The 56,434-nt window shown below is 68.9% G+C and carries 52 protein-coding genes and 1 tRNA gene (1 of these 53 running past the window's edge); 16 read left to right on the forward strand and 37 right to left on the reverse strand.

Annotated elements, in window-relative coordinates; translation table 11 throughout:
* The 14 genes from HNR09_RS02625 to HNR09_RS02690 form a co-directional block, all read right to left on the reverse strand.
* Window positions 1–16: transfer RNA gene (locus tag HNR09_RS02625), tRNA-Leu, on the reverse strand; it reaches 58 nt to the left of the window's first position.
* Between the two features lie 120 nt (window positions 17–136).
* Window positions 137–1,519 (reverse strand): NAD(P)/FAD-dependent oxidoreductase, encoded by a 1,383-nt coding sequence (locus HNR09_RS02630; protein ID WP_179540637.1) that lies wholly within the window; start codon window positions 1,517–1,519, stop codon window positions 137–139.
* A 190-nt stretch (window positions 1,520–1,709) separates the two neighbouring features.
* A complete protein-coding gene (locus HNR09_RS02635) occupies window positions 1,710–3,290 on the reverse strand; it encodes a S8 family peptidase (RefSeq protein WP_179540638.1) in 1,581 nt (526 codons plus the stop codon).
* 106 nt (window positions 3,291–3,396) lie between these two features.
* Complete coding sequence (locus HNR09_RS02640; protein ID WP_179540639.1) at window positions 3,397–4,446, reverse strand: Ppx/GppA phosphatase family protein; 1,050 nt, start codon at window positions 4,444–4,446, stop codon at window positions 3,397–3,399.
* Entirely contained in the window at window positions 4,443–5,045 is a 603-nt protein-coding gene (locus HNR09_RS02645) for a DUF501 domain-containing protein (RefSeq protein WP_179540640.1), read from the reverse strand. Before HNR09_RS02645 ends, HNR09_RS02640 begins: the two co-directional genes overlap by 4 nt.
* 66 nt (window positions 5,046–5,111) lie before the next feature.
* Entirely contained in the window at window positions 5,112–5,609 is a 498-nt protein-coding gene (locus tag HNR09_RS02650) for an FtsB family cell division protein (RefSeq protein ID WP_179540641.1), read from the reverse strand.
* Between the two features lie 336 nt (window positions 5,610–5,945).
* Window positions 5,946–7,226 carry a phosphopyruvate hydratase gene (gene eno / locus HNR09_RS02655; RefSeq protein ID WP_179540642.1) on the reverse strand — a complete coding sequence of 427 codons (1,281 nt, stop codon included), beginning with the start codon at window positions 7,224–7,226 and terminating at the stop codon, window positions 5,946–5,948.
* A gap of 22 nt (window positions 7,227–7,248) precedes the next feature.
* The gene (locus tag HNR09_RS02660) at window positions 7,249–7,959 is read right to left on the reverse strand and encodes a MazG nucleotide pyrophosphohydrolase domain-containing protein (RefSeq protein WP_246348694.1); all 711 of its coding nucleotides are present in this window, start codon (window positions 7,957–7,959) and stop codon (window positions 7,249–7,251) included.
* Between the two features lie 101 nt (window positions 7,960–8,060).
* On the reverse strand, window positions 8,061–9,218 hold the full coding sequence (locus tag HNR09_RS02665; RefSeq protein ID WP_179540643.1) for an adenosine deaminase: 1,158 nt from the start codon (window positions 9,216–9,218) through the stop codon (window positions 8,061–8,063).
* 42 nt (window positions 9,219–9,260) lie between these two features.
* Complete coding sequence (locus HNR09_RS02670) at window positions 9,261–9,998, reverse strand: DedA family protein (RefSeq protein ID WP_179540644.1); 738 nt, start codon at window positions 9,996–9,998, stop codon at window positions 9,261–9,263.
* A gap of 37 nt (window positions 9,999–10,035) precedes the next feature.
* Entirely contained in the window at window positions 10,036–11,394 is a 1,359-nt protein-coding gene (locus HNR09_RS02675) for a thymidine phosphorylase (protein ID WP_179540645.1), read from the reverse strand.
* Window positions 11,395–11,448: 54 nt separating this feature from the next.
* Window positions 11,449–11,961, reverse strand: a complete 513-nt coding sequence (locus HNR09_RS02680; protein WP_179540646.1) for a cytidine deaminase — start codon at window positions 11,959–11,961, stop codon at window positions 11,449–11,451.
* 9 nt (window positions 11,962–11,970) lie between these two features.
* Entirely contained in the window at window positions 11,971–13,209 is a 1,239-nt protein-coding gene (locus HNR09_RS02685; protein ID WP_179540647.1) for an amidohydrolase, read from the reverse strand.
* Window positions 13,199–14,278, reverse strand: coding sequence for a mannose-1-phosphate guanylyltransferase (locus HNR09_RS02690; RefSeq protein ID WP_343047577.1), 1,080 nt, complete (start codon window positions 14,276–14,278; stop codon window positions 13,199–13,201). The genes HNR09_RS02685 and HNR09_RS02690 overlap by 11 nt, the downstream gene beginning before the upstream one ends.
* A 478-nt stretch (window positions 14,279–14,756) precedes the next feature.
* Between HNR09_RS02690 and sdhC the strand changes: the two genes are divergently transcribed.
* The 5 genes from sdhC to HNR09_RS02715 all read left to right on the forward strand — a co-directional run bounded on the left by sdhC (window position 14,757) and on the right by HNR09_RS02715 (window position 19,715).
* A complete protein-coding gene (gene sdhC / locus HNR09_RS02695; RefSeq protein ID WP_179540648.1) occupies window positions 14,757–15,137 on the forward strand; it encodes a succinate dehydrogenase, cytochrome b556 subunit in 381 nt (126 codons plus the stop codon).
* Window positions 15,138–15,140: 3 nt separating this feature from the next.
* Entirely contained in the window at window positions 15,141–15,638 is a 498-nt protein-coding gene (locus HNR09_RS02700) for a succinate dehydrogenase hydrophobic membrane anchor subunit (RefSeq protein ID WP_179540649.1), read from the forward strand.
* 118 nt (window positions 15,639–15,756) lie between these two features.
* On the forward strand, window positions 15,757–17,544 hold the full coding sequence (gene sdhA / locus HNR09_RS02705) for a succinate dehydrogenase flavoprotein subunit (protein ID WP_179540650.1): 1,788 nt from the start codon (window positions 15,757–15,759) through the stop codon (window positions 17,542–17,544).
* Window positions 17,544–18,335 (forward strand): succinate dehydrogenase iron-sulfur subunit, encoded by a 792-nt coding sequence (locus HNR09_RS02710; protein ID WP_179540651.1) that lies wholly within the window; start codon window positions 17,544–17,546, stop codon window positions 18,333–18,335. The genes sdhA and HNR09_RS02710 overlap by 1 nt, the downstream gene beginning before the upstream one ends.
* Before the next feature lie 576 nt (window positions 18,336–18,911).
* Entirely contained in the window at window positions 18,912–19,715 is an 804-nt protein-coding gene (locus tag HNR09_RS02715) for a hypothetical protein (protein WP_179540652.1), read from the forward strand.
* 85 nt (window positions 19,716–19,800) lie between these two features.
* Here the strand turns inward: HNR09_RS02715 and HNR09_RS02720 are convergent, their stop codons facing one another.
* From HNR09_RS02720 to HNR09_RS02760, 9 genes are all read right to left on the reverse strand, one after another.
* Complete coding sequence (locus HNR09_RS02720; RefSeq protein ID WP_179540653.1) at window positions 19,801–20,832, reverse strand: YhjD/YihY/BrkB family envelope integrity protein; 1,032 nt, start codon at window positions 20,830–20,832, stop codon at window positions 19,801–19,803.
* Window positions 20,833–20,922: 90 nt separating this feature from the next.
* On the reverse strand, window positions 20,923–21,966 hold the full coding sequence (trpS, locus tag HNR09_RS02725; protein WP_246348695.1) for a tryptophan--tRNA ligase: 1,044 nt from the start codon (window positions 21,964–21,966) through the stop codon (window positions 20,923–20,925).
* Window positions 21,967–22,100: 134 nt separating this feature from the next.
* Window positions 22,101–22,898 carry an alpha/beta hydrolase gene (locus tag HNR09_RS02730; protein WP_179540655.1) on the reverse strand — a complete coding sequence of 266 codons (798 nt, stop codon included), beginning with the start codon at window positions 22,896–22,898 and terminating at the stop codon, window positions 22,101–22,103.
* Window positions 22,898–24,169 (reverse strand): kynureninase, encoded by a 1,272-nt coding sequence (kynU, locus tag HNR09_RS02735; protein WP_179540656.1) that lies wholly within the window; start codon window positions 24,167–24,169, stop codon window positions 22,898–22,900. Before kynU ends, HNR09_RS02730 begins: the two co-directional genes overlap by 1 nt.
* A gap of 10 nt (window positions 24,170–24,179) precedes the next feature.
* Window positions 24,180–25,046, reverse strand: a complete 867-nt coding sequence (gene kynA / locus HNR09_RS02740) for a tryptophan 2,3-dioxygenase (RefSeq protein ID WP_179540657.1) — start codon at window positions 25,044–25,046, stop codon at window positions 24,180–24,182.
* Window positions 25,047–25,124: 78 nt separating this feature from the next.
* Window positions 25,125–25,406, reverse strand: coding sequence for an Lrp/AsnC family transcriptional regulator (locus HNR09_RS02745; RefSeq protein WP_179540658.1), 282 nt, complete (start codon window positions 25,404–25,406; stop codon window positions 25,125–25,127).
* A gap of 93 nt (window positions 25,407–25,499) precedes the next feature.
* Complete coding sequence (locus HNR09_RS02750) at window positions 25,500–26,387, reverse strand: exodeoxyribonuclease III (protein ID WP_179540659.1); 888 nt, start codon at window positions 26,385–26,387, stop codon at window positions 25,500–25,502.
* A 62-nt stretch (window positions 26,388–26,449) separates the two neighbouring features.
* Window positions 26,450–27,022 (reverse strand): hypothetical protein, encoded by a 573-nt coding sequence (locus HNR09_RS02755; RefSeq protein WP_179540660.1) that lies wholly within the window; start codon window positions 27,020–27,022, stop codon window positions 26,450–26,452.
* A 43-nt stretch (window positions 27,023–27,065) separates the two neighbouring features.
* The gene (locus HNR09_RS02760) at window positions 27,066–27,344 is read right to left on the reverse strand and encodes a hypothetical protein (protein ID WP_179540661.1); all 279 of its coding nucleotides are present in this window, start codon (window positions 27,342–27,344) and stop codon (window positions 27,066–27,068) included.
* 111 nt (window positions 27,345–27,455) lie between these two features.
* Between HNR09_RS02760 and HNR09_RS02765 the strand changes: the two genes are divergently transcribed.
* Window positions 27,456–28,922 (forward strand): MFS transporter, encoded by a 1,467-nt coding sequence (locus HNR09_RS02765; protein ID WP_343047426.1) that lies wholly within the window; start codon window positions 27,456–27,458, stop codon window positions 28,920–28,922.
* A gap of 11 nt (window positions 28,923–28,933) precedes the next feature.
* Here the strand turns inward: HNR09_RS02765 and HNR09_RS02770 are convergent, their stop codons facing one another.
* The 6 genes from HNR09_RS02770 to HNR09_RS02795 all read right to left on the reverse strand — a co-directional run bounded on the left by HNR09_RS02770 (window position 28,934) and on the right by HNR09_RS02795 (window position 36,007).
* Complete coding sequence (locus tag HNR09_RS02770; protein WP_179540662.1) at window positions 28,934–29,275, reverse strand: hypothetical protein; 342 nt, start codon at window positions 29,273–29,275, stop codon at window positions 28,934–28,936.
* 48 nt (window positions 29,276–29,323) lie between these two features.
* On the reverse strand, window positions 29,324–31,066 hold the full coding sequence (locus HNR09_RS02775) for an amidase (RefSeq protein WP_218882004.1): 1,743 nt from the start codon (window positions 31,064–31,066) through the stop codon (window positions 29,324–29,326).
* On the reverse strand, window positions 31,066–32,148 hold the full coding sequence (locus HNR09_RS02780) for an agmatine deiminase family protein (protein ID WP_179540664.1): 1,083 nt from the start codon (window positions 32,146–32,148) through the stop codon (window positions 31,066–31,068). Before HNR09_RS02780 ends, HNR09_RS02775 begins: the two co-directional genes overlap by 1 nt.
* A gap of 69 nt (window positions 32,149–32,217) precedes the next feature.
* On the reverse strand, window positions 32,218–33,756 hold the full coding sequence (locus HNR09_RS02785; RefSeq protein WP_179540665.1) for an APC family permease: 1,539 nt from the start codon (window positions 33,754–33,756) through the stop codon (window positions 32,218–32,220).
* Window positions 33,757–33,770: 14 nt separating this feature from the next.
* Complete coding sequence (locus HNR09_RS02790; RefSeq protein WP_179540666.1) at window positions 33,771–34,586, reverse strand: universal stress protein; 816 nt, start codon at window positions 34,584–34,586, stop codon at window positions 33,771–33,773.
* Between the two features lie 14 nt (window positions 34,587–34,600).
* The gene (locus HNR09_RS02795; protein WP_179540667.1) at window positions 34,601–36,007 is read right to left on the reverse strand and encodes an FAD-dependent oxidoreductase; all 1,407 of its coding nucleotides are present in this window, start codon (window positions 36,005–36,007) and stop codon (window positions 34,601–34,603) included.
* Window positions 36,008–36,247: 240 nt separating this feature from the next.
* Here HNR09_RS02795 and HNR09_RS02800 point away from each other — a divergent pair, with 240 nt between their 5' ends.
* Complete coding sequence (locus HNR09_RS02800; RefSeq protein WP_179540668.1) at window positions 36,248–36,919, forward strand: TetR/AcrR family transcriptional regulator; 672 nt, start codon at window positions 36,248–36,250, stop codon at window positions 36,917–36,919.
* Between the two features lie 84 nt (window positions 36,920–37,003).
* Here the strand turns inward: HNR09_RS02800 and HNR09_RS02805 are convergent, their stop codons facing one another.
* Window positions 37,004–38,431 (reverse strand): aminobutyraldehyde dehydrogenase, encoded by a 1,428-nt coding sequence (locus HNR09_RS02805; protein ID WP_179540669.1) that lies wholly within the window; start codon window positions 38,429–38,431, stop codon window positions 37,004–37,006.
* A gap of 208 nt (window positions 38,432–38,639) precedes the next feature.
* Here HNR09_RS02805 and HNR09_RS02810 point away from each other — a divergent pair, with 208 nt between their 5' ends.
* Both HNR09_RS02810 and HNR09_RS02815 read left to right on the forward strand, forming a co-directional pair.
* Window positions 38,640–39,662 carry an LLM class flavin-dependent oxidoreductase gene (locus HNR09_RS02810; RefSeq protein WP_179540670.1) on the forward strand — a complete coding sequence of 341 codons (1,023 nt, stop codon included), beginning with the start codon at window positions 38,640–38,642 and terminating at the stop codon, window positions 39,660–39,662.
* 27 nt (window positions 39,663–39,689) lie between these two features.
* The gene (locus tag HNR09_RS02815; RefSeq protein ID WP_179540671.1) at window positions 39,690–40,445 is read left to right on the forward strand and encodes an alpha/beta hydrolase family protein; all 756 of its coding nucleotides are present in this window, start codon (window positions 39,690–39,692) and stop codon (window positions 40,443–40,445) included.
* 61 nt (window positions 40,446–40,506) lie between these two features.
* Here the strand turns inward: HNR09_RS02815 and HNR09_RS02820 are convergent, their stop codons facing one another.
* Genes HNR09_RS02820 through HNR09_RS02830 form a run of 3 tightly spaced genes read right to left on the reverse strand, consistent with a single transcriptional unit; the run spans window position 40,507 to window position 43,234 of the window.
* Window positions 40,507–41,118 carry an FUSC family protein gene (locus tag HNR09_RS02820; protein WP_179540672.1) on the reverse strand — a complete coding sequence of 204 codons (612 nt, stop codon included), beginning with the start codon at window positions 41,116–41,118 and terminating at the stop codon, window positions 40,507–40,509.
* A gap of 44 nt (window positions 41,119–41,162) precedes the next feature.
* Entirely contained in the window at window positions 41,163–42,473 is a 1,311-nt protein-coding gene (locus HNR09_RS02825; RefSeq protein WP_179540673.1) for an ABC transporter permease, read from the reverse strand.
* A complete protein-coding gene (locus HNR09_RS02830; protein WP_179540674.1) occupies window positions 42,470–43,234 on the reverse strand; it encodes an ABC transporter ATP-binding protein in 765 nt (254 codons plus the stop codon). The genes HNR09_RS02825 and HNR09_RS02830 overlap by 4 nt, the downstream gene beginning before the upstream one ends.
* 185 nt (window positions 43,235–43,419) lie before the next feature.
* Here HNR09_RS02830 and HNR09_RS02835 point away from each other — a divergent pair, with 185 nt between their 5' ends.
* Together HNR09_RS02835 and HNR09_RS02840 are read left to right on the forward strand one after the other, a co-directional pair.
* The gene (locus HNR09_RS02835; RefSeq protein WP_179540675.1) at window positions 43,420–44,499 is read left to right on the forward strand and encodes an ABC transporter ATP-binding protein; all 1,080 of its coding nucleotides are present in this window, start codon (window positions 43,420–43,422) and stop codon (window positions 44,497–44,499) included.
* Window positions 44,492–46,285: an ABC transporter permease gene (locus tag HNR09_RS02840; RefSeq protein ID WP_246348696.1), complete on the forward strand. Its 1,794-nt coding sequence runs from the start codon at window positions 44,492–44,494 to the stop codon at window positions 46,283–46,285. The genes HNR09_RS02835 and HNR09_RS02840 overlap by 8 nt, the downstream gene beginning before the upstream one ends.
* Window positions 46,286–46,312: 27 nt before the next feature.
* Here the strand turns inward: HNR09_RS02840 and HNR09_RS02845 are convergent, their stop codons facing one another.
* Window positions 46,313–47,329, reverse strand: a complete 1,017-nt coding sequence (locus tag HNR09_RS02845; RefSeq protein WP_179540676.1) for a 1-aminocyclopropane-1-carboxylate deaminase — start codon at window positions 47,327–47,329, stop codon at window positions 46,313–46,315.
* Window positions 47,330–47,519: 190 nt separating this feature from the next.
* On the opposite strand from HNR09_RS02845, the gene HNR09_RS02850 reads away from it, so the two are divergent.
* On the forward strand, window positions 47,520–48,164 hold the full coding sequence (locus HNR09_RS02850) for a GntR family transcriptional regulator (RefSeq protein ID WP_179540677.1): 645 nt from the start codon (window positions 47,520–47,522) through the stop codon (window positions 48,162–48,164).
* Window positions 48,165–48,268: 104 nt separating this feature from the next.
* Here HNR09_RS02850 and HNR09_RS02855 read toward each other — a convergent pair whose 3' ends face one another.
* Together HNR09_RS02855 and glyA are read right to left on the reverse strand one after the other, a co-directional pair.
* Entirely contained in the window at window positions 48,269–49,174 is a 906-nt protein-coding gene (locus HNR09_RS02855; protein ID WP_179540678.1) for a bifunctional methylenetetrahydrofolate dehydrogenase/methenyltetrahydrofolate cyclohydrolase, read from the reverse strand.
* Complete coding sequence (gene glyA / locus HNR09_RS02860; RefSeq protein ID WP_179540679.1) at window positions 49,174–50,475, reverse strand: serine hydroxymethyltransferase; 1,302 nt, start codon at window positions 50,473–50,475, stop codon at window positions 49,174–49,176. Before glyA ends, HNR09_RS02855 begins: the two co-directional genes overlap by 1 nt.
* A 240-nt stretch (window positions 50,476–50,715) precedes the next feature.
* Between glyA and HNR09_RS02865 the strand changes: the two genes are divergently transcribed.
* The 4 genes from HNR09_RS02865 (at window position 50,716) to HNR09_RS02880 (ending at window position 55,393) form a co-directional block, all read left to right on the forward strand.
* The gene (locus HNR09_RS02865) at window positions 50,716–52,128 is read left to right on the forward strand and encodes an ABC transporter substrate-binding protein (RefSeq protein WP_179540680.1); all 1,413 of its coding nucleotides are present in this window, start codon (window positions 50,716–50,718) and stop codon (window positions 52,126–52,128) included.
* Window positions 52,125–53,087, forward strand: coding sequence for a carbohydrate ABC transporter permease (locus HNR09_RS02870; protein ID WP_179540681.1), 963 nt, complete (start codon window positions 52,125–52,127; stop codon window positions 53,085–53,087). The genes HNR09_RS02865 and HNR09_RS02870 overlap by 4 nt, the downstream gene beginning before the upstream one ends.
* Window positions 53,088–53,216: 129 nt before the next feature.
* Entirely contained in the window at window positions 53,217–53,999 is a 783-nt protein-coding gene (locus HNR09_RS02875) for a carbohydrate ABC transporter permease (RefSeq protein ID WP_246349079.1), read from the forward strand.
* Between the two features lie 44 nt (window positions 54,000–54,043).
* A complete protein-coding gene (locus HNR09_RS02880; protein WP_179540683.1) occupies window positions 54,044–55,393 on the forward strand; it encodes a glycoside hydrolase family 32 protein in 1,350 nt (449 codons plus the stop codon).
* Here the strand turns inward: HNR09_RS02880 and HNR09_RS02885 are convergent.
* Window positions 55,356–56,396 carry a substrate-binding domain-containing protein gene (locus HNR09_RS02885; RefSeq protein ID WP_179540684.1) on the reverse strand — a complete coding sequence of 347 codons (1,041 nt, stop codon included), beginning with the start codon at window positions 56,394–56,396 and terminating at the stop codon, window positions 55,356–55,358. The two genes, HNR09_RS02880 and HNR09_RS02885, sit on opposite strands and share 38 nt — an antisense overlap.
* Window positions 56,397–56,434 lie beyond the last annotated feature (38 nt).

Below are 56,434 nucleotides of genomic sequence, written 5' to 3' on the forward strand. Positions count from 1 at the left end.
ATTGGGCTATGGGGGCGCACACATGACGACGGCGAGCGGCCGCCAGGACCATCTTAGGTCCAGGCGACGGCTCGCCGTCGTCGTCTGTGGAACTCTTCGCGTCAGACCAGATCAGTCCTCGGCTCTCCCCCGGTGATCAGGCGTCAGCCTTCTTCTTCGCCGGAGTCGCCGCCTCCTCGAACTGGCGACGCGGGGTCTCCAGGTCGCGCAGCGGGGTGATGTCGCGGCCGAAGATGAACTCGTTGATCCAGTTGCTGGCCACCCGCACCTTGCGCTCCACAGTGGGGATCGCCATGCCGTGGTAGCCACGGTGGGCCATCCAGGCCGGCACGCCCTTGAGCTTGACGCCCATCGGGTTGCCGACGCCCTTGAAGAGGCCCAGACCGGCGACCGCACCCAGGGAGTCGTGCTTGTACTCGCTGATCTTCCCCTCGCCGAAGCGAGCGGCCAGCAGGTTCTTCACCAGCTGCTTGGACTGGCGCAGGGCGTGCTGGGCGTTCGGGACGCAGAAGCCGCCGGGGCCGGCACCGGTCAGATCCGGCACGGCGGCGACGTCGCCGGCGGTCCAGGCGCCCTCGATCGAGCGGCCCTCCTCGTCGACGATCTGCAGGGTGGCGGAGGCCGTGATGCGGCCGCGCTCGTCGATGGGGAAGCTGGAACGGCGGGCCACCGCGTTGGCGGCCACACCGGCGGTCCAGACGAGGGTGTCGGACTCGAAGCGGTCGGCCTCGGACTTGTCGGCCATGTTGATGAGCTGGAGCTCACCGTCCACCGCGGAACCCAGGGAGGTGTTCAGCAGCACCTCGATGCCGCGGCCGCGCAGGTGCTCGACGACGCCGACCGCCTGGTCCTCGGAGACCTCGGGCATGATGCGGCCCATGGCCTCGACGAGCACGATGCGCACGTCGGACTGGCTCAGCCGGGGGTTGGCGGCCACGGCGGCGCGGATGATGTCCTCCATCTCCGCGATGCACTCGATGCCGGCGAAGCCGCCGCCGACCACGGTGAAGGCCAGGGCTCGGGCCTTGGCCTTCTCGTCGGTCATGGTGGAGGCCGCCTCGATCCGGTCGAGGATCTGGTTGCGCAGGGTCAGCGCCTCCTCGATGGTCTTCAGGCCGATGCCCTGCTCCGCGAGGCCTTCGATCGGGAAGGTGCGCGTCGTCGCGCCGGCGGCCAGGATGACGTCCTGATAGGGGATCTCGATGCTCTCACCGTCCTCCAGCTCGACGCTCGCGGTGCGTGCGGAGTGGTCGACGTCGGTGACCTTGCCGGTGATGACCTCAGTGTCCCGCAGGTGCTTGCGGTGGGAGATGACCGCGTGGCGGGCCTCGATGTGACCCCCCACGACCTCCGGGAGGAACGGCTGGTAGGTCATGTAGGGAAGCGGGTCGACCAGGGTCACCACACCACCCTCGGCCTTGACCTTCTTCTGGAGCTTCTGGGCGACGGTGAGGCCGACATAGCCACCGCCGACGATCAGAATGCGCGGTTTCTCTGAGAGCTTCTGCGAGATTGCCATGGATGCCATCCTAGCGCTGGTGCCGAGGGGAACGTGAACTGCACACAGCAGAGGCGGTGGGCCGACGCCGAGTGCTCGGCACGGCCCACCGCCACGCTGCGTGTCCTTCTGCGGCTCATTCTACTGCCAGGCGCGGTGTCCAGCGCAGGTGTGACGCGGAACCCACCCGCCGAGGAGGCGGCAGGAGACGTCAGGACCTCCGGCGCGAGGTCAGGTGCACCGCGGCCACGCTGATCACGGAGATCACGAGCAGGGCGGCGACGCCGACCACCACAGGGCCTGCCCAGTTCTGCACGACCCGCGCCTCGGAGGCCTGAGGCTGATCGCGCGGGTCACCCTCCGGCCCTGGCGAGACGCCGGAGTCAGAGGGGATGTCGGTGTGCTCGGACTCCTGCGACTCTCCCCGTCGGTGGACGCGGATCCATTCCTCCAGGGTCTCGTACGCGGCCGAGTCGAACTCAGGGACGTCATCGCTGCCCACGGCCTCCGCCACGTTGAGCATGCCCTGCCCGAACTCCGGGTCGATGCCCTCCCCGTCGCCGACTCCGTCGGCGGTGCTCAGCAGGCGATGCTTGACCTCCGCCGCGGAGAGCTCCGGGTGTGCGGACCAGACCAGCGCGGCCGCTCCGGCGACGATCGGTGCTGCGCCGGAGGTGCCCATCCACTGCGTGTTGTGGCCGTCAGGCACGGCACCGACGAGCGGTTCGGAGGGCGCCGCGATGTCCACGGCGATGCCCTGGGCAGAGGCGTCCTCGCTGATCTCCCGCTCCTCGTTGACCCCGGCGACGGTGAGCACCCCAGGGATGGTGGCCGGCGCGCCCACGCTCCAGCTGCCCGAGACGCGGTTGCCCGCGGCGGCGACGATGAGCACGTCGTTCTCGGCGGCGTTGAGGAAGGCCTCGTCCCAGGACTCGGGCCATTCCTGCTGGTTGGGCAGCCCGAAGGACATGTTGATGATGTCGGCTCCGTTGGCCACCGCCCAGTCCACGGCTTCAACGACCTGATCCTCCAGGTCGGGGCCGTAGGCGTTGGGGATCTCCAGAGCCATGGAGGCGCTGAGGACGTCAGCTTCCGGGGCCACTCCGATCACGCCCGCGGACTCCTCCTCGTCGTCCTCGTCGTCCTCGTCATCGTCGTCGTCATCATCATCGGAGTTCGACGCCGGCAGGACGGCGGAGGCGGTCAGATCCAGTGCCTCGCGGCCCTCCCCGGAGGTGAGCCGCGCGGGGCTGAGCACCCCGGTGCCCTGGGTGAGGCCCATGTTCTCCTGCTCTTCGAGCTCTTCGATGAGGTCGTCCCAGAACTCCTCCCAGTCCTCGTCGGAGAAGTCTTCGTAGTCCTCAGGCTCGGGAAGCTCCTCGAGATCGTCCTCGGTGGCCTCCTGCCCGCGACCAGCGGCCAGCGAGGCCACCATGGTCCCGTGCTCGGTGGAGAACTGGTCCACCGGACCACCGGAGCCGTCACCGCCACCGGAGACGTCGGTGCCTTCGACGACGGCCCCCTCCAGGGTCGGGTGGTCGCCGTCGACACCGGTGTCCAGGATCGCGATGGTGACCCCGTCGCCCCGCGCAGTCTCCCAGGCCTCCGTGACGCCGTAGTCCTCGAGCCAGAACTGGGCGTCCCGCCAGGCATCGGCGTGGGCGGAGGGTGCGGCGACCAGGCTCGGCGCAGCCAGCACCGGCGCCAGGAGCAGGGCGGCGGCGGCAAGGGCTCCGCCGCGTGCCGCACCCCGCCGGGCTGCATGTCTCGTCTCCGGCCCAACCTCAGTCATGATGTGTCCCTCGGTTCCGCACCCCGTCGGGGTCCTCGTCGATCGTCTCGCCTGGTCCTCGCAGCCGACAGCCGGCCCGTCGGCTGAGCCGACGTCGTCGTCCGGCTCAGTCCTGGTGGGCCGTCTCCCGCGCCGCACCGGTGGCGATCGACAGCGCGATGCCGTCCAGAATGTCATGCTCCGAGGTGAGGGTGGTAGTCACCCGCCCCTTGGTGACCTTGTTGACATAGTCCAGGATCGTGCCCCAGATCAGCGCGCCGGCGCCGATGACGTCCACCCGCCCCGGGTGCATGAACGGCATCTGGGCACGCTGGTCGCGGGTGGAGTGCACCAGCTGGTCCACCGACTGGTGGATCCGGTCCAGGCCCACCTCGGCACCGTGGATGAGGTCGGGATCGTAGTCCTCAAGGTTCAGCGCGTGGGCCGTCACCGTGGTCACGGTGCCGGCCACGCCGATGATGACGTCGGTCTCATCCAGCGGCATCACCTGCCCGACGTCCTCCAGGAAGGAGAGCGTCTCGAAGCTCGCCATGGAGGTCTCGGTCTCCTGCGGCGGGTCGGTGCGCATGTGCCGCTCGGTGAAGCGCACGCAGCCCATGTCCGTGGAGATGGCGTGCTCCATGCCTCGGGAGGTGCCCAGCACGAACTCCGTGGAGCCGCCGCCGAGGTCCACCACGAGCACCGTGCGGTCCGGATCCCAGTCCAGCAGGGAGGAGGCCCCCACGAAGGACAGACCGGCCTCCTCGCTGCCACGGATGACCTCCGGCTCCACTCCCAGGCGATCCCTGACGCCCTCGACGAACGCCGCTCGGTTCTTCACGTCGCGGGTGGCGGAGGTGGCCACGAAGCGCACGGCCTCGACCTTGTGGCGCCGGATCAGCGCCGCGTAGCTGTCCACGGCCGCGAAGGTGCGCTCCAACGCCCCCGCGGAGAACTCCCCGGTCTCGTCCACGCCCTCACCGAGGCGGACGACGGTCATCTGCCGGACGACGTCGGTGAGCCGAGAGCGATGCATCTGAGCGACCGCGGAACGTTCCCCGGTGTCGGTGCCGACCGGCTGTTCCGCCTCGTCGGGGACGGAGTCGCCCGCGCCCTCCACGTCGGCGATCAGCAGGCGGATCGAATTGGTCCCGCAGTCGATGGCGGCCACTCTCATTGCTGCTCCTCCTTCAGTCGCCGCACATGTCGGCTGAGGTCTTTGGTCGGGATCTCTGCGGCGTGGTCCCACGCCTCGGCGCAGGTACACACCGCAGGCGTCCAGTCATCGGAGATGCGGTCCAGGGTCTCGTCGCCGAGCGGGCTGATCCCCCGGCCCACGGCCAGTGTGTGCCCCAGGAGCACATGGAGGCACTTGACCCGGTCCGGCATGCCGCCGGCCGAGATGCCTTCGATCTCCCACACCGGCTCCAGCCCGGAGGCGAGCCGGATGCGCTCACGCTCGGCGAGGTAGTCCTGATGCGCGGCGCGGTGCTGGGCGGCCAGCTCCTCGTCCTGACCGAGCCGCTCGGTCATCTCCGCCATCACTCCGGCGGCCTCCAGCCGCGAGACCGCCTGGGTCAGCGTCGGGTGGGTGAGATAGAAGGTGGTCGGGAAGGGGATCCCGTTCGAGAGCCGCGGCGCCGTGGCCGCCACCAGCGGGCTGCCGCAGCGGCAGCGGGCGGGGATCTCGACGACGTCGCGCACCGGCCTCCCCAGCTGCAGGCTGAGGGTGTCTAGATCTTCCTGGGTCGGCAGGGACGGGCTGGGCTGACTCATCGTCTTGCGGGGTCTCCTGAAGGTGGTGGGCGGGCCCACCTCCGCGATGGACCTCCACAGTCGAGACTAATCTACGGCAGACCGGACCAGGGAATCCCAGAGGGCGTCGGCCCACGGAAGGTCGGTGCGGACCTCGCTGTCCTCCTGGTTCTCCGGGGCGTCGTCGTCCCCACCGAGGTCACCGATGACGTGATACTGCCGCTCCCCCGGCATCACCAGGTTGACGCGCTCCCGTGCCTGCTGGCGGACATACTCGGGATCGTCCCAGCGGGTGACCTCGGACTCGAGCTCGTCCTGGCGTTCCTGCTGCTCGGCGATGCCGGCCTCCAGCTCGGCGATCTCGCCGCGCTGTTGGATGTAGGTGCGCACCGTGGGGACCAGGAAGGACACCACGACCAGCGCCACCAGAGTCATCACGATCAGCCGGCCGGAGAGCGTGCGCTCCGGGACCATGGTGCGGGCGCTGGCGGTCGTCTTCCCTGCTGGCCTCCCGGTGGAGTCCCGGTCGAGGTCCTTCTGCGGGGCTGCGCGGCGAGCCCGGCGGGCGGTGATGTCGACCGGCATGCGGATCTCCCCGGAGATCTGCTCGCGCTCGGCGAGCCGACGAGCCTCAGCGGTTGGACGACGGCGCTCTGACCTGGGTTTTTCTGTCTCTGAAGGTCTCTCGCGGGGATACTTGGCGTGCCTGCCCATGGTCACCGCCTTCCCTCTGCCACCGGCGTCTCACCTGCGGCGACGCCACTCGCGCCGTCGGAGTTCAAGGGTAGTCGCGGCCTGGGGCTCGACCGCGGCAGACACGCTGGGCGGCGCCGGGGATGACAGAAAGAGGCCACGTCCTGCCGCGTGTCGACGCAGCGGACGTGGCCTCTCTCTCAGCCCTTCAGCGGGCGGGCAGGAGTGTCAGCGGGTGAACCGCGGGAAGGCGCTCGCCCCGGCGTAGGCCGCGGCGTCGCCCAGCTCCTCCTCGATGCGCAGCAGCTGGTTGTACTTCGCCACGCGCTCGGAGCGGGCCGGGGCGCCGGTCTTGATCTGCCCGGCGTTGGTGGCCACGGCGATGTCGGCGATCGTGGTGTCCTCGGTCTCGCCGGAACGGTGGGAGACCATGGTGGTGTAGCGGCTGCGCTGTGCCAGCGAGATGGCGTCCAGGGTCTCGGTCAGCGAGCCGATCTGGTTGACCTTCACCAACAGCGAGTTGGCAGTGTCAGCGTCGATGCCCTTGGCCAGCCGATCGGGGTTGGTGACGAAGAGGTCGTCACCGACCAGCTGGACCTTGTCCCCGATCTGCTCGGTGAGGGTCTTCCAGCCGGCCCAGTCGTCCTCGTCCAGCGGGTCCTCGATGGAGACCAGCGGGTAGGCGTCCACCAGCTCCGAGTAGTAGGCGCTCATCTGCTCGGGCGACTTCTGCTCGCCCTCGAAGGTGTAGGCGCCGTCCGTGTAGAACTCCGTGGCGGCGACGTCGAGAGCCAGTGCCACATCGGTGCCAGGGGTGTAGCCGGCGCGCTTGATGGCCTCGGTGATCAGGTCCAGCGCTTCACGGTTGGACGGCAGGTCCGGGGCGAAGCCGCCCTCGTCGCCCAGGCCGGTGGCCAGGCCCTTCTCCTTCAGCAGAGCCTTCAGCGCGTGGTAGACCTCGACGCCGGAGCGCAGCGCCTCAGAGAAGGTGGCCGCACCGATGGGGGCGATCATGAACTCCTGGATGTCCACGTTGGAGTCCGCGTGGGAGCCGCCGTTGAGGATGTTCATCATCGGCACCGGCAGCAGGTGAGCGTTGGGGCCACCGAGGTACTTGTACAGGGGCAGGTCGGAGGCGTCGGCAGCGGCCTTGGCCACGGCCAGGGAGACCCCGAGGATGGAGTTCGCACCGAGGCTGTTCTTGTTGTCCGTGCCGTCGAGGTCCAGAAGGATCTGGTCGATCAGGCGCTGCTCGGTGGCGTCCTGGCCCTCCAGGGCGGGGGCGATGACGTCATTGACCGCGGACACGGCGGCGGTGACGCCCTTGCCCAGGTAGCGATCCTTGTCGCCGTCGCGGCGCTCGACGGCCTCGAAGGCGCCGGTGGAGGCTCCGGAGGGGACGGCGGCCTGGCCGAAGCTGCCGTCGTCGAGCAGGACGTCGACCTCGACGGTCGGGTTGCCGCGCGAGTCGAGGATCTCGCGACCGTACACACTGGCGATGAGTGACATGAGTTGTCGGCTCCTTCTTGGGTTATCTGGACACTCCGGGGCCGACGCGTCCTTGCGCCAGCGTGCTGAGGTGGCGGCGCAGCGCTCGTTCGGGATCCTGACCCCGAGAACGCGCTCTGTGCACCACCGAGAAGAGTAGTTCACCCAGGGCGTCCTCGTCAGCCGCCACGAGTGGATCGTAGCCCGTGGAGGCGTGCTCCGGACCGGCGTCGGACTCTCCCCCCGCACCCGGGGGCAGGGTGCGGTCCAGTCGGTCGATGAGCTTGGCCGCGCGCGCCAGGGCCGGCAGGTGGGCGGGCAGGGAGCCGACGACGGCGGAGAGCTCGGCCTCCCCCTCGCCTCTGGGCGGGGAGGTTCCGTTCGCGTCCCCGGCGGTCTCGCCCACTCTGTCCGCGGCATCCTCAGCCACTGTCTCGGCAGCCTTCTCCGTGGCCTTGATCCGCGTCCAGGCACGCTCGATCTCCTCCAGGGAGGCCTCCGCGTCGACGTCGAGCTCCCCGGCGTCGTCGAACACGTGCGGGCTGCGGCGCACCAGCTTGGCAGTGATCGCCTCAGCCACGCCGTCGAGGTCGAAGGAAGCCCGTTCGGAGGCCAGCTGCGCATGCAGCACGATCTGGAAGAACAGATCCCCCAGCTCCTTGCGCAGAGTCTCCCCGAGCCGTGAGGACTCAATCTCCTCGACGGTCTCATACGCCTCCTCGACGAGATACTCGACGAGGGAGTCGTGGGTCAACCGCTGGGTCCACGGGCAGTGGACGCGCAGCTGGGCTACCACCCACTGAAGCCGCCGCAGAGGATCCGCCGGCGACCTCAGGGGCGGCTGGTGGGTCTGGGTCACTGCCAGGCCTCGAGGATCAGCGCGGAGAGCGCCTCACGCTCCTCGTGCCCGAGGAAGGCGGACTCCAGGGCGTTGATCTGGAAGTCCGCGAGTTCGGCCAGATCGTAGTCGAAGGCCTCCGCCAACAGGGCGAGCTCCCCGGAGAGGGTGACCCCGGAGACCAGCCGGTTGTCCGTGTTGACACCGACGTTGAAGCCCAGCTGGTAGAGCATGTCGAAGGGGTGGTCAGTGATGGCCGCCGGAGCATCGTCCGGGCCGAAGGGGGCGATGGCACCGGTCTGCAGGTTCGAGGTCGGGCAGACCTCGAGGTGCACCTGACGGTCACGCACCCAGCGGGCCACCTCGCCGAGCGCGACCTCGTAGGCCTCGCCGGCCTCGTCGGAGGTCACCGGCTCCTCTGAGATCGTGATGTCCTGGGCCACCCGCACCCCGTGGCCCAGCCGCCGGGCACGTCCGGACACCAGCGCGTCGCGGACGGACTCGACGCCGTCGGCCTCCCCGGCATGCACGGTCGCGGGGATCATCTCCTCGGCCAGGGTGGTGAAGGCGGCGGCGAAGCGAGAGGGAGGGAAGCCGTGCTCCGGACCAGCGATGTCGAAGCCGACCACGCCACGGTCGCGGTGACGCACGGTGAGCTCCACGGCCTCCTTCGCACGATCGGACTGGCGCATCGCGGAGATGATCTGCCCGACGACCACGAATTCGTCCCGGTCCTCCAGGGCGGCCATGCCTTCGTCCAGGCCGGCTTGGACCGCCTCGACGGCCTCGTCCAGGCTGAGGCCCTGCCGCTGGTGCTGCTCGGGGGCCCAGCGGACCTCGCCGTAGACCACGCCGTCCTCCGCCAGGTCCTCGACGTACTCGCGGGCCACCCGGCGCAGGTTCTCGGCGGTCTGCATCACCCCTGTGGTCATGATGAAGGCCTCCAGGTAGCGCTCCAGGGAGCCGGAGTCGGCGTTCTCCCGGAACCGACGGGCCAACACCTCGGCATCCTGGGTGGGGAGCTCGACGCCGGCCGGGCCGGCGAGCTCGATCAGCGTGGCGGGACGCAGGCCGCCGTCGAGGTGGTCGTGGAGGCTGACCTTCGGCAGCGAGCGGAGCTGCTCGATGAGGGCTTCGGAGGGACCGGTGGTCTCGGGCGAGGAAGTCGCAGTCATGGCACCAGCCTATCGGCCGCAGGGTGGGTGTCGGAGCACCGGTCACGTCTCGCCGACGTCCTCCTCCTCTGCATGACGATGGTGCCGACGCAGCCTGATCGGCGCCTCCACCTCGATCACCCCGGTGTCCTGGTAGCCCTCGGGGTCGATGTGCACGCCCTTGCGGTCCAGCCAGACGGAGAGCAGCCGGAAGAGTCTGTCGCAGAGCAGCCCCAGCAGCACCGCGGCGCCGATGCCCACCAGCATGGCCAGCAGCTGGTTGCCCAGCAGCTCGGTGCCCACCGCTCCCAGCAGGATCAGCCAGGCCGCCCACATCAGCGAGGCGGCCGCATCGATGAGCAGGAACCGCCGGAGCGAATACCGGGTTGATCCGGCCACGAAGTTGATCGCCACCCTCGCCCCGGGGATGAACCGGCCCACGAAGATCAGCAGGACCCCACGCTTGTCCAGCTCGTGGCGGGACCAGGTCAAGGTCCGTTGCATGGCCGGGCGGCGCAGCAGACGGAACCTGTCGGTGCCGATCACCCGACCCAGGTTGTAGGCCGCGAAATCACCCAGCAGCGCAGCCCCTGCCGCCACCAGGATCACCCACAGCCACCAGGGCGTCCCCGGCTGGTCCTGGACCGAGCCCAGGGTGATGATCAGCGAGTCCGAGGGCAGCGGTGGGAACACGCCGTTGACGAAGACGAAGCCGGCCAGACCGATGAGGGTCCACCAGCCTGAGGCCACCTCGATGACCAGCGCATTGAAGAACTCGCTCCACTCCTGGAAACGCGTCATCGACGTCCCTCTCAGCTGTGCCGCGGCCGCGTGCTGCTTACAGGTCCTCGGCGCTGATACGGTCCAGCACCAGGTCCCCGACCTCCACCGGGCCGCCGTCGGCATCGACGTCGACGGCACCGTCCAGAGCCTCCTCGGCGCGGGCCATCCGGGACTCCTCATCGGTGAGCAGGGTGAACAGAGGCTGCCCCGCCGTGACGTCGTCTCCCGGCTTGACGTGCATCCGCACGCCGGCGCCGGCCTGGACCGCGTCCTCCTTGCGCGCTCGGCCCGCGCCCAGGCGCCAGGCAGCGATCCCGACCGCCATGGCGTCCAGGCGGGTCACCGTCCCGGAGACCCCCGCGGTGACCGTGTGCTGGTGCGCCGCCGTCGGCAGTGTGGCCTCCGGGTCTCCGCCCTGGGCGGCGATCATCCGCCGCCAGGTGTCCATGGCCCGGCCGTCCTGCAGGGCCTGCGCCGGATCGGCGTCGGGCATCCCGGCCGCGGTCAGCATCTCCTGGGCCAGCGCCACGGTCAGCTCGACGACGTCGGCCGGCCCGCCTCCGGCGAGCACCTCCACCGACTCCTGGACCTCGATCGCGTTGCCGGCGGTCAGTCCCAGCGGCGCCTCCATGGCCGTGATCAGCGCTGTCGTGGCCACTCCGGCGTCCGTGCCCAGGGCGACCATCGTGCGGGCCAGCTCCTCGGCGTCGTCCCGGGACTTCATGAACGCCCCGGAGCCCACCTTCACGTCCAGCACGAGCGCGTCGGTGCCCTCTGCGATCTTCTTGGACATGATCGAACTGGCGATCAGCGGGATCGCCTCCACGGTGCCGGTGACGTCGCGCAGCGCGTAGAGCTTCTTGTCCGCCGGGGCCAGGCCCGCACCGGCGGCGCAGATCACCGCGCCCACCTCATCGAGCTGGGTCAGCATCTCCTCATTGCTCAGCGCGGCCCGCCAGCCGGGGATGGACTCGAGCTTGTCCAGGGTGCCGCCGGTGTGGCCCAGCCCGCGCCCGGAGAGCTGCGGGACCGGCACCCCGAAGCAGGCCACCAGGGGAGCCAGCGGCAGGGTGATCTTGTCCCCGACCCCGCCGGTGGAGTGCTTGTCCGCCGTGCGGCGCCACGCACCCTCGGCGGTCTTCAGCGAAGAGAAGTCCATGCGTTCCCCGGACGCGATCATCGCCCGAGTCCAGTGGGAGATCTCGTCACGCCGCATCCCGCGCAGCAGGATCGCCATGGCCATGGCGGACATCTGCTCGTCGGCCACCCGTCCCGCGGTGTAGGCGGCGATCACCCAGTCGATCTCCGACTGGGAGAGCCGGCCGCCGTCGCGCTTGGTACGGATCAGGTCGACGACGTCGAAGGCCTGGGGGTCGAAGGAGTTCTTCTCGGCAGGGGTCTGCTCAGCGCTCATGGGGCGTCCTCTCGGATCGACGGTGCAGGGAACGGAAGGTCGGCTCCGCGGCGTTCAGGCCTCGAGGTCTCGAGGGCCGAAGGCCTGCGGCAGCAGGTCCTGCAGGGTGGTGACACCCTCGGCGGTGCGGATGTACATGGTCTCGGCCGAGAACTCATGCAGCAGCTGACGGCACCGGCCGCACGGCGTGATGGGCTCACCGTCGCCGTTGACACACGTGAACGCCACGATGCGCCCACCACCGGTCATCTGCAGCTGACCGACCATCGTGCACTCCGCACAGAGGGTCAGCCCGTAGGAGGCGTTCTCCACATTGCAGCCGGAGACGATGCTGCCGGTCTCCAGCAGCGCCGCCGCCCCGACAGGGTACTTCGAGTACGGCACATAGGCCTTGGTCATGGCGATCCGGGCCTGGGTGTGCAGGACGTCCCAATCCACCCCCCCGCCGCCGGGGGCGAGCCGCAGGCTGCCGGTGAAGTCGAAGTCGTCCGGCTCCGCAGGGGGTCCGCCGACAGGACCTGAGGGTCCTGGGACGGAGCCCGAGCCGCTGGGGTGTTCAACGCTCATGGGGTCATCCTACGGGTGGTCGGGGACGCCGTCGTGGCGGTGGTCCTGCAGCGCACGCAGCGCGGCGGCCACCATGACCTTGGTGCCGGCCGCCAGCGCGCGCTCGTCAGGGGCATAGTCGCCGCGGTGCAGGTCGAAGTCCTCCCCGCCGGGGGTGCGGGTGCCGAGGCGGAACATGGCCCCGGGCCGTTCCTGCGTCATCCAGGCGAAGTCCTCCCCGCCCATGGACTGCGGTGCCAGCTCCACCGCGTCGGCGCCGAGCATGGCCCGTCCGCACTCCTCCAGCAGCATGGTCTCAGCCTCGGCGTTGTTCACCGGAGGCACTCCGCGGATGTGCTCCAAGGCGACGTCGACTCCGAAGGGCGCCGCGCACTGGGTGATGATCTCCTCCAGCAGCTCGCCGGCCCCGCGCCAGGCCTCCGCGTCCAGCACCCGCATGGTGCCGACCAGAGTGCCCGTGGAGGGGATGGCGTTGTGCGCGCTGCCGGCCTGGATCTGCCCCCACACCAGGGAGACCGCCGAGCGGACGTCCACCCGGCGGGAAAGCACGCTGGGGGCGGTGCTGGCGATGTGGGCGAGCGCCGAGACGACGTCCTCGGTCAGGTGCGGCCGCGAGGTGTGCCCGCCCCGTCCGGTCACCTCGATGCGCACCACGTCCGCCGCCGAGGTGATCGCGCCGATCCGGGTGCCGATGGTGCCGACGTCGATGCGCGGGTCCGAGTGCAGCGCGAAGACCCGAGGCACCGGCTCCAGCACGCCGCGGCGAATGACCTCCAGGGCGCCGCCGGGCATGGTCTCCTCGGCCGGCTGGAAGATCACCCGCACGGAGCCGCCGAGCCCGCCCGGGTTCTCGGTGTGCAGCCGCTGCAGGCTCAGCACCAGGCCGAGCATCACCGTGGTGTGGATGTCATGCCCGCAGGCGTGGGCGACGCCGGGGTTCCGTGAGGCGTACTCCAGGTCGGTGAGCTCGGTGACCGGCAGCGCGTCGATGTCTCCCCGGAAGCCGGCCACCAGCGGCCCGGCGCCGACGTCGACGAACAGCCCGGTGGTCTCCGGCAGCATCTGCGGCTCCAGACCCGCCTCGCGCAGCCAGGCGGCGAGCCGGGTCGTGGTCTCCACCTCCTGCCAGGACAGCTCCGGGCGGCTGTGGATCTCGCGGCGCATGGCGATCAGTCGCTGCTCGAGGTCCTCGACGACGTCGGCCGCGCCACGGCGCGTCGCCCCGAAGGGCGCCTGGCTAGAGGACATCGGAGTCTCCCTTCTCGCGCAGCGCCTCCACGGCCTGTTTGACGGACTGAGCGTGATCTGTGGTGGTGACCAGCAGCGCATCCTCGGTGTCGACCACTACGATGCCCTCCACCCCGATGAGCGCGACCACCCGTTGGGTGTCCGAGACGACGACCCCGCTGGACTGGTCGGAGTAGACCCGTGCCTTCTCCCCCAGCACGGTCATCTCGTCCTGCTCGTGGGCGGGGTTCAGCCGCGCGATCGCCGCGAAGTCGCCGACGTCGTCCCAGGTGAAGTCCCCGGGGATGACCGCCACATCGCCGGCGTCGGCGGCCGGCTCGGCCACCGCGTAGTCGATGGCGGTCTTCGGCAGGCCCGGCCAGACCCGCTGCATGACCTCGTCCTGGCGCTCGGTGCCCCAGGCCTCGGCGATCTCCACCAGGCCGGCGTGCAGCTGCGGCTCGGCGGCCTGCAGGTGCTGCAGCAGCAGTCCCACCGGGGCGACGAACATCCCGGCGTTCCAGAGGTAGTCCCCGTCGGCCACATACTGCCGGGCGCGCTCCTCTCCGGGCTTCTCCACGAACTCGGCGACCTGCCGGGCGCTGGGAGCGTGAGGGACCTCCAGCCGATCGCCCCGGCGGATGTAGCCGAAGGCCGTCGACGGGTGGGTCGGCGTGATGCCGATGGTGACGATCTTGCCGCTGACCGCGGTGGCGACCGCCTCCCGCACCGCCGCCTGGAAGACGTCCACCGGAGCGATGACCTGGTCCGCGGCGAAGGACCCCATGATGATGTCAGGGCTGCGCCGGTGCAGGATGGCCGCGGCCAGGCCGATCGCCGCCGCGGAGTCCTTCGGCGATGGCTCCAGCACCAGGTCGGCGTCGTCGACCTCGGGCAGCTGGGCGCGCACGGCGTCGCGATGCTGCTCCCCGGTGACGACGACGACCCGCTCCCCGGTCAGCGGGGCCAGCCGCTCGTAGGTGCCGCGGATCAGCGTGGTGCCCGAACCGGTGAGGTCATGCAGGAACTTCGGCGCGTTGGCGCGCGAGAGCGGCCACAGGCGCGTGCCCACGCCGCCGGCGGGGATCACGGTGTAGAAGCGTTCGAAGCTGAGGGGCTCTGCGGAGGATCCTGCCGCGGCGTCGACGTCAGCGCCGTGCGTGGCGGCGTCGGAGTCCCCGGCATGCCGGGGGCCCGCGGCCCCGGCCAGGTATGCGTCATGTGCGAAAGTCACGTCACCAGGGTAGACGCGTCAGCCGCAGAAGACCTGATCGGGTCCTGCGTACCGACCGAGGCCGTCGAGGAAAGTGGCTTTCCGCCTCCCGTTGAACCTGGCATGGATCAGGTCATGATTCCGCGGCCTCCCGGTGGAAGGTCTACGATGATCCGCGCAACATAGCGTCCAGGAATGCGCCACGGCCCGTGTCACAGGTGACGGTGGCTTACCCTGGTACGTAGATCGCACTCGCACCGGCGTCACAGATATCCGCTCCGCCAACTGCGATCAGATGCGCACCCAAGGAAGGGCGGGCGGAACGCCATGCGACGATGCAGGGAGGTTTACACACGTGACGCAAACCAAAGGCACCCTCTACAGGGGCCGAGAAGGCATGTGGTCCTGGGTCGGCCACAGGATCACCGGCGTCGGCATCTTCTTCTTCCTCCTGGTCCACGTGCTCGACACCTCACTCGTGCGCGTCTCCCCGGAGGCATACGATGCCGTCATCGGTGCCTATAAGAACCCCATCATGATCGTCGGAGAGATCGGCCTCGTCGGCGCGATCGTCTTCCACGCCTTCAACGGCCTGCGGATCATCCTGGTGGACTTCTGGAAGAAGGGCACCCGCTACCACAAGCAGATGCTCTGGGGCGTGCTCGCCCTCTGGCTCGTGACCATGGTCGCCTTCAGCGTCCGTCACCTGATGCTCTTCCTGGAAGGGTGGAACTGATCGATGACCACCACGAACTCTGAAGCAGTCCTTCCCGCGCAGGGCATCGAGGCTCCGCGCTCGGGACGCGTGGACCCCAAGTACCTGCGGAACAAGACCTCCTCGGGGAGTTTCGAGATGGCCGCCTGGGTCTTTATGCGCCTCTCCGGCATCGCCCTGGTGGTACTGATCTTCGTGCACCTCTGGGTGAACCTCATGGTGGGCGACGGCATCCACCAGGTCGACTTCGGCTTCGTCGCCGGCAAGTGGGCCAACCCGGTCTGGCAGTTCTGGGACCTGACGATGCTGTGGCTGGCGATGCTGCACGGCACCAACGGCATGCGCACCATCATCAACGACTACGCCGAGAAGGACTCGACGCGCCTGTGGCTGAAGTCGATCCTCTACATCGGCAGCGCCGTGATCATCATCCTGGGCACCCTGGTGATCTTCACCTTCGAGCCCTGCCTGCTGGACAGCACCACCGGCGAGCCGCTGCCGCGGGCCGTCTGCCCGAGCTGACCGACGTGCGCCCCTCCCCGTCGTGGCCCCCGGGCATCGCCGCCCGGGACGACGGCGGGGAGCGCGGGCCCGCCGGAGACGCTTCCACCACTTCGACCGAAGAGAGACACCCAAGCTGATGCAGGTTCACAAGTACGACGTCGTGATCGTCGGTGCGGGCGGCGCGGGCATGCGTGCCGCCATCGAATCGGGCCAGCGCGCCCACACCGCGGTGCTGACCAAGCTCTACCCCACCCGCTCCCACACCGGCGCCGCCCAGGGCGGCATGTGCGCCGCGCTGGCGAACGTCGAGGAGGACAACTGGGAGTGGCACACCTTCGACACGGTCAAGGGCGGTGACTACTTGGTCGACCAGGATGCTGCCGAGGTCATGGCCAAGGAGGCCATCGACGCGGTCCTCGACCTGGAGAAGATGGGCCTGCCCTTCAACCGCACCCCGGAGGGCAAGATCGACCAGCGCCGCTTCGGCGGCCACACCCGCGATCACGGCAAGGCCGCAGTGCGTCGCGCCTGCTACGCCGCGGACCGCACCGGCCACATGATCCTGCAGACGCTCTACCAGAACTGCGTCAAGCACAATGTGGAGTTCCACAACGAGTACTACGTGCTCGACCTCCTCACCGTGGAGGAGGAAGCCACCCGTGAGGACGGCACCCGGTACATGCAGAAGCGCGTAGCCGGCGTCGTCTCCTATGACCTTGCCAATGGTGAGATCCACATCTTCCAGGCCAAGTCCGTGGTCTTCGCCACCGGCGGCCTGGGCAAGATCTTCAAGACCACCTCCAATGCCCACACGCTGACCGGCGACGGCATGGCCATCGCCTACCGCGCCGGCATCCCGCTGGAGGACATGGAATTCGTGCAGTTCCACCCCACCGGCCTGGCCGGGCTGGGCATCCTGCTCTCCGAGGCGGCCCGCGGCGAGGGCGGCATCCTCCGCAACTCCGAGGGTGAGCGTTTCATGGAGCGCTACGCCCCCACCATCAAGGACCTCGCCCCGCGAGACATCGTGGCCCGATCCATGGCCAACGAGGTGCGCGAGGGCCGCGGCTGCGGCCCGAACAAGGACTACGTCCTGCTGGACCTGACGCACCTGGAACCGGAGCACATCGATGCGAAGCTCCCGGACATCACCGAGTTCGCCCGCACCTACCTGGGCGTGGAGCCCTACACCGAGCCGGTGCCGGTGTTCCCGACCTGCCACTACGCGATGGGCGGGGTGCCGACCACGGTGACCTCGGAGGTCCTCCAGGACAACACCACCACCGTCCCCGGCCTCTACGCCGCCGGTGAGGTCGCCTGCGTCTCCGTGCACGGCTCCAACCGACTCGGCACCAACTCCCTGCTTGACATCAACGTCTTCGGCAAGCGGGCCGGAATCGCGGCCGCCGAGTACGCCTCCGGTGCGGACTTCGTGGAGCTGCCGGAGAACCCGACCGCCCGCACCGAAGAGCTGCTGGCCACCGTGCGCAACGGCAACGGCGGCGAACGGGTGGCCGCGATCCGCGCGGAGCTCCAAGAGACCATGGACGCCAACATGCAGGTGTTTCGCTCCGAGGAGACCATCAAGGAGGCGCTCGGAGTCATCGCGAACCTGCGCGAGCGCTACAAGCAGGTGCAGATCCAGGACAAGGGCCGCCGCTTCAACCTCGACCTGCTCGAGGCCGTGGAGCTCGGCTTCCTCCTGGACATGGCCGAAGTCATGACAGTGGCCGCACTGCACCGGCAGGAATCCCGCGGCGGCCACTACCGCGAGGACTTCCCGGACCGCGACGACGCGAACTTCATGCTGCACTCGATGCTGTACCAGGACCCCGAGGCCGAGACCGAGGGCACCCAGGGCATCCGCTTCGACACCAAGCCGGTCGTCTTCACCCGCTACGAGCCGATGGAGCGTAAGTACTGATGAGCACCCCCACCCAAGACGTCGCCGAGCCAGCCTCGAAGGTTGACCTCGCCCAGAGCACCGGCGGAGGCGGGGAGATCCCCAGCTTCGAGATCACCCTGAAGGTGCGCCGCTACGACCCGGAGTTCTCCGACGAGGCCCGCTGGGACGAGTGGACCCTGACCATGTACGGCACCGACCGCGTGCTCGACGCCCTGCACAAGGTCAAGTGGGAGCACGACGGCTCGCTGACCTTCCGCCGGTCCTGCGCCCACGGCATCTGCGGCTCCGACGCCATGCGGATCAACGGCCGCAACCGACTGGCCTGCAAATCTCTGCTGAAGGACCTCGACACCTCCAAGCCGATCCTGGTGGAGCCGATCAAGGGCCTTCCGGTGGAGAAGGACCTGGTGGTGGACATGGAGCCCTTCTTCCAGTCCTACCGCGAGATCATGCCGTTCCTGGTCAACAACTCCCCCGCCCCGACGGCGGAGCGGCTGCAGTCCCCCGAGGACCGTGCGCGCTTCGACGACACCACCAAGTGCATCCTCTGCGCGGCCTGCACCTCCTCCTGCCCCGTGTTCTGGACCGACGGCCAGTACTTCGGCCCTGCGGCGATCGTGAATGCGCACCGCTTCATCTTCGACTCCCGCGACGACGCCGGCGACATGCGCCTGGAGGTCCTCAACGACAAGGAGGGAGTGTGGCGCTGCCGCACCACCTTCAACTGTTCGGACGCCTGTCCGCGCGGCATCGAGGTCACCAAAGCCATCCAGGAGGTCAAGACCGCCATCCTGACCCGGGCCATGTGACCTGCTGACCCGCACACGCTGAAAAGTACGCACAGAGGCCCGCCGCGTGATGCGGCGGGCCTTTGTGCGTCAGCAGACGGTGCGGCCAGTGCCCTTCCCCTGCGCAGATCGTCTCTTCGTTGCAGATCGTCTCCGGGTTCAGGGACGATCTGCAACGAAGAGACGATCTGCGGCGGCGGAGAATGGGCCTGTGGAGAACGTCTGCAGGGAGCAGGCGATATGGGGCAGAGTGCTGGTCATGCTCACACGTCATCACCCGCGCATCAGTCTTCACGTCGCCGGTCCGGATGCTGATGGTGGCCACACGCCGGTGTCCGGTTGAGCAGGCAGGTGGACGCAGGCCAGATGCTTCGGCTCCGGCGCGGAGTCTACGTCGCCGCTCGAGACTGGATGGAAGCACACCCTTGGGATCGTTCGGCGCTGGCGGTGGTTGCGACCGCTCTGGCTGATCCTCGCACCGTCTTCTGCCGCACCAGCGCACTTCTTCTCCAGGGCATCCCCCTTCTCACGCCGCCCCAGCGAGTCCACGTGCGGACGCTCCGAAGGAGCTCCGTCCGCCTCACACGCCAGACACCGATGACAGGCAGAACAGCGCCGGAGCGGCTCGTCAGGACCCTGGGGCTGCCTCCTGCGGCCGTGGCACGGCTCCGCGGCATCCCGACCCAACGGCATGAGCCGGTGATCCCACCCGAGCGGGTGAGAGACGACCTGCGGGAGCACTCGGCACAGAATCCCGCCTCCGCTGCCGAGACTCTGCTCCCTCGAGTTCATCTGCCCCGCACAGCCTCACCGCTGTGCGCTGGTCCAGAAGGCGGCTATCTGGTTGAGCCGCTGCCGCTGGCCACCGTGGACACGGTGACGCGTCTGCCGGCTCCCGACGCCGTCGTCGTATTGGATGCCGTGGTGGCCCGACTCATGACTGACGGACTCGCGGAGAGGGACGCCCGGGCCCAGCTGCTCACCTGGTGGGGCCACGTCCCTACGATTCGCCGTCGAAGCCTCCTGGCCCAGCGGCTGGATTTCGCCGATCCGCGTGCCGAATCTCCCGGAGAGTCACTCTCCCGGTGGCGGATCCATGAGCTCGGATTCGTCGCCCCGGAGCTGCAGACGACCGTCTCTTCCGACGCCGGGCGGGCTCGGTTGGACTTCGAGTGGCGAGAAGCCGGCGTCGCCGGGGAGTTCGACGGTCGGTTGAAGTACGGAGCAGACTCAGGCCTCTCGGGTGAGGAAGCGGCCGATGCCGTGTACGCCGAGAAGCTTCGTGAGGATGCGATCAGGCGGACCGGGCGCGTCGTCGTGCGCTGGGGCTGGGAGCAGCTCCAACAGCCTGACGAGCTGGCACGGAGACTCACTCGCGCCGGCGTCCCCCGACGCCGCTGACCCCGGATCGTCTCTTCTTTGCGGATCGTCCCTGAATATCCGGACGATCCGCAAAGAAGAGACGATCTGTGAAGGATTGGGCAGGTCAGCCCTTGTCCGCGCGGTCGGCGGCGACGACGGCGCCCCAGGCGGCCGCCAGCAGGTACACCAGGCTGAACAGGTAGAAGTAGAAGAAGAGCCCCAGGACCGTGGCGAAGGGCAGGAGCAGCTCGTTCGCGGTCGCATTCGAGATCAGCTGCGTGGAGAGCTGCCGCAGCAGCGAGGACCCGATGCCGGCGATGATCGCCGCCTGCCACAGAGCAGAGACGGGGATCACGATCCGCGAGGCCACACGCATCAGCAGGATCGCCACCAGCACGTCCAGGACGAATGAGACCCCGAGCGTGGTCAGCCGCGTCAGCGGACCGTCCATGACCTCCCAGCCCAGGAACCCCAACGTGGCGTCCAGGAACACCGTCGTGAGCAGGTTGGCCGCCGTGGTGGTGGCCAGCACCACTCCCAGGATCAGCATGATGAGGAAGTCCCGGGACTTCACCACCCAGATGTACTCGGCCATCAGCGGGCGGTCGAAGATGCTGCGGATCCCAGAGCGCAGACCGTGGATCCAGCTCAACGAAGCGACGATCGTCACGATCACCGAGACCACCAGTGCCGCGTTGAATCCGGCGGTGTCGAAAAGCCGCTCGGGACTGGCCAGCCCACCGTCGCCGGTGTCGATGACTCCGGGCACAGCCGTCTCCACGGCCTCCACGATGAAGGCCTGCATCTCCTCGTCCCCGCCGATGACCAGTCCCGCCACGGAGAACCCGGCCACCAGCATGGCGGCCACCGAGAAGAACATCATGTACGCCGCCCCGGCGGCCATGACGGTGCCGTAGTGGAAGAAGAACAGATTGATCGCGCGGATCAGCCGGAACCGCGCCCAGCGGGCCAGCGCCCACTCGAGCATGGCCATCCCCACTTTCACCCGGCCCTGACGCTCACGGCGGGCCCGGCCCAGCGCCACCCGGGCGCGCAGCTCCTCCTGCTTCAGCACCGCCGAGTCGATGGGGTCCGGGCGTGCACGGACCTCCGTGCTCTCGTCGATCCTCTCAATCCGGGCACGAGCCGACTGCACCAGTGCATTGTGACCGGAGCTCCGCGGGCGCAGCCGTGAGGGGTGCTGGTTCACTCGCGTCTCACCTCCGGGCTCACCATCAGGGGCGGGTCAGGCCCGGGTCGAGGGCAGGAAACCGACCTTCGCATAGACGTCGTCAAGAAGCGGAGAGGCGATCGCGCGGGCCTTCTCTGCGCCTCGGGCCAGCAGGGCGTCCAGCTCGGCCGGATCCTCCAGCAGCTCCAGTGCGCGGTCACGGATCGGACCGAACCTCGCCACCACGGCATCAGCCAGGTCCACCTTCAGATGCCCGTACATCTTTCCCTGATACTCCTCGACCAGCTCGTCGATGCTCTTCCCAGAGACTGCCGAGTAGATGCTCAGCAGGTTGGAGATGCCGGGCTTGGTCTCCCGGTCGAAACGGATCTCCGTCCCGGCGTCGGTGACGGCGGACTTGATCTTCTTGGCGAGCTTCTTGTCCGTATCCAGGATGTTCAGCCGACCGTTCGGCGAGGACGCTGACTTGCTCATCTTGGTGGTCGGGTCCTGCAGGTCATAGATCCGCGCCCCGACCTCGGGGATGAACGGCTCCGGGACGCGGAAGGTCTCCCCGAAGCGGTGGTTGAACCGCTGGGCGAGGTTGCGCGCGAGCTCCACATGCTGCTTCTGGTCGTCGCCCACCGGCACTCCGTCGGGCTGGTAGAGCAGGATGTCGGCGGCCATCAGCATCGGGTAGGTCAGCAGGCCCACCCCGGCGGAGTCTGCCCCCTGCTTGGCGGACTTGTCCTTGAACTGGGTCATCCGAGAGGCCTCACCCATCCCGGTGATGCAGGTCAGGATCCAGGACAGCTGAACATGCTCCGGCACATGGGACTGCACGAACAGGGTGGAACGCTCCACGTCGATGCCTCCGGCCAGAAACTGGGCGGCGGTGTTGCGCGTGCGGCTCCGCAGCTCGGCGGGCTCATGGGGCACGGTGATGCCGTGCAGGTCCGGGATAAAGAAGAACGCATCGTACTTCTCCTGCATCGTCACCCAGTTCAGCAGCGCGCCCACGTAGTTCCCCAAGTGCAGGGAATCCCCGGAGGGCTGCATGCCGGAGAGCACCCGGTGCTCATCTGAGATGCCCACCAGCTGCGCACTGTGCTCGACCATGTTCTCCCTCATCGCTCGCGCCGGATCAGCTCCGGCGTCGTCTCTTCTCCATGCCCCGTCAGGTTACCAGCGCGACGCCGGACTCCCCGGTCAGGGGCCCGGAACGGCGCCGATCGGTCCCCGCGGGTCCCCTCTCAGTCCAGCAGCGCATGCCGCACCCGGGGGAACCACTCGGACTGGGGATCGATGAGGTCGACGTGCCCGGCGCCCTCCAGTTCGGTCAGCGGCAGCGGGACGTCTCGGGAGAAGGCGACGTCGACCGTGGCGTCGGCGGTCCCGTGGAGGATCTGCACGTCGAGACCTGCCGGCAGCAGCCCGACCCGCGAGCGCGGATCCTCCCACCGGTAGGCCTCAGGGGAATCGGCCGGGTCGGCGCCCATGTAGTCCCGCACGGCTCCCTCGGCGAGCCCCAGCCGCGCCTCGCGGACCAGGTCGGTGATCGGCGCCAGCCCCCGGACACGCGCCCGCGGCAGTCCGGCCCCTCGGTGGCTTGCCCAGGCCAGCGCCAGGCATCCTCCGGCGGAGTGACCAGCGATCACGGGAGCCTCCTCCAGACCCGGGGGCAGGCCCCAGCCCGGCCAGTGGTCCACGCAGTGCGCGACGGCGGCCATGACGTCCTGCAGGGTGCGGGGATGTCCGCCGCCGCCTCCGGCACGTCGATACTCCACCAGCGCCACGGCGGCGCCCGCCTCGGCGAGCGCAGCGGCCAGCGGACGCGCGTGGACAAGGTTCGTCCGATCCCTGAAGTAGCCCCCATGGATCAGGACGACGGCGCGCTGAGCGGTCTCGGCCGGGCCGAAGAGCTCCAGGTGCTGCTCCGGGTGGTCTCCGTAGGCGACGCGTTCCCCTGGCCCGACAGGGCGTGCCAGCAGGGCCTCCAGCTGCTCCTGCTCACGCTCGGCGGCCGAAAGTGCGTGGGGCGGGTGCGTCATCAGCGTGCGTCTCGGACGTCGAGGAGGACCCGCCGGATGGTTTCCACTCCGAGCAGCACCTCGGTGAAGCTCGTCGACAACGGCGACAGGCCGAGGCGCAGACCGTGCGGAGGCCGGAAGTCGGGGATCACTCCCTGCTTCCAGAGCTGCGGCAGCACCGAGCCGAAGTCCTCATGGTCCACTGTGATGTGTGAGCCTCGGTGCGCCGGGTCCCGCGGCGAGGAGTAGCGGACCCCCTCGGGCAGGAGCAGCACGTCCACGAGCTCGGTGGCGAAGCCGGTCAGCGCCTCGGACTTCTGCCGGATCGCCGGCATGCCGGCCTTCTCGATGAGATCCAACATCGATTCCATGGCGATCATGCCCGTCACCGGCGGGGTCCCGCTGATGAAGCGGCGGATTCCCGGGTGGGGCTGATAGGCGGGCCCCATCGCGAACGGGTCGGCCGCACCCATCCAGCCCTGCACAGGCTGCTGCAGGCTCTCCTGATGCCGGTGGGCCACATACCCGAAGGCCGGGGCACCGGGGCCCGCGTTGAGGTACTTATAGGTGCATCCCACCGCCAGGTCCACCCCGCAGGTGTCCAGGGCGATCTCCACGGAGCCCACCGAGTGGCACAGGTCCCAGAGCACCAGCGCGCCGTGCCGGTGTGCCGCCGCGGTGATCCCCGGCAGGTCCGCAAGGTGTCCGGAGCGATACTCCACATGGCTGAGCACCACCAGGGCTGTGCGCTCCCCCAGCAGCGCCTCGACGTCGTCGAGTCCGACGCCGTCGACCGGGTCCGGCTGGATCCAGCGCAGGGTCATGCCGTGATCCCGGGCGATGCCCTCCAGGACGTAGCGGTCGGTGGGGAAGTTCCCGGCGTCGAGGATGATCTCGTCACGATCGGGCTGGGCGGTGAGTGCGGCCCGGATCAGCTTGTAGAGGATGACGGTTGTGGAGTCACCCACGAAGGTCTGGCCCGGTGCGGCTCCCAGGGTCAGCGCGGCGATGCGGTCGCCGAGACGCAGCGGCAGCTCGAACCAGGACTCGTCCCACCCGCGGATCAGCCGGGCGCCCCACTCGTCGACGGCGAAGCTGCCCAGCCGCTCGGCGGCGGCACGAGTCGGCCGGCCTAGGGAGTTGCCGTCCAGGTAGGAGCGCACCTCCGCGGGGAGCAGGAACTCCTCCCGGAGCGGGGCCAGCGGGTCCTGGGTGTCCAGGTCGGCGGCACGCTCCGTGAAGGCGCTGGTGTCCGAGAAGCTGGTGTCCGAGAAGCTGGTGCGAGGGGGCATCGTCATCTCCTCAGCGTCCGATCTCGGTACGGACTGCGAAGAGCTCGGGGAAGAAGGTCAGGTCCAGGGCTTTCTGCAGGAATCCGACCCCGCTGGAGCCTCCGGTGCCCTGCTTGGTCCCGATGATCCGCAGCACCGTGCGCATGTGCCGGTACCGCCAGAGCTGGAAGTTCTCCTCCAGGTCCACCAGCTCCTCGCAGCTCTCGTAGACCAGCCAGTGCTCCTCCGGGTTCTCATAGACTGCCCGGAACACCTCGACCAGTCCCTCATGTGAGGTGTGGGCCCGGCGCACGTCCCGCTCCAGCAGCTCCTGCGGGACCGGGTGCCCCTGCCGAGCCAGGTGACGGATGAACTCGTCATAGATGCTGGGCTGCTCGAGCAGCTCCGCCAGCTGCCGGTGGGACTCCGGCTCGGTCTCGAAGACTGTCAGCATGCGGGAGTTCTTGTTGCCCAGCAGGAACTCCACCGCCCGGTACTGCCAGGACTGGAATCCCGAGGAGCTGCCCAGGGAATCGCGGAACTCGGCGTACTCGCTGGGGGTCAGCGTGGCCAGTACCGACCATTGCTCAGTGAGGGTGCGCTGGATGTGCTTGACCCGGGCGATGCGCTTCAGGGCGGGCTGCAGCTGATCGGCGACGATGAGGTCCCGGGCGGCGAGGAGCTCGTGGACCACGAGCTTGAGCCACAGCTCGGTGGTCTGATGCTGGATGATGAACAGCAGCTCGTCATGGTGCTCGGGGTCGCTGACCGGCTCCTGCGCGGAGAGCAGCCTGTCCAGCTGCAGATAGGACCCGTAGGTCATCTTCTCCCGCAGATCCGTGTGGATCCCCTCTTCCAACGCGCGCTCGTTCTGCCGCGCCGTCGACGACTCTGTCATGACACCTCTCTGCTGCGCTCCTCCACCGGCGACGGCGGCCCTCGCCTCGCCGTCACGGACCCTGCGGTCGGCGTCGCCTCACTCGTCCAGCCCGAGGGCGAACCCCGCTTCGAGGTCCTGGTCCGAGTAGGTGCGGAAGGCCAGCAGCGTCTCGGTGTCCCGGATCCCCGCCACCTTCGAGATGCGGTCCGGGATCAGCTCGGCGAGCTCGTCGAAGCTGGGGCCCTGGACCATGGCGATCAGGTCCCAGGGGCCGGTCACCGAGTAGACCGCCTGGACGCCGTCGATGTCGGCGATCTGGTGGCCGGCCTCAGGGATGCCCTGCGGGTCGGTCTTGATCATCACGAAGGCTGTCACCATCGCCTGCTCCTCGTCCGTCTCTGTGCTGGTCCTCCGGGCGTGCCTTCCCGGCTCATCCTCGAGCCGGCCCCGGTCTGTGATCTGTCGGACAGCCTACGGGAGGCGATAGTCCACTACGAGGGGGGCGTGATCGGACCAGCGCAGCGAGTAGTCCAGCGCCCGGTCCACCGTGGCGTTGTGCGCCAGGGCTGCCAGGGCCGGTGTGGCCATCTGATAGTCGATGCGCCAGCCGGTGTCGTTGTCGAAGGCCTTCCCGCGGTAGGACCACCAGGTGTAGGGGCCCTCCACCGGCCCGGCCAGGCTGCGGGCGACGTCGACGTAGCCGCCCTCCTCACCGAAGTAGCCGTCGAAGAAGGCGCGCTCCTCCGGCAGGAAGCCGGAGTTCTTCACGTTGCCCTTCCAGTTCTTGATGTCCAGCTCGGTGTGGCCGACGTTGAGGTCACCGACGACGAGCACGTGGTCCCGGGTTCGGGCCAGCTCCGGCAGGTGGTGGCGCATGTACTCCAGGAACCGCATCTTGTGGTCCTGCTTGATCGAGCCGACCTCCCCGGAGTGGACGTAGACGCTGGCCACCGTCAGGGTGCTCCCGTCCCCGAGGGTGAAGTCGGCCTCCACCCAGCGACCCTGGTCCTCGAGGTGGGCCTCGCCGATTCCCGCACGGACCTCGGTGGGTGCGCTGCGGGAGACGATCGCGACCCCGGCCCGGCCCTTCGCGGCGGCCTCCTCATCGTGGATGTGCCAGTCCACGCCGGTGGATGCGGTCATCTCCGTGATGAGCTTGGTGAGGATCGCCTCATCGGCGCGGACCTCCTGCAGGGCGAGGACGTCGACGTCGCGCGCTGCCAGCCACTCCCCCATACCCTTGCGGTGGGCGGCCCGGATGCCGTTGACGTTCACCGAGGCCACACGGGTGACGCCGTCGGCCTTGGGGTCGACGACGCGGTGCGGGAATTCGCCGAAGGGGTTGGTCTCGTCTGCCACGGATGGTCCTCTCGTCGGTCTGTGGGGGCGCCCGGCCGGCGCCCGGGGCGAGCACGCGGCTGCTAGTCGACGACCTCGCCGCTGATCGGCCGGTCGTCGTCGGTGCGGCGGCGATCCTCCCCGCCGCGTCCGACATGGTCGGCGAGCATGTCCCGACCGTTGGCGGCGGTCATCTCGATGGTCTCCAGGGCACGGTCGACCATCTCCAGGTCGGCCTCCTCGCCCTTGGCCAGCTCTTGGACGATCACCCGGCGCTGGACCTGCACGATCTTGAACGAATGGTCCAGCTTCATGTTGCGGGAGTGCGCGTCCTCGTCCACGATCGCGGTGCCGCCGGCACCGGTGTGGCGTGCGGCGGCGTCCGCCCGGGCGGAGTCCAGGGTCTGGCCGACCTTCTGTGCGCCGCGGCGCACCGACATCACCAGGATGCCGGCCAGGATCAGCCAACCGGCGGAGATGGCGACGATGATCCAGCCGATGACGTCATTCTGGTTGGCGGCGAAGATCAGCGCCACCAGCAGCACCGTGATCATCACGGCGAAGGTGATGCCGGATGAGCGGCGCCCGAAGCTGCGGAGGGCGTCATCGGCGCGTCGCCCGGTGGCGCCGGATTCAAGGGGAGGCTGCGAACTCATGGTCCCGATTATCTCCGAGATCGGGCCAGGACCGCGAATCCCGTCAGCGTGGCGGTCGCAGCAGATGGTGGCTCCACCCGAAACGCGGCAGCGCGTGCGCCGGGTCGCGATGGAGCCCCTCGTCATCGACCGGTTCGGAGAGCTCGATCTCGGCGTGCTCTCGATGCTGGGAGTAGGTGTAGTGCTCCACGGTGAACGTGAACCCCTCCTCGCCGCGGATCAGGTGCTGGCCGGTGTACCCCTCGACGTCGTTGTCGTGATGCTGCTCCTCCTTGACCAGCATGCCGCCTGGAACCTTCAGGATCAGCGTGGCCGTCAGCATGGCCCTCACCCCTGTTCATCAGCACTGTGCCCTATACCACTGTGCGCGTGAGTGTAGGGTGCGGGCAGCCGGCGGGGGAAGATTTCGCGGGTCGGATCGGTTGGCCCCGATGTGACCAGCCCCACCCCGCATGACGACGACGGCGCCGCCGACTCCCCCGCGCCCCCGGCCCGCCGGGTGATGATCGCGCTGCTGACCCCGCTGTTCGCCGCGCTGATGAGCATCAGCATCGTCAATGTGGCGCTGCCGGCCATCGAGACCGGACTGGGCGCCGGCTCCTCCGATCTGCAGTGGGTGCTCTCCGGCTATGCGCTGGCCTTCGGCGTCGCCCTGGTGCCGGCGGGCCGCGCCGGCGACCTGTGGGGACGGCGGCGGTTCTTCCTCGTCGGAGTCGCGTTCTTCGGAGCCGCCTCGCTGCTCTGCGCCCTGGCCCCCACCCCGCTGGTGCTGAACCTCGCCCGCGTGCTGATGGGCATCGGCGCAGGCCTGCTGACCCCGCAGATCATCGGCATGATCCAGAGACTGTTCAGCGGGGCCGCTCGCGGGCGCGCCTACGGGCTGATGAGCACGGTCATCGGTGTGGCGGTCGCGGCGGGCCCCGCGATCGGCGGGCTGATCATCGACGTCGCCGGCGAGGACGTCGGCTGGCGGCTGACCTTCCTGATCAACGTGCCGCTGACGCTGCTGGCCTTCGTGCTGGCCGCGCTGTGGCTTCCCCGGCCCACCGAGGACGTCGGCCCGGCCGCCGCGCGCCGCGGGCTGGGCGCCCTGGACCCGTTGGGGGTGGTGCTGCTCTCCGGGGCGGTGGTGCTGATCATGCTGCCGTTCATCCAGTTCCGCTCAGCGGCCGGGGCCGCGATCGGCCTCGCCGGAGCGGCCCTGATGGGACTCTGGGTGCTGTGGGAGAGACGCCTCGGCCGCCGCTCGGCGGAGGCGCCCATGGTGGATCTCTCCCTGTTCACATGGCCGAGCTACACGCTGAACACCCTGGTGCTCTCCTTGTACTTCCTGGGGATGCCGGCGGTGTGGGCGATCGTGGCCGTCTATGTGCAGCAGGGGCTGGGCCACGGGGCGCTGATGGCCGGCCTGGTCACGCTGCCCTCGGCGGTGATGGTCATGCTGCTCTCCGCCCAGGTGGGGCGGCGGGTGGAGAGCAGCGGACCGGCGATGCTGCTGCTGGGCACGATCCTCTCAGTGGTCTCGATGCTCGGACTGGCCGGCGCCACGGCGCTGATCGGCACCGGGACGGGCGGGCTGTGGCTGATCGGGGTCGCGCTGGCGCTCAACGGGATCTCCCAGGCGCTGATCATCCCCAGCGCGCAGACGCTGTCCATGCAGGACGTCCCTCACCGGATGGCCGGTGCGGCCGGCGGCGTCGCGCAGACCTCCCAACGGCTTTTCACCGCCGTGGGCATCGCCGGGGTGACCGGCGCGTACTTCACCATCGCGGCCCTGGCCGACCATCACACCGCGATGCTGGTGGGCTCGCTGACCATCGCCGCGTGCATGCTGACCTCGGTGGTGGGCGCCGTGTTCGCCGCCCGTCGTGCCCGACGGGCGGCGATGACGTCATCATGACGTCATGAGGCTCAGCGCAGCCGGGTGACCTGCTGCAGATCCTTGTCCAGCACGTACTTCGGCCGGCCGGAGAAGATCCGAGCCCGCTCCTCGGACTCCTCCCACGCTTGCTCGGCCTTCGCGAACTCCTCAGACGTGCCGAAGCGGCTGACGAACCAGGTCAACTGCCTGCTGTCCGCGGAGAGCCACACGGATTCGACCGTGAATCCGCGCTCCTCACGGGCAGGGAAGACCTCGTCGCGCAGGAAGGCGACGAACTCCTGGGCCAGCTCGGGGTCCACGGCGTAGCGACGCATCCACGTCGTGCGCTGGGTCTCTTCAGCACCGACGGGGGTCTCGGGTAGCTCGGTCATCTCTCTCCTTCGTGACAGGGGCTGAGGAACTGCGCCTCACCACCCATCCTACGAAGCAGACAGCCGCGGCGTCCTGGGCGGCTCCGTGCGACGCCGACCGGTGGCCTCGAAGGCAGCGGCGATCTGCAGCAGCCTCACATCGTCGTACGCCCGTCCGGCGAAGGTCAGCCCGACCGGCATCCCGGTGTCCTCCATGGTGCCCATCGGCACCGTCACCGTGGGAATGCCCAGGTGCCGCCAGACGAGGTTCCCGTTCGCCACCCAGACGCCGTTGCGCCAGGCCAGCTCCGCCGACTCCGGATCGACGTCGGCGTCGGCGGGACCCACGTCGGCCACCGCAGGGAAGGCGATGACGTCGAGCCCGAGCCGGTCCATCCACTGCTCGAAGTCGACCTCCCGGGTGCGGACCAGCCCGTGCAGTCCTTCGGCGAGATGCGGGATGTCTTCCAGCCGCAGATCCGGGTTGTCCCGCATGAACTGCGGCGAGGCGGCGATGTCGTCGTCGAAACCGTGGTACCGGTCGGGCAGGGCGCCCTCGGGATGCGGGAAGATCTGGTCCCCATCGACGGCGGCCAGCCTGTCCAGCGCGGGATCACCGTTAGCCTGCAGGAAGTCGTCCCAGCCCCAGGCGGAGAGGTCGAAGATCTCGCGATCCAGATAGTCCTCCCCCACCAGCCCGCGGGTGCGGATGGTCGGAGCCCCGGGCCGGTCACCCTCATAGTTGGTGACCACCGGTAGATCGGTGATGCTCACCTGGCTGCCGTGACGCTCCAGGTCCTGGCGTGCCTGCTCCCACAGCCGCAGCACACTGGGCCGCGGCGAGATGGGTCGACCGGTGGAACCCCCGATGCCGGTCACCCCGTTCGGGCCCGGCTCGGCGGTCCCCGCGGAGCCGTCCAGGCCCAGGTACAGGGCCGGGGCGCCGATCCGCACGCCGTCGAGGACCTCGGCGGCGGCCGCGGCGTCGGCGGGTCCCAGCGCGGGGAAGCTCTCCGGCCGGAGCTGGGAGGCCTTCGGGATCTCCACCCAGGGCTGCACCCGCCAGAAGTCGCCGCGGGTCTGGACGTCGTCGACCACGACGGCGTCGAGGACCTCGAGCATGTCTTCCATGCTGCGGGTGTGCGGCACCACCACGTCCATGGTGGGCACCAGCGGCCAGTTTCCGCGGATGGAGATCATCCCCCAGGAGGGGGTGTAGGCGCACAGGGCGTTGCTCGAGGCCGGGGCCCGGCCCGAGGACCAGGTCTCCTCCGCCAGGCCGAACGCGCCGAAGCTCGCCGCCGTCGCCGTGCCGGAGCCGTTGGAGGAGCCGGAGCCGAAGGCCGAGGTGAGATAGTCACCGTTGTACGGGCTCTCGGCCCGTCCCCGCAGACCGCGCTGCATGCCGCCGTTGGCCATCGGGGGCATCGTGGTCAGCCCGATCAGCACCGCTCCGGCCGCACGCAGCCGCTCCACGGTGAAGGAGTCCTTCTGGGCCACCAGTTCTGCAAAGGCCGGAGAGCCCGCCGCCACCGTCAGTCCCGCGGCCTGGTAGCTCTCCTTGGCGGTGTACGGGATGCCCTCCAGCGGCCCCCGGGACTCGCCTCGGGCACGCCGCGCGTCAGACTCCCGGGCTTCGGCGAGCGCCTGCTCGTTGCGCACGGGCACGGCGTTGAGCCGCGGCCCCTGCTGGTCATAGGCTTCGATCCTCGCCAACGAGGCCTGCACGAGCTCCTCGCTGGTGGTCTCACCCCGCTCGAGAGCGGCCCGCATCTGCGGGATCGTCGCCTCCACGACGTCGAATCCTGCCATCATCGCTGATCCTCTTCCGTCATCCGTGCGGCCTGCCCGGCCTCGTCACCTCGGGGACGGGGCTGCTGCTGAGTGATGCAGTGGATCCCTCCGCCGAAGCAGAGGATGTCCCGGGCGTCGACCAGCTCGATGCGGCAGTCGGGGTAGGCCTGGGCGAGGATGGCGGCGGCCTGCTCGTCGTGGGCGTCGTCGTAGGCGCAGAGCACCACGAGCCCCTGGGCCACATAGTGGTTGATGTAGGTCCAGTCGACGAACTCGCCGTCCTCGTCGCGGACGGTGCGCGGGGCCGGCACGTCGATGATCTCGAAGGGCCGTCCCTCCGCGTCGACGGCCTCCTCCAGCACCTGCCGCATCTGCCGGGTGACCTCGTGGTCCGGGTGGGAGGGGTCGTCCTGCCGGTGCAGCAGCACGCTGCCCGAGGGGGTGAAGCAGGCGAACATGTCCACGTGTCCGCGGGTGCCGAACTCCTCATAGTCGCGGGTCAGTCCGCGGGGGAACCACACCGCATGCCGGGTGCCCAACCGAGCGTGGAGCTCGGCCTCGATTGCGGCACGGTCCAGGCCCGGGTTCCGGCCCGGATCGGTCTGGACCGTCTCGGTGAGCAGCACGTTCCCGCGGCCGTCGACGTGGAATGCCCCGCCCTCGTTGACCAGCGGGCTGCCGATGCGTTCGACGCCGGCGAGCCCGGCCATCTCGACGCCGACCTTCGCGTCGCGCTCGTGCGGCGCCCACGGCTGGTCTCCCCACCCGTTGAAGACCCAGTCGACCCCGGCGACGTTTCCCTCGGCGGTCTGGACGAACGTCAGTCCGATGTCTCGCATCCAGGCGTCGTCGAGACCGATGGTGACGATCTCGGCGACCTCGCCCAGGGCCTCCCGGGCGGCCTCGTGGTCAGCGGGGTCGGCCACCACGGTGACCGGCTCCACGGCGGCGATGGTCCGCGCGACCCGTGACCAGGCTGCCCGGGCACGCGCCAGAGACAGGGATCCGGCGGGGCCGAAGGTCTCGTTCTCCGGCGGGAAGGCCATCCAGGTGCGCTCATGCGGCGCCCACTCGGGGGGCATGAAGGTGCGGGTGTCCATGTCTCTCCTTGGGGTCTCTCCTCAGCCGGCCGTGCGTCGACGAGACGTCGTCACCCAGCCAGGCGGCTGTCAGTCGGTGGGGTGCTCGGTGGTCTCGAATCGGCGGCGGAAGAACTCTGGGCTGCGTCGGTGCTGCACGAGCATCGCGGCGACGCCGAGGACGAAGATCAGCACCCCGAGGATGAAGACCAGCCCCACTCCGCCGATCTGCGAACCGGAGCCGTAGGCCGGGTCCATCGAGTCCCAGGCGGTCTGGAAGAAGAAGATCAGCAGCAGGATCCCGCCCAGCAGCGGGGCCAGCAGCTTGTTGATGAAGGAGCCCAGCGAATCGGTGGCCTGGGCTCGGAAGTACCAGACGCAGGCCAGGGCGGTGACTCCGTAGTAGAAGCAGACCATCATGCCCAGGGTGGTGATGGTGTCCCAGAGGACGTTCTCCGAGACCACGCGCATCACCGCGTAGAACACCGAGGCGATGATCACCGAGACGATCGTCGCGTAGGCCGGGGTCTGGTGCTTGGGGCTGATCCGGGCGTACTTCGGGCTCAGCGCTCCGTAGTGGCCCATGGCGAGCATGGTCCGCGCCGGGGAGATCATCGTGGACTGCAGCGAGGAGGCGGAGGAGGAGAGCACCGCCAGGGAGATCAGGATCGCCAGAGGGCCCATGACCGGGCCGGCCAGGGCCGCGAAGACGTTCTCCTGGATGTCCGGGTTGCCCAGGCCGAGCTCCGTGGCGGAGACTCCGGCGAAGGACAGCGTCGCCAGGGTCACCAGCGTGTAGAGCCCGACGACGACCAGGATGGTCAGCAGGGCGGCCTTGCCCGGTGTGGTGGTCATCCCGCGGGACTCCTCGTTCATGGTCAGCACCACGTCCCAGCCCCAGTAGATGAACACTGAGAGCGCGATCCCTGCGGCGAAGGCGGAGAAGGACTCCACGCCGAAGGGGTTGAACCAGTCCCAGGAGAACTGGGTGGCGTCGAAGGCTGTGCCGGTGGCCACGTGCCGGAAGGCGGCGACCGAGAACCAGACGAGCACGATCACCTGGAAGGAGACCAGCACGTACTGGAAGGCCTTCGTGGCCTCCAGCCCTCGATAGGAGATGTAGGCGGCCACCGCCATGAATGCCAGGCAGGTGATGATGTTGATCGGCACGTTGCGGGTCAGGTCGGCGATCCAGTCCATGCCGGTGAGCTGACTGATCGCCAGATAGAAGAAGTCCACCGCGATCCCGGCCAGATTGGAGAGCACCAGGATGGTGGAGGCCAGCAGGCACCAGCTGCCCATCCAGCCGATCCAGGGCCCGAACGCCCGCGAGGCCCAGGTGAACGTGGTCCCCGAGTCCGGCATGGCCCGGTTCAGCTGCCGGTAGCCCAGCGCGACCAGCAGCATCGGGATGAACCCGACGATGAGCACGGCAGGCAGGTGCTCGCCGACCGCGGAGGCGGTGGGTCCCACCGCGCCGGAGAGCGTGTAGGCCGGGGCGATGGTGGAGACCCCGATGACGACGCCGCCCAGCACGCCGATCGCACCGGCGCTGAGCCCTTTCCTGTGGTCACCGCCCTGCGAGGCGTCGAGCCCGTCGGCGGGGGCGCTGCGTGAAGTCTGAGTCATGGCTGTCTCCTCGCTCAGCGGACGGAGTCCGCGAGGTTCCGGTGTTCGGGGGTGTCGTGGCGCGGCATGACGATCAACGGGATCGGCAGCTGCGTGAGGATCCGCGCGGCAGTGTCTCCGAGGAAGAGCCGACGGCGGCCGGCCAGCCTCGAGGAGCCGATCAGCAGCACTCCCCCGGCCGGCCAGTCGACGGCCGTGGCGTCGCCTGCATGGAAGGTCACCTGGCTGACGGGCACGTGAAGCTGCTCGGCCCAGGAGGCGGCGGCGTCGGTGACCTGATGGACGGCATGGTCGGCGGAGACCGCGGCGAACACATGGCTGACCGTGTCCTCACCCGTGTGCCCCACCGGGGCGAGGGCGAGCGGCACCGGGGAGGAGTGCAGCAGAGCGTTCACCGCCGGGTGGGTGGTGAGCCGCCGGGAGCCGACTCCGGAACCGGTGACGAGCAGGTCGGCGTCGAACTCCTCGGCGGCCGCGATGAGTCCCTCCGCCACCGAGGCCGCGCGGCTGATCCTGCTGCTGAGCTCCACGTCGGCCGGGATCATGTCCTCAGCCTCGGCCAGCCAGCCGCGCCCCTGCTCGGCAATGATGTCCTCGACGTCGCCCACCGGCGGGTATGCCGGGGTGAAGGAGGCGTCCTGGCGAACCACCAGCTGGATGCGCAGCGCCGCGTCGGAGGCTTGGGCGAGCTGGACGCCCAGACGCAGGGCGTCGCGGCTGCGGTCGTCGCCGCCGAATCCGACGAGGATCCGGCGCAGGGCCGAGGGCTGGTCCGAGGAGACGACGGCGGCGTCGCCGGCGGTCTGAACCTCTGGGGTCTTCGAACTCATCGCGTGCTCCTCTCTCAGGCCTGGATCGCCGGGGCCGGCAGCGCGGCGAGCACGTCCTGCGCCGCGCGGCGACCCTGCCGCAGGGCACCGTCGACGTGCTGGTAGCCCTCGGCCGCCAGATCCGAGCAGGCCCAGTGGAGCGGGCCGACGGCGTCACGCTGGTGGGCGCCGTAGCGGCTCAGGCCGCCGAGGTCGAAGCTGGCCGCGTAGGCCCCGCGGGTCCACTCTTCGGAGCCGAAGTCGGACTCGTAGTAGACCACCGGCTCCAGGGCCTCATCACCGAGGTAGTGGGCCAGCGACTGCAGGATTCGCCGGCGGCGCTGCTCCTCCGGGAGGGCGAACATCTCGTCGGCCTTCTCATCGGAGACGAAGGCGACCAGGGTGCCGCGCGGGTCCTCGTGGTTGGTGTTGTCGTAGACCTCCTGGCAGACCTCCGCGGCGCCGAAGCCGGTGCCGGAGAGTCCCGCCTCCCGCCAGAACGGACGGTCATAGACCGCATGCACCTTGATGACCAGGCCCATGGACTGGTGCTGGTGCATCTGGTGCTGCAACCGCGGCAGGGCCGGCTCGAAGCTGATCCGGGAGTAGAGGTTCGGAGGAACGGCGACGATCACCTGGCGGGCGCGGACGGTGACCCGGTCCGACCAGACGGTGGCGCCGTGCGGCTCGTCCCAGGCGATGGTGCGCACCGGGCTCTCCAGGTGGACGGTCCCTGGCTCGAGCTGATCGGCCATGGCCTGGGAGACGCCCTGCATGCCCCCGACCACGCGGCGGTCCAGGATGAAATCCTCGTCGACCAGGTTGCTGAAGGACCCCGCCGAGGCGGCCATGAGCACCGCCTGAAGGGTGGAGAAGGCGTGATCCGGCTTGGTGAGCATGCCTCCGGCCAGGAAGATGGCGATGTTCTCGCGGGCGGCCGCATCCTGGGTCTGTCCGCGCAGCCATTCGGCGAAGGTGACGGTGTCGAGCTCGCGGGCCTTCGGGTGCGCCCAGGGCTCGTGCGCGCCGATCTCGTCGACGAGCTGGTCGAGGATGCCGATGACCCGGGTCATCTCGGCAACGGTGTGCTCACCGGCGGGGAACATGTCCCCGTTGAACTCGTGCCGGGTGCCGTCCGGGGCCAGGTAGACGTTGGCGCCGTCGCGGTGCCGAGGGAAGGTCTGCAGACCCAGCTCCTCGAGCAGCCCGAGCAGCTCGCTCTGGTCTGGGGAGACCCACTGGCCACCGATCTCGAGGAACGCGCCGTCGATCTCCTGGGACCAGGTGCGGCCGCCGACGCGGTCACGGGCTTCGAGGACGGCCACACTGCGGCCCTCCTGCTGCAGACGACGGGCCGCGCTGAGGCCGGCCGGGCCGGCCCCCACCACGACGACGTCACGGTCGAGGACCTCGTTGCTTCCCACCGAACGGATGCCTGTCACTGTGCTCTCCTTCACATCTAAATGAACTACATTCATTAACGGTCATGGAGCTGGGATTGTCAACCCCTGCTGAGGATCACCGGCTCCTCAATTCATCGAGAGGATCCCCCTCAGGCCGGGCCCTAGACTGGGATCGTCCTGTCGCCCTCGGCGAGGATCGCCGAGGACACGGGCTGATCAGCACCGACTCCGACAGCCGCCCCTCACGCACGCACCCGCCATCGACCCGAAGGACCTTCGTTGACTCCGGATCACCCCACACCTCGACGCCGAGGCAGACCGTCATCGCCGGTCCTCTCCCGCGAGGGAATCACCGCGGCCGCCATCCGGATCGTCAGCACGCGCGGCTACGACCATCTGACGATGGCCTCACTGGCCCGGGAGCTCGGGGTCGCCGCCTCTGCGTTGTACAACCACGTCTCCTCGAAGCAGGACGTGCTCGTGCTGCTCCAGGACCGGCTCAACGAGCAGATCGACACCAGCGGATTCAGCACCCTCCCCTGGGAGGAGGCGCTGCGGCGCTGGGCCCTGTCCTACCGGGACTGCTACATCCGGCACACGGAGCTGATCCCGATCATGGCCGTTCTTCCCGTGGCTGACGCACCCCAGACGCTGCGCATGTACGAACGCGTCACGGCCGCCCTGGAGAACGCGGGGATCCCCGGGCCGGAAGCCGTGGACATGATCGTCGGCGTGGAGGCGCTGGTGTTCGGCGCCGCCTATGACGCCTCTGCTCCGGCGGACATCTTCAATCCGGGGCGTCGCGCCGACCTCGCGCCCCGCTTCAGCGAGGCCGCAGCGGGACGCGGCCAGGATGCGCGGGCCGCGGCGGACCGCGCGTTCAGCCTGACCCTCGATGCCCTGATCGACGGACTGCGCCGTCACGTGGCCGCCCAGCCCGCAGCAGACTGAGCCTGCTGCGGACAGACACCTGGACGGTCAGCTCGGCGGCCGGGCGGCGGGCCACACTCTCGTCAGGCTCTCATCAGGCTCTCATCAGGCTCCGAGGGCGTGCATCACATGCTTGACGCGGGTGTACTCCTCCACGGCGTATCCCGAGAGATCCTTCCCGTGCCCGGAGGACTTGAACCCACCGTGGGGCATCTCCGCCACCAGCAGAAGATGCGTGTTCACCCACACGCACCCGAAGTCCAGATCCCGGGTGAACCGCAGCCCCCTGGCACCATCTGTGGTCCATACGCTCGAGGCCAGGGCGTAGTCGACCCCGTTGGCGAGCTCAAGAGCCTCCTGCTCACTGGAGAAGGACTGCACCGTGATCACCGGACCGAAGGTCTCCTCCTGAACGATCGCATCTGACTGCTTCACTCCGGTGATGATGGTGGGCTCGAAGAAGAACCCCGCCGATCCCTGCACCGCACGACCCCCGGTGACGATCCGCGCATGCTGCGGCAATGACTCCACCCGAGCCTTCACCGAGGCGAAATGCCGAGCATTGTTCAGCGGACCATAGTCGTTCTTCGCCTCATCAGCCTCACCGGTGACGGTGGCCTGCGCAGCGGCCACCAGATGCTCCACCAACTCATCATGGACGGCATCCTCGACCAGCACCCGGGTCAACGCCGTACAGTCCTGACCCGCATTGAAGGTCCCGAACTCCACCAGCGCCTTCGCCGTGGCCCCCAGATCCACATCGCCGAAGACCACCGCCGGAGCTTTGCCACCCAGCTCCAGATGAGTCCGCTTCAACCCCGCCTGGGAGGCCACTGCCTCACCAGCACGCACCGACCCGGTCAGCGAGACCATCACCGCCGAGGGATGCTGGGAGAGCAGCGCCCCCGTGGAGGCATCACCGAGGACCACATTGACCACTCCCGCCGGGAAGATCTCACCGGCCAGACGGGCCAGCACCAGAGTGGACTCCGGAGTGGTCTCCGAGGGCTTGAGCACCACTGTGTTGCCCGCCGCCAGCGCCGGGCCGATCTTCCAGATCGCCATCATCAACGGAAAGTTCCACGGAGTGATCTGGGCGATGACGCCCACCGGCTCCCGTCGCACGTAGGAGGTGTGGCCCTCCATATACTCCGCGGCCGCCCGACCCTCCAGCATCCGGGCCGCCCCGGCGAAGAACCGCAGCTGATCCGCCCCCGCGGCGACCTCCTCGGCGGCGATGATCGCCCGCGGCTGGCCGGTGTTGCGATGCTGGGCCTCCACGAGCTCATCGGCATGGGCCTCCACCGCATCCGCCAGGGCCAGCAGGTGCTTCTGTCGCTGCGAAGGAGTCACCGCCTTCCACGTGGCAAACGCGCCGGAGGCGGCCGCGAAGGCCGCCTCGACATCACCGGTCTCCGAGACCGGGGCGAGCGCGACCTGCTCCCCGGTGACCGGACTGATCACCTCAAAGACCCCCGCACCCTGAGCAGGGACGAATCGGCCATCGATGAAGTTCTGAAGTCGCTCACCCATGAGTGAACCTCCTGGTCTGTGGTGGTGCCTGCGGGCCCGGACGTGCGAGGCCGACTGCGGGGCCGGCACTCTCTGCGTCTCGGATTTAATGATCCGTGTTCATTTTAGGAGTGCGAGACGTGATGCGCAACACGTCGCCGTCGGGCGGAGGCAGCCCGTCGGAGGCCTGCCGCGGAATACCTGCCTCTGACCGACGGTTCTCGGAGATGTGAAGCGCATCGGATTCCTCTCGTTCGGCCACTGGACGCCCTCCCCGCATTCGCGGACGCAGTCGGCCCAGGACGCCTTGCTGCAGTCGATCGATCTGGCTGTCGCGGCCGAGGAGCTGGGGGCCGACGCCGCCTCCTTCCGGGTGCACCATTTCGCGCGCCAGCTGGCCTCCCCCTTCCCGCTGCTGGCGGCAGTCGGAGCCCGGACCAGCCGGATCGAGATCGGCACCGGCGTCATCGACATGCGCTACGAGAACCCCGTGGCCTTCGCGGAGAACGCCGGCGCCGCGGACCTGATCTCCGGCGGCAGGCTCCAGCCGGGCATCTCCCGCGGCTCGCCCGAACAGGTCATCGACGGATGGCGGCACTTCGGGTTCGCCCCTGCTGAGGGCGAGACCGACGCGGACATGGCACGCCGCCACACCGAGTCGATGCTCCAGATCCTCAGCGGCGAGGGTTTCGCCCCGCCGAACCCGCAGCCGATGTTCCCGAATCCGCCCGGGCTGCTGCGTCCTGAGCCGCACTCCCCCGGACTTCGGGAGCGCATCTGGTGGGGCGCCGGATCTGACTCCACCGCCCGATGGGCCGCCGCGCAGGGGATGAACCTGATGAGCTCGACCCTGAAGGACGACGAGACGGGTGAGCCCTTCCACGTTCAGCAGCGGCGCCAGATCGAGGCGTTCCACCAGGAATGGCAGGCCCACGACCACGCCTTCACCCCACGGGTCTCGGTGAGCCGATCGATCATCGCGATCACCAGCGACCAAGACCGGGCCTACTTCCTGGGCCAGCGCGACGCCCAGGACCAGGTCGGCATGCTCGATGAGAGAACCCGGGCGATCTTCGGCCGCAGCTACATCGGCGAGCCCGAGGAGCTGGTGCGGGAGCTCGCCCGCGACGAGGCCATCGCCTCCGCGGACACGCTGCTGGTCACCGTGCCGAACCAGCTCGGGGTGGAGTACAACGCTCACCTGATGGAGTCGATCCTCACCGCGGTGGCACCCCAGCTAGGCTGGCGCTGATGATGGTATCTGTCGTCGGGAGTGATCATGACTGAATCTGTCCAGTTTCCAAGTTCGACCGGGCCGAAGCTGGCCGGTCTCATCGATCATCCCGAGGGTGACGTCCGCGGGTGGGGAGTGTTCGTCCACGGGTTCACGCTCGGCAAGGACAACCCGGCCGCTTCGCGGATCTGCAAGCAGCTCGCCCACGAAGGCATCGGCATGCTCCGCTTCGATGCGCTGGGTCTCCGTGGCTCTGGCGGAGACTGGGGTGACGGGTCCTTCACCGTCAAAGTCGACGACACTGTCCGGGCGTGCCAGTTCATGGCTGAGCGCGGCACCCCGGCAGACATCCTGGTGGGACATTCCTGGGGCGGGGCCGCGGTGATCGCCGCAGCCGAGCGGGCCGCCGGCCTACGCGCCGTGGTGAGCATCGGCGCTCCGGCAGACCCGAGCCACGTCGAGCATCACTTCGATGCTCTCGCCGACCGAGCCGTGGCTGACGGTGAGGCCGAGTGGCTCGTCGGCGGCCGGGCACTCACCCTGAAGCGCGATTTCGTCGAGGACGTGCGCCGGGCCGACATCGACGACAAGATCCGTGCTCTGTCTCTGCCGTTCTTGGTGATGCACTCTCCCACCGACAACACCGTCAGCATCGAGAACGCCAGCACGCTCTTCTGGGCCACGAAACACCCGCGCAGCTTCGTGGCCCTCGAGGGGTCCGACCACCTGCTCACTGCCGAGGGGCAGGCCGCGCGGGCGGGGAAGATCATCAGCGCGTGGTCCGATCAGTACGTGGGCTGATCAGAGGGGCGGGGCCCACCGGATGGTGGACCCCGCCCCTCGTCCTGCCGAATACTGTCGATCAGGCGACGCGCCCCTGGGCGAAGTACTGGCCGACCTCCTTGCTGAAGGCGGTGATGAACCAGTAGATGTTCACGGCGATGAACGCGATCGAGAGGATCAGCGAGAGGACGCCGATCGCCCCCATGTCCAGCATCGTTCCGATGCCGGTGAGGCCCCACACGGTGAACAGCGTGCCGAGGGCACCGAAGACAGCGCCGAGGATCCGGCCCCAGTTCTTCACCTTGGTGATGCCCAGGTAGGCCACGATGTAGAGCACCACGGGGATGATCAGCATGGCGACGGCGAAGACGAGTCCCATCGTCGCCGCTGCGGCGAGCGTGGACTCATCGACGGCGAGCCCCTGGGCGGTCATCTGCTCACGGAGCATGTCCTCGTCCATGGCGGGGAAGATGCTGGCGATCCCGGAGAGCACATAGACCCCCAGCGAGATCAGCGTGAGCTTCTTCAGCAGGGCGAACTTGGGAGGCTCAGCCATGGGGCCGCCCACCGCGTTCGGGTCATAAGGGCTGGTACCGAACTTCGAGCCGGCGTCCGGACCGGGCTGCTGGTAGGGAGCGGGTCCCGGCTGCTGGTTCGGGTCCTGCGGGTTCTCATAGGGCGAGCTGGTCACGACTCTCTCCTTCTCTGATGGTGTGGTTCACAGTACCTGGATGCCTACTCGTAGCGTAGGGCCTCGATGGGGTCCTTCTTCGCCGCACGCGCCGCCGGCAACGTTCCGGCGAGGAACGCGATGCCCACGACCAGCCCGGTGATGCTGAGGATCGCCACCGGACTCACCGCATAGAGGATGAGCCCGCCGACGTCGCCCAGCGGACCTCCGCTGCCGGTGAGCAGCGCGTTGGCCACCACACCGGCGAGCACACCGCCGCCGACTCCGATCAGCGATCCGAGCAGGCCGATCATCACGGCCTCCATCGAGAACAGACCGAAGATCCTGCCCCCGGACATGCCCAGCGCCTTCATCAGACCGATCTCCCGGGTCCGCTCCTGCACGGACATCAACAGCGTGTTCACGATGCCGAAGGACGCGGCGATCAGCGCGATGAACGCGAAGCCGTACAGCACCCACGCGATGGCGTCGATGACGGTCTGGATGATCCCCATGAAGTCCTCGACGGTCAGGCCGACCAGGCCTTCCTCCTGCAGGGCCTCCTTGATGGAGTCCTCGTAGGCCTCCATGTCCTCGACGTCGGCCGCCGCCTGGACGAAGGAGTCGGACTGCTCCACATCCAGGCCGGAGCTCTGAAGCTCGTACAGCTCGTCGTTCAGCCCGTGGGAGGGCATCGGCGAGCCGCCGATGCCGGCCAGGTTCTGGACCGAGACGCCGACGACCTCGGCCTCCACAGTGTGCACCTCACGGGCCATGTCCGTGATGCCGATCTCCACGGTCTCCCCGATCGCCGTCTCCGGGTCGGCGTCCTCATAATCGTCGGTGGAGTCGTCGAAGACGGCGAGCCAGGTCTCGGGGACGGTGACCTCCATGGCGTCCCGCTCCGGAGCGTCCCCGGCCAGCAGGTCCATGCCCGGGGCGTCCGCGGGGAGGCCCAGGTCGTTCAGCCCATACTGATTCCCGTCGGGGGTCTCCAGGTAGCTCGGTGAGACGAAGAAGATCGGATCCACATTCGTGATCCCCTCGATCCCCTCGATGGTGTCGATGTCCTCCTCGGAGAGCATCTCCTGACCGAACTCGCTCTGCTGCCCGGCGGCTTCAGGGTCATACTCCTGAGGTCCTGGTCCGGTCTCCTCGCCCTGACCCATGGCGCTGGCCTGCATCACATAGATCTGGTCCTGCTCGCCGTAGCCGGCCACCATGTCGTCGATGGTCTGGTTCACGCCTGCGGCCAGCCCGGTGGTCACGGCGAGGGTGAAGGCACCGATGACGATCGCGATGACGGTCAGGAACGTCCGCAGCTTGGACCGCATGGTGTTGCCCAGCGCGGTGCGGGTGACGTCGACTGCTCTCATGCCTGACCCCTCTCATCCTCGACGCCCAGCTGAGCCGGGTCGAACGTGGTGTCCAGCTGTCCCTCGGTGACGACTCCGTGCTCCTCGGCGACGATCAGCCCGTCCTGCATCATCAGGCGCCGCTCGCAGCGGCCCGCCAAGTCTTCATCATGGGTGACCACCACCAGGGTGATGCCCTGATCACGGTGCAGGCCGAAGAGGATGTCCTCGACGACTTCCGAGGTGGTGGAGTCCAGGTTCCCGGTGGGCTCGTCGGCGAAGATCACCGAGGGGCGGTTCACCAGGGCCCGGGCGATGCACACACGCTGCTTCTGCCCGCCGGAGAGATCAGTGGCGCGGTTCTTCGCCTTGTCGGCGATCTCCAGCTGCTCAAGGACCTCCAGACCGCGGGCATGACGATCAGCCTTGCTCAGGCCGGCGATCTTCAGCGGCAGGGTGACGTTCTCCAGCACCGTCTGGTTCGCGTTGAGGAAGAACTGCTGGAAGACGAAACCGAAGGTCTCGTTGCGCAGCCGGGAGATCTTCTTGGGCTCCAGCTGGGAGACCGGCTGGCCGTCCAGGGCGACGACGCCGGAGGTCGGCTCGTCGAGCAGCGCCAGCAGGTGCATCAGGGTGGACTTGCCAGAGCCGGACTTGCCGACGATCGCCACGGACTCACCGTCGTGGATCTCGAAGGTCAGACCTTTGAGCGCGTCGAAGCGCGAGGCTCCGCGGCCGTAGACCTTGGCCAGGTTCTCCGTCTCGAGGACCGGAGTGGACATGGGCAGTGTCCTTTCCATGCAGTGGGGTGGGAAGAGGAACGCTGATCATTCTTCCGGATGAGGCGATCCACCACATCGCCCCTGAGGATGATCCGGGGCTCCTCCGGCTCCCGCCCCCGGGGCTGAGAGCGGATCAGCCCTCAGAACCCTGGTCAGGCAGTGGTTGCACGCGTAAACTGCTGGTCATGCCCGAATCCGTCCGTGCCACCAGTGTGCCCGCAGAATCCCCGTCCCTGGAGGGCTCCACCGCCCAGGGCGCCGCCCAGACCCCCGAGGAGGCCGGAGTCGTGAACCGTTCCGTGCCACAGTCGGCCGCACTGCCCGAGTCCGCGATCACCGCCACCGGGCTCACCAAGCGCTATGGGGACTTCACCGCCGTGGACGGAATCGACTTCGCCGTCTCCCGCGGCGAGTCCTTCGGCCTGTTGGGCCCCAACGGCGCCGGGAAGTCGACGACGATGCGGATGATCGCAGCAGTGGCCTCACGCACCGCCGGGGACCTCACCGTCGCGGGACTGGACCCGGAGAGACAGGGCCCGGAGGTCCGCGCCAGACTGGGCGTCATCCCCCAGCAGGACAACCTGGACGAGGAGCTCACCGTCCGGGAGAACATCATCATGTACGGCCGCTACTTCGGACTGCCGCGGCGTTGGCTGCTCGCCAAGGCCGAGGAGCTGCTGGACTTCGCCCAGCTCACCCATAAGGCCAAGGCCCGGGTCGAGGACCTCTCCGGCGGCATGAAGCGCCGGCTGACCATCGCCCGCGCCCTGGTCAACGAACCTGATGTGCTGCTGCTGGACGAGCCCACCACCGGCCTGGACCCGCAGGCCCGCCATGTGCTGTGGGACCGGCTCTTCCGGCTCAAGGAGAACGGCACCACGCTGGTGCTCACCACTCACCACATGGACGAGGCCGAGCAGCTCTGCGACCGGCTGATCGTGGTGGATCACGGCCGCATCATGGCCGAAGGGAGCCCCTCGGGGCTCATCCGCGAGCACTCCACCCGAGAGGTCCTCGAGCTGCGCTTCGGCATGGACCGCAATGCCGAGCTGGCCGAGGAGCTGGGCGCCGTGCTCGACGGCGGCGACTCCGGCTTCGACCGGTTCGAGGTCCTGCCGGACCGGCTGCTGGTGTATGCGGAGCGCGCTGAAGAGGCGCTGGAACACATCCACGCCGCCGGCCACCGGCCGGTGACCTCGTTGGTGCGCCGTTCCTCGCTCGAGGATGTCTTCCTACGGCTGACCGGGAGGACCCTCGTTGACTGAGACGACGCTGCCTCGCTCCACGACCGGCCCGCGCACCGGCGACGGCGACCCGCCGCCGTCGCCGGCTGCTGACAAGGCGGTGCTGGCCTCCCGGGTGCGGAGCCGCGGGATCCTCTACCAGGCCGAGCACACGCTGCGCGGCATGCGCGCCTATGCGGTGGTGATCCTGACCAGCTCCATCGCGCAGCCGATCATGTACATCCTGGCCATGGGCCTGGGGCTCGGGGTGCTGGTGGGCGACCGTGCTGATCTGACCGCCTACGGCGCCGAGTCCTACCTGATGTACATCGGCCCGGCGATCCTGGCCTCGACGATGGCGATGTCCGCCGGCATCGAGTTCACCTTCCCGGTGATGGAGAAGTTCAAGTGGCGACGCATCTACTACGGGGCGCAGGCATCCCCGCTGACTCCGACGCAGATCGCCTCCGGCCACATCCTGGCTGTCTGCGCGCGCTTCGGCGTCCACGGGCTGGTGTTCACCGGGGTGCTGGTGGCCGTCGGCGCGACGACCAGTCCCTGGGCGTGGCTGCAGGTGTTCACCGCCGCGTTGGGCTCGCTCGCGCTGGGCCTGCCGATCATGGCCTACATCGCGTCGCTGCGGGATGAGAAGGGCCATGCCGCGCTGATCCAGCGGTTCATCATCATGCCGCTGTTCCTGTTCTCCGGCACCTTCTATCCGCTGACCAACCTGCCCGGAGCCCTCCAGCTGATCGGCTGGTTCTCCCCCATCTGGCACGCCAACGAGCTGGGCCGAGTGCTGGCCTTCGGGCAGCCGATGTCGGCGGGCATGGCCACCGTGCACCTGGGCTACCTGCTGGTGCTCGCCGGAGCCGCCTGGTTCTGGGTGCGCCGGATCTACATCCGCCGCCTGGGACTCGCCGAGTGGCGCGGCCGCACCCCCGGGGAGAAGTCTCGCCTGAAGCGCGAGGCCCGTCTGGAGGCCAAGGACCTGGCCGCCGGTCCCCCGGCGCCCGGGACGCCTCCGGTGAAGGTCCGGTCCGGACTGGCCGGGAACTACTACTCGGGGAACATCCGTGCGGTCTTCTCCCGCGGAATGTCGGCCATCCGCAACAACCGTGGTGTCATCTTCCTCTCCGGATTCCTCGAGCCGGTGCTGTTCCTGACCTCCTTCGGGCTGGGCATCAGTCCGATGATCTCCGGGATCGAAGCCGCCGACGGCGGCCAGATGAGCTACGCCGCGTTCATCGCCCCGGCGCTGCTGGCCGTCTCCGCGATGAACGGCGCGGTGTTCGACTCCACGTGGAACGTGTTCTTCAAGCTCAAGATCACGAAGCTGTATCAGTCGATGATGGCGACCTCGCTGGGGCCTCTCGACGTCGCGGTCGGGGAGATCCTTCTGGCGCTCTTCCGCGGCGGGATCTATGCCCTGGGCTTCCTCACCGTGCTGGTCGCCGCCGACCTGGTCAGCCCGCTCTCGGCGCTGGTGATGCTGGTGGCGGCGCTGTTCATCGCCTTCGGCTTCGCCGCCGTGGGGATGGCGGTCACCTCCTTCATGAGCCGGTTCCAGCAGATGGACTGGATGATGATGGTCATGATGCCGATGTTCCTGTTCTCGGCCACCCTGTTCCCCATCGACGTCTACCCGTCGGGAGTGCAGTGGGTGATCCAGGCCCTGCCGCTGTGGCATGCGGTGGAGCTCATGCGGGACATCGCCGCGTTCTCCTTCAGCACGCTCACCCTGGTGCACATCGGCTATTACCTGGTGATGATCGCCGTCGGGATGACAGTGGCGACGCTGCGGATGCGCCGGCTCTTCCTGCGCTGAACCCGCTGAAGCTGTGGGTTCCGGACCTCAGAACACCTGGCTGTAGGCATTGAGCGCCGGCTGCCCTCCCAGGTGGGCGTAGAGCACTGTGGAATCGGAGGGGATCTCGGCGTCACGGACCAGGTCCATCAGCCCTGCCATGGACTTGCCCTCATAGACGGGGTCGAGGATGACGCCCTCCAACTGGGCGGTGGCGCGGATGGCCTCGACGGTGGAGTCCACCGGGACGCCGTACTCCTGCCCCGCCCAGCCGGCGAGCACGGTGATCTCCTCCTCGGACAGCTCCCGGCCCAGACCGATCAGCTCGGCGGTGCCGCGCGCGATGCGGCTGACCTGGGCGCGGGTCTTCTCCACGGTGGCGGAGGCGTCGATGCCGATGATCCGGCGCGGGCGTCCGCCCGCCTCCTGGAGCGCGGCGAAGCCGGCGATCATCCCGGCATGGGTGGATCCGGTGACCGTGCAGACCACGATCGTGTCGAAGAAGACGCCGAGCCGCTCTTCCTGCTCGGCGACCTCATAGGCCCAGTTCGCGAAGCCGAGCCCACCGAGCGGATGCTCCGAGGCCCCGGCGGGAATGGGATACGGGGTTCCTCCCTCGGCCTTGACCTCGGCGATGGCCTGCTCCCAGCTGGTCCGGATCCCAATGTCGAAGCCGGCGTCGTCCAGGCGCACGTCAGCCCCCATGATGCGCGAGAGCAGGATGTTGCCGACCTGGTCATTGACCGGGTCGTCCCAGTCCACCCAGCGCTCCTGGACCAGTCTGGCCTTCAGCCCCAGCGTCGCGGCGACGGCCGCGACCTGCCGCGTGTGATTCGACTGGTAGCCCCCGATGGAGACGATCGTGTCGGCCCCCGAGGCGAGGATGTCCGGAACGATGTACTCCAGCTTGCGCGTCTTGTTCCCGCCGTAGGCGAGCCCGGAGTTCACGTCCTCCCGCTTGGCCCAGATCTGCGCCCCGCCCAGATGCGAGCTCAGCCTCGGCATCGGATGCACCGGACTCGGGCCGAAGGTCAGCGGGTGGCGGGGAAAGTCAGTGATGGCCATGAGGGCTCCTTCAGGCGGCCCCGCAGGCGTTCGCCGGGCACAGGGTCTGAGAGTTATCCAATATATTGCACATACCATTCCACGCTCCCCTAGGATGCTGTCAAGAGGATGTCCACCCCCGGACCCTGAGGTCCATGATGTCGAGGACGACGACGCCACCCGCCGTCCTCGCCGGAGGAGACGACCGTCCATGCCCGTCCCCGTCGCCCGAGGGGTGCATCGCCGCGGCCTGCTGCGTGACGAGGTCTATCGCTCGATCCGTCAGGCCATCATCACCGGTGAGCTCGGCCCCGGAGAGCAGCTGCGAGACACCCAGCTCGAGGACTGGCTGGGCGTCTCACGCACTCCGATCCGAGAGGCCCTGCTCCGCCTGGAGCGCGACGGCCTGGTCAGCGCGCAGCCCGGCCGCCGCACCACCGTCGCCGCGGAGGACCCGGAGCGGGTGGCCCAGGCCCGGGACGTCGCCGCGACGCTGCACGAGCTGGCCGTCCGAACCGCGGCCGAGCGGCTCACCGATGCCGACCTCACACAGATGGATACGGCCAACGACCGGCTGCGTCAGGCTCTCGAGACGCACGACGCGCCAGGAGCCGTCGCCGCGGACGAGGCGTTCCACGCCGTCGTCGTGGGCCGGGCGAGGAACCCGGTGCTGCAGGAGACCCTGGACCAGGTGGTGGCCCTGCTGCGACGCACCGAGCACCTGCATTTCGGCAGCATGACCGGCACCGCCTCACCGGACCAGCATGATCAGATCCTGGCCGCGCTGCGGGACGGAGACGCTGAGGAGGCCGCCCGACTGACCCGGCTCAACTGGGCCGGCCTGGGCGAAGGGTGACCACCGCCGAGCCACGAGTGGCCACGAATCCCGGCATCTCCCCGGCGACACGCCGTGTCGCCGGGCAGATGCCGGGATTCGTGGCCACTCGACGTCGAGAGGGGTCAGCCGGCCTGACGCTCGGCGGCCTCCACCACATTGGTCATCAGCAGCGCCACCGTCATGGGGCCCACTCCGCCCGGGTTGGGTGAGAGCCAGCCGGCGACGTCGACCACGTCCGGGTGGACGTCTCCGTACACCTTCGCCTTCCCGCCGGCAGGGTCCTCCTCGCGGGTGACGCCGACGTCGAGCACGGCGGCGCCGGGCTTCACGTCCTCAGGCCTCACCAGGTGCTTGACCCCGGCCGCTGCGATGATCACGTCCGCCTGGCGCAGGTGATGCGGCATGTCCACGGTTCCGGTGTGCGTCAGCGTGACCGTGGCATTGATCTCCCGCCGGGTCAGCAGCAGACCGATGGACCGACCGATGGTCACCCCCCGCCCGACGACGACCACATGCTTGCCGGCGAAGTCATAGCCCTGACGCAGCAGGAGCTCGATCGCCCCGCGCGGGGTGCACGGCAGCGGGGTATGGATCGGCTGGTTGACGTTGAGGACCAGCCGCCCCAGGTTGGTGGGGTGCAGCCCGTCAGCGTCCTTGGCGGGGTCGATGCGCTCGAGCACACGATCGGTGTCGAGATGCTTCGGCAGCGGCAGCTGCACGATGTACCCGTGGCAGGCGGGGTCAGCGTTGAGCTCGTCGATCAGCGCCTCGACCTGCTCCTGGGTGGCGTCCTCGGGCAGCTCACGCTGGATCGAGTTCATCCCGATGGCCTGGGACCGCTTGTGCTTCATCCCCACGTAGAGCTGTGAGGCCGGGTCCGCGCCCACGAGGACGGTGGCGATGCCCGGGGTGACGCCCCGCTCCTTCAGCGCCGCCACCCGCTGGGTCAGCTCGGCGCGGATCTCCGCCGACGCCGCCTTGCCGTCCAATCGCCGGGCCGTGCCGGAGGTGGTGTCCTGCTGAGCCATCACCACTCCTCCAGGCCCTCGTAGAGCGGGAAGTCAGCGGTGAGCTGGGCCACGCGCGCCTTCAGCGGCTCGAGGTCGGCCTGACCGGCGGCGCCCTGCTTGAGGACCTCGGCGATGATGTCGGCGACCTCGGCGAACTCGACGTCCCCGAAGCCGCGGGAGGCCAGTGCGGGGGTGCCGATGCGCAGTCCGGAGGTCACCATCGGCGGGCGCGGGTCATTGGGCACCGCGTTGCGGTTGACGGTGATGCCGACCTCGTGGAGGAGGTCCTCGGCCTGCTTGCCGTCCATCTCGGAGTGACGCAGGTCCACCAGCACCAGATGCACGTCGGTGCCCCCGGTGAGCACGTTGACGCCCTGGGCGGTGACGTCGTCGGCGACCAGACGCTCGGCCAGGATCTGCGCCCCGGAGACCGTGCGCTGCTGGCGGGCCTTGAAGTCCTCGGAGGCGGCGATCTTGAAGGCGATCGCCTTCGCGGCGATGGCGTGCATCAGGGGGCCGCCCTGCTGGCCCGGGAACACAGCCGAGTTGATCTTCTTCTTGTGCTCCTCCTTGCAGAGGATCATGCCGGAGCGGGGTCCGGCCAGCGTCTTGTGCACCGTGGTGGTGACGACGTCGGCGTGCGGCACCGGGTTGGGGTGCAGCCCGGCCGCCACCAGACCGGCGAAGTGCGCCATGTCCACCCAGAGGATCGCACCGACCTCGTCGGCGATCTCGCGGAACTTCGCGAAGTCGAGCTGACGGGGGTAGGCGGACCAGCCTGCGACGATCATGTGCGGGCGCTCCGCCAGGGCCTGCTCGCGCACCTTCTCCATGTCGATCAGGCCGGTCTCGGAGTCGACCTCATAGGCGGCGACCTCGTGGAACTTGCCCGAATAGTTCAGCTTCATGCCGTGGGTCAGGTGGCCGCCGTGGGCCAGTGAGAGGCCCATGAGCTTGTCCCCGGGCTTCATGAACGCCGTCATCACTGCGACGTTGGCCTGCGCACCGGCGTGGGGCTGCACATTGGCATGCTCCGCGCCGAAGAGCTCCTTGGCACGCTCGATGGCGAGGTTCTCTGCGACGTCGACGAACTCGCAGCCGCCGTAGTAGCGACGGCCCGGGTAGCCCTCGGCGTACTTGTTGGTCAGCACCGACCCCTGCGCCTCGAGCACCGCGCGCGGCACGAAATTCTCAGAGGCGATCATCTCCAGAGTCCCCCGCTGGCGTCCCAGCTCGTCGGAGATCGCCTGGGCGATCTCGGGGTCGACCTCGGACAGTGGCGCGGTGTTGATGTTCACGGTGGACTCGGCAGTGGTCATCGACGCGGTCTCCTCGCTGTGAGTTCAGGAACGACGGCGGCCCGGGCCGGGACTGTCTCTCGCAGGGCAGAGCCCCGGATCCGCCCGCAGTCGGGTGCCAGTCTAACGCCGGGAGGCCCCACGGCGACGAGAGTCGCCGAATTCTGTCACGCAGTCGCGGAGTCCGAGCGCCGCTGACCTCACCTTCTTGACGTGTGCGCTCCCTCACAGTACATTTCCTCACACGTGTTAGGAGGCACTATGCACATCTCATCGCATACTCGGACCCTCACCCGGCGCACGCTGCTCGGAGTGGGCGGACTCGCCGCTCTCGGAGGCACCGTCGCGGCCTGGCCGCGTCTGGCCGGTCAGGACATCCCCGGCCGGGGCGAGGACGTCCTGCGCGTCGCCATCCAGGGCACCGCCCAGGACGCGGCGGCCCGCCAGGACCTGGCCGACGAGTTCACCGCCGAGAATCCCGACATCCCCGTGCGGATCGAGGCGATCCAAGCCGTCGACTGGGGCGACTTCTTCACCAAGATCCTCACCATGGTGGCCTCGGGGACCGCGCCCGACGTCGTCTACGTCGCCACTGAGGGCGCCCAGCTCTTCGCCGAGCGGCTCGCCGAGCCGCTGGACGACTGGATCACCCATGACGAGGCAGCCCTGGAGAACTACTTCGAGGACGTCCACCCCTCGCTCATCGAAGCCTTCATGTACCAGGGCAGCCTCTACGTGCTGCCGCTGGACTTCAATGCGGCCAACATGTATCTCAACCTGCCGACCCTGGAGCGCGCGGGCCTGGACTTCCCCTCCCCCGACTGGGACATCGACGAGTTCGAGCAGATGCTGCGCACGATGCGCGACACGGCCGAGGGCGGGTTCGTCCCCTATTTCTGGACCAACCGGCTCTTCGGAGGAATCGTCCCCTGGCTCTATGCCAATGACACCAGCATTCTCACCGAGGACAGGTTCTCCGGCGGCGACTGGCTGTGGGACCGGTTCTACACACCGGAGCTGACGGCCGAGCGTCGTGGCGGGTACCGCTGGACCAGCTCCAACGTCAGCGACCCGCGCGTCGTGGAGACCTTCGAACGCCTGCAGGGCTGGGTCAACGAAGGGCTCAGCATCCGTCCCGAGGAGGGCGGGGGCAACTCGCTGATCGGGCTGTTCGCCTCCGATCGCATCGGCGCCACCCCCGCTGGCGGCTATTGGGCCCAGGGCCTGCATGAGAACGGCATGTCCGACGAGGACGTCGACGTCCAGTACTTCCCCCGGTGGCGCAGTCAGCGGCACCAGTTCGGAACGGCCGGGTATTCGATCATGCGCACCTCTGAGCGCAAGGAGCAGGCCTGGCGCTGGCTGGAGTTCACGACCCGCAAGGAGTCCATGGAGCTGGCGATGCCCGTGCCCACCACCACTCCGACGCGCCGCTCCATGGTCGACGAGGCCTTCTACCGGGAGACCGGGCCCCGCAATTGGAAGGTGTTCTACGACACGCTCGACGACTTCCCGTCCTCCGGCCCGATTCCGGCTCCTCCTCAGCAGGCCGAGGTGGAGAACGCCCTGGCCCGGAACGTCGCCCTGGGCATGAGCGGCGGTCCGGCGCAGCTGGAGACAGCCCTTGACCGCCTCGACCGTGAACTCACCGTCGCCATGGAGAAGAGCTCATGACCACCACCCCTGCACCTGACCGGGAAGCGGCCCGTTCGGCCCGCCCCACGACGCCGTCCACCCCCACGACGACGCCCCGGATCCGCTCGCGCTCCGAACGTTGGGTGATCATCCTCCTGCTGGCACCCACGCTGATCGGCATGGGGGTGTTCACCCTGTTGCCGATCGTCGGCTCGCTGGCCCTGGCCTTCTTCCACTGGGATCTGCTCTCGACCCCGCAGTTCGCCGGGGTCGACAACTTCATCGCCCTCGGCGCCGACGCCACCGTCCGCACGGCCTTCCTGAACACCATCGTGTTCGTGCTCATCGCGGTGACGCTGCAGCTGAGCCTGGCGATGTTCCTGGCGGTGATGGTCCAGTCCCGCATGCCCGACTGGCTGCGGCTGTTCTTCCGCTCCACGTTCTTCTTTCCCCTGGTGCTCTCCGCGGCCGGGGTCTCCATCTTCATGAGCTACCTGTTCAACGAGCAGTTCGGCGTCGTGAACTGGATGCTCGGCCTGGTGGGCATCCCGAACGTCCCCTGGCTGACGACGCCGACCGGAGCCGCCGCCGTGGTGATCTTCGTCTTCGTCTGGCAGAACTTCGGATTCTCCTTCCTGATCCTTCTGGGTGGGATCGCCTCCATCCCCAAGGAGCTCTACGAGGCCGCCGAGATCGACGGAGCCCGGGGCTGGGGAGCGTTCAAGAACGTCACCTTCCCGCTGGTCTCCCCCTCGCTGCTGGTCGCCTCGGTGACCGCGATGATCATGGCGCTGCAGGTCTTCGACCAGCCCTACGTGCTGACCCGCGGCGGGCCCGGCGACTCCACGAGATCCGCGGTCATGGTCGTCTTCGAGGCCGCCTTCCAGCGTCTGGAGTTCGGCCTCGCCTCGGCCGCCGGCCTGGTCCTGATGCTGATCATCATGCTCATCACCTGGGCGCAGTTCCGCCTCTCCCGCCGATTCGTCTTCTACCAGTGAACCGTCAGACGTCCTCACGACCTCTGACGAAGGAGCTCTGATCCCATGACCACCCTGCAGCCTGTCACCGACAGACCCCGCCGGCGTCTGCGCCTGCCCTCCCCCTCCCGGACCGCCGCCCTGCTGTTCATGGCCGTGGTAGCCCTCGCCGTGCTCGGACCGGTGATGTGGACGCTGTCCACCTCCCTGCGCGACCCGGCCGAGTCCTTCGACCTGCCCCCGCACTTCCTCCCGCTCAGCCCGGACTTCACGGCCTACCGGGAGGTCTTCACCCAGATCGACGTCACGCGGCTGGTGCTCAACTCGGCCCTGGTCACCGCGCTGATCGCCGCCGGACAGATGCTCACCGCAGCGATGGCCGGCTATGTGTTCGCCCGGATGCGGTTCCGCGGCTCCACCCTGCTCTTCGCCCTGGTGCTGGCCACGATGATGATCCCGGTGCAGGTCACGATCGTGCCGGTCTTCATGCTCATCCGCGGGATGGGGCTGGCCGACACGCTGTTGGCGCTGATCATCCCGGCCGTCCCGACGGCCTTCGGCACCTTCCTGATGCGCCAGTACTTCCTGAACCTGCCCGGCGACTATGCCGAGGCCGCCTCTCTGGACGGCGCCGGGCCCTGGCGGGTGTTCTTCTCCGTCTACCTGCCGCTCTCCGCGCCGGGCATGGCGATCGTGGGCATCCTGGCCTTCAACTACCACTGGAACGAGTTCTTCCGGCCCCTGGTGCTCGTCAACTCCGAGGAGAACTTCACCCTGCCGTTGGGCCTGGTCTCCCTCCAGGGACATCTCGGCACAGGAAGCATCTCCGTGGTGCTGGCCGGCGTCGTGCTCTCGATGATCCCCGCGCTGATCGTCTTCCTCTTCGGCCAGCGCTACCTGCGCGAAGGCCTCACCGCCGGCGCGGGCAAATGAACCAGCCCTTCACCTTCCTCCGACGCCCCTCCCGAAAGGACACGATGACCAGCTCCACCCGCCAGCCCGCCGTCACCTCCCCCGCAACCGCCGGCTCTGCCCAGGATCCGGCCTTCCCGGTGGCGCACCCCCGGCCAGCCCGCGGCTGGCTGAACGACCCCAACGGGCTGTGCCGCGTCAACGGCACATGGCACGTGTTCTTCCAGTTCAATCCGCACTCGGCGCGGCATGAGCACATCCACTGGGGACACCTCTCCTCCCCGGACCTCGTGGAGTGGACCGAGGAGCCCGTGGCGCTGACTCCCAGCCCTGGAGGGCCCGACGTCGCCGGCTGCTGGTCGGGCGTCATGGGCTTCGACGACGGGGCTCCGATCGCCGTCTACAGCGGTGTCCAGGGCATCGAGAACGCCTCCGAGGTGACGCTGGCCCGGGGGTTTGCTGACCTGCGCGAATGGTCGCAGGAGCGTCATGTGGCCGCGCCCATGCCCGAGGATGAGCAGGTCGTCGCAGTGCGCGACCCGTTCCTGGTGACCATCGATGGGCGACGCTGGGCTCTGCAGGGGGCGGGGCTGGCGGACGGCCGGGCCGCGATCCTGCTCTACGACGCCGAAGAGCTGACGGACTGGACGTACCACGGGGTGTGGCTGAGCTCCGATCAGGCGCCGGCAGCCCTGGACGCCGACATCTGGGAGTGCCCCCAGCTGGTCTGGTTGGACGACTCCGCGGTCTGGGTGCTGGTGGTCTCCCGCTGGCATCGCACCGACGACGGCGGCCACGAGCTCGACGACACCCGCGCTCTGCTCCTGGAGGTCGACCTGCCGGACCAGCCGCAGGACCTGCCCCGGCCACGCATTCTCGGCGAGTCCGAGGTGGATACGGGCTCCAGCTTCTACGCACCGCAGGTGCTCGCCGAGCCAGACCGGGCCCTGATGATCGGCTGGGCACGGGAACAGCGCGAACAGCAGGCCTGCGACGAGGCCGGCTGGTCCGGTCTGCTGACCTGGCCGCGTAAGCTGCAGATCCGCGACGGCGCCCTGGTCAGCAGCCCTGCCGCCGAGTGCGAGGGATGGAGGCTCGGGCCTGCCCACCACGACGACGGCGCGGCCGTCCTGCTCCCCGAGGCCTGCGACGTCGTGCTCCCGACCACACCGGAAGGGACTGTGCCGACCGTGGAGCTGCGCACCGCCGGGGACACGGATGCCGAGGCGGGACCTCCGGTCTACTCCGGTCCGGCGTCACGGATCGTGATCGACCGCTCCATCATCGAGATCTTCCGGGCCGACGGCCCCGCCTGCACCCTGCGGGCGTATCCTGCGGCGGACCAGCAGTGGGAGCTGCGCACCGGTGGCGCCCAGCTCAGCTGGTGGGCGCTGCGCCGGTGGAGTCCCGCCTGATCAGCCAGGTCTCGATGAGTTCGGGGACCGCACCCGCTGAGGGCTCACGTGAAGGAGCCGGGATCCCCTCAAGGAGGATCTCCATGGCCCGCCGCCCGATCTGCTGATGCGGCAGGGCCACTGTGGTCAGCGCGGGGACCACCTGGGCGGCCACATGAGCCTGATCGTCCACGCCCACCACGGAGAGGTCCCCCGGGATGTCCACCCCGCGGTGTGCCGCGGCGAGCAGCACCCCCACCGCCGTGCGGTCGTTCGAGGCCAGCACGGCGGTGGGAGCGGCTCCGCCGTCGAGCAGCGCGGAGGCGGCGCGGTAGCCGTCGTCAATGTCCCAGCCGCAGGGCACGACCCGATGCTCCGCCCCGGTGCCGGCCACAGCATCGAGGAAGCCCTCCCGACGGCGCGGGGTCGCCGGAGAGTCCTCGGTGCCGCTGAGCAGAGCGATATCGCGATGCCCCAGGTCGAGCAGGTGACGCACCCCCAGCCGCGAGCCCCCGGCTTCATCGGCGACGACGGCCGGCGCCCGGCCGGAGGCGTCCAGACAGTTGGCGAGCACCGCCGGGGCAGAGAAGAAGTTCTCCGCCGGATCGACGCTCACCAGCCCTCCGGTGGCCAGCATGAGGGCGTCCACGCTGCGGGCGAAGAACACCTTTGCCATCTGTCCGATGCGGGAGTCGTCCCCCGCGGTGTCGGCCACCATGATCATGTAGCCGGCCTCGCGCGCCACGGCGTCGGCTCCGCTGATGATCCCTCCGGCGAAGGGCGAAGTGACGATCTCATCGGTGATCACGCCCACCGTCCGCGTGCTGCGGCTACGCAGCGACTGCCCGACGCTCTGCGGAATGTACCCCAGCTCCTCGACAGCAGCACGGATCTGATCCTGGAGCACCGGAGCCACGTTGCCGTCGGCCCGGCCGTTGAGGACCAGGGAGACCGCGCTGCGCGAGGCGCCGGCGCGGGCGGCCACATCGGCGGCTGTGACCCGTCGGCGTCCCTGTCGCTGCACATCGCCTCCCCGCTGTCCGTTCCCCGGACCAGTCTAGT

It is taken from the genome of Nesterenkonia xinjiangensis (genome assembly GCF_013410745.1).
Taxonomy (GTDB): Bacteria; Actinomycetota; Actinomycetes; order Actinomycetales; family Micrococcaceae; genus Nesterenkonia; species Nesterenkonia xinjiangensis.

What these genes read in the sequence shown, in the direction of transcription:
- HNR09_RS02670 (WP_179540644.1), bottom strand. Translation starts at nt 9,998, where the DNA reads ATGACGCGTTTCCAGGAGTGGAGCGAGTTCTTCAATGCGCTGGTCATC.
- HNR09_RS02680 (WP_179540646.1), bottom strand. Translation starts at nt 11,961, where the DNA reads ATGAGCGTTGAACACCCCAGCGGCTCGGGCTCCGTCCCAGGACCCTCA.
- kynU (WP_179540656.1), bottom strand. Translation starts at nt 24,169, where the DNA reads ATGCCCCCTCGCACCAGCTTCTCGGACACCAGCTTCTCGGACACCAGC.
- sdhA (WP_179540650.1), top strand. Translation starts at nt 15,757, where the DNA reads ATGCAGGTTCACAAGTACGACGTCGTGATCGTCGGTGCGGGCGGCGCG.
- HNR09_RS02700 (WP_179540649.1), top strand. Translation starts at nt 15,141, where the DNA reads ATGACCACCACGAACTCTGAAGCAGTCCTTCCCGCGCAGGGCATCGAG.
- HNR09_RS02635 (WP_179540638.1), bottom strand. Translation starts at nt 3,290, where the DNA reads ATGACTGAGGTTGGGCCGGAGACGAGACATGCAGCCCGGCGGGGTGCG.
- HNR09_RS02645 (WP_179540640.1), bottom strand. Translation starts at nt 5,045, where the DNA reads ATGAGTCAGCCCAGCCCGTCCCTGCCGACCCAGGAAGATCTAGACACC.
- HNR09_RS02675 (WP_179540645.1), bottom strand. Translation starts at nt 11,394, where the DNA reads ATGAGCGCTGAGCAGACCCCTGCCGAGAAGAACTCCTTCGACCCCCAG.
- HNR09_RS02640 (WP_179540639.1), bottom strand. Translation starts at nt 4,446, where the DNA reads ATGAGAGTGGCCGCCATCGACTGCGGGACCAATTCGATCCGCCTGCTG.
- HNR09_RS02845 (WP_179540676.1), bottom strand. Translation starts at nt 47,329, where the DNA reads ATGGCCATCACTGACTTTCCCCGCCACCCGCTGACCTTCGGCCCGAGT.
- HNR09_RS02770 (WP_179540662.1), bottom strand. Translation starts at nt 29,275, where the DNA reads ATGACCGAGCTACCCGAGACCCCCGTCGGTGCTGAAGAGACCCAGCGC.
- trpS (WP_246348695.1), bottom strand. Translation starts at nt 21,966, where the DNA reads ATGGTCGAGCACAGTGCGCAGCTGGTGGGCATCTCAGATGAGCACCGG.
- glyA (WP_179540679.1), bottom strand. Translation starts at nt 50,475, where the DNA reads ATGACCACTGCCGAGTCCACCGTGAACATCAACACCGCGCCACTGTCC.
- HNR09_RS02775 (WP_218882004.1), bottom strand. Translation starts at nt 31,066, where the DNA reads ATGGCAGGATTCGACGTCGTGGAGGCGACGATCCCGCAGATGCGGGCC.
- HNR09_RS02650 (WP_179540641.1), bottom strand. Translation starts at nt 5,609, where the DNA reads ATGCCGGTCGACATCACCGCCCGCCGGGCTCGCCGCGCAGCCCCGCAG.
- HNR09_RS02855 (WP_179540678.1), bottom strand. Translation starts at nt 49,174, where the DNA reads ATGGCTCAGCAGGACACCACCTCCGGCACGGCCCGGCGATTGGACGGC.
- HNR09_RS02780 (WP_179540664.1), bottom strand. Translation starts at nt 32,148, where the DNA reads ATGGACACCCGCACCTTCATGCCCCCCGAGTGGGCGCCGCATGAGCGC.
- HNR09_RS02875 (WP_246349079.1), top strand. Translation starts at nt 53,217, where the DNA reads ATGGCCGTGGTAGCCCTCGCCGTGCTCGGACCGGTGATGTGGACGCTG.
- HNR09_RS02685 (WP_179540647.1), bottom strand. Translation starts at nt 13,209, where the DNA reads ATGTCCTCTAGCCAGGCGCCCTTCGGGGCGACGCGCCGTGGCGCGGCC.
- HNR09_RS02630 (WP_179540637.1), bottom strand. Translation starts at nt 1,519, where the DNA reads ATGGCAATCTCGCAGAAGCTCTCAGAGAAACCGCGCATTCTGATCGTC.
- HNR09_RS02865 (WP_179540680.1), top strand. Translation starts at nt 50,716, where the DNA reads ATGCACATCTCATCGCATACTCGGACCCTCACCCGGCGCACGCTGCTC.
- HNR09_RS02830 (WP_179540674.1), bottom strand. Translation starts at nt 43,234, where the DNA reads ATGTCCACTCCGGTCCTCGAGACGGAGAACCTGGCCAAGGTCTACGGC.
- HNR09_RS02880 (WP_179540683.1), top strand. Translation starts at nt 54,044, where the DNA reads ATGACCAGCTCCACCCGCCAGCCCGCCGTCACCTCCCCCGCAACCGCC.
- HNR09_RS02715 (WP_179540652.1), top strand. Translation starts at nt 18,912, where the DNA reads ATGACAGGCAGAACAGCGCCGGAGCGGCTCGTCAGGACCCTGGGGCTG.
- HNR09_RS02815 (WP_179540671.1), top strand. Translation starts at nt 39,690, where the DNA reads ATGACTGAATCTGTCCAGTTTCCAAGTTCGACCGGGCCGAAGCTGGCC.
- HNR09_RS02790 (WP_179540666.1), bottom strand. Translation starts at nt 34,586, where the DNA reads ATGAGTTCGAAGACCCCAGAGGTTCAGACCGCCGGCGACGCCGCCGTC.
- HNR09_RS02710 (WP_179540651.1), top strand. Translation starts at nt 17,544, where the DNA reads ATGAGCACCCCCACCCAAGACGTCGCCGAGCCAGCCTCGAAGGTTGAC.
- HNR09_RS02730 (WP_179540655.1), bottom strand. Translation starts at nt 22,898, where the DNA reads ATGACGCACCCGCCCCACGCACTTTCGGCCGCCGAGCGTGAGCAGGAG.
- kynA (WP_179540657.1), bottom strand. Translation starts at nt 25,046, where the DNA reads ATGACAGAGTCGTCGACGGCGCGGCAGAACGAGCGCGCGTTGGAAGAG.
- HNR09_RS02805 (WP_179540669.1), bottom strand. Translation starts at nt 38,431, where the DNA reads ATGGGTGAGCGACTTCAGAACTTCATCGATGGCCGATTCGTCCCTGCT.
- HNR09_RS02755 (WP_179540660.1), bottom strand. Translation starts at nt 27,022, where the DNA reads ATGAGTTCGCAGCCTCCCCTTGAATCCGGCGCCACCGGGCGACGCGCC.
- eno (WP_179540642.1), bottom strand. Translation starts at nt 7,226, where the DNA reads ATGTCACTCATCGCCAGTGTGTACGGTCGCGAGATCCTCGACTCGCGC.
- HNR09_RS02850 (WP_179540677.1), top strand. Translation starts at nt 47,520, where the DNA reads ATGCCCGTCCCCGTCGCCCGAGGGGTGCATCGCCGCGGCCTGCTGCGT.
- HNR09_RS02825 (WP_179540673.1), bottom strand. Translation starts at nt 42,473, where the DNA reads ATGAGAGCAGTCGACGTCACCCGCACCGCGCTGGGCAACACCATGCGG.
- HNR09_RS02665 (WP_179540643.1), bottom strand. Translation starts at nt 9,218, where the DNA reads ATGACTGCGACTTCCTCGCCCGAGACCACCGGTCCCTCCGAAGCCCTC.
- HNR09_RS02760 (WP_179540661.1), bottom strand. Translation starts at nt 27,344, where the DNA reads ATGCTGACGGCCACGCTGATCCTGAAGGTTCCAGGCGGCATGCTGGTC.
- HNR09_RS02785 (WP_179540665.1), bottom strand. Translation starts at nt 33,756, where the DNA reads ATGACTCAGACTTCACGCAGCGCCCCCGCCGACGGGCTCGACGCCTCG.
- HNR09_RS02835 (WP_179540675.1), top strand. Translation starts at nt 43,420, where the DNA reads ATGCCCGAATCCGTCCGTGCCACCAGTGTGCCCGCAGAATCCCCGTCC.
- HNR09_RS02870 (WP_179540681.1), top strand. Translation starts at nt 52,125, where the DNA reads ATGACCACCACCCCTGCACCTGACCGGGAAGCGGCCCGTTCGGCCCGC.
- HNR09_RS02745 (WP_179540658.1), bottom strand. Translation starts at nt 25,406, where the DNA reads ATGGTGACAGCCTTCGTGATGATCAAGACCGACCCGCAGGGCATCCCT.